Genomic DNA, 54,769 nt, shown 5'->3' with positions numbered 1-54,769 from the left:
TCATCCGACTGGAAGGCCACTTCCGTCACTACGGCTGGCCACGTTTTCGGTAATTCGGCTGCCGGAGTTTCTCCGGTGAAGCTCTGCGTCGTTTCCTCGGAATTTGATCCGGGTGTGCGTGGCCTTGATTTGTGCGGCCCATCCCGGGCGAGCGTGGCGGGATCGCATCCAACTCGCTCCGCTCCGCGCAAGGCACCTTGAGGCGCCCCACAACGTGGCTACGGAACGTCACTGATCACAACCTGGTGCGATCTCTGCGCAGCCCTGGGGTAGGCCCCCTGGTGGCCAGGGGTGCCACTGGCCTGCGGCGTGGGATCGCTCTGGTACTCGACCCTGCCGATTCCTGGCTCGCCCAGATAGTCCCAGCCGGTCCAGGTGAAGTCTCCGATGACGTGGTCGTTGTCCCGTACGAGCCGCCAGGTGCGGTCGATGTTCGAGGGGTAGGTCTCGGTGCCGACGATCACCCGGTTGGGAAACAGTGTGCGGTCGAGCTCGTAGCGGGATTCGAGGTAGTTGTAGCCGGCGACATCCAGGTAGGCCATGGACTCCGCGGTGCGCGTCGTCACGAGCTCCGAGGTCATCAATGTCGGCATGAACTCCCGCAGGCGGGTCATGACGTCGTTGACGTCGCCGGCCTCGTCGCCGGCGGTGCCGCCGCCCGCGGTACCGCCGCCCGCGGTGCCGTCCTCGGCGGACTTCTCCCGGCCTGCGCTCATGGCCGAGAAGAGATCCGGCCCCGCGGCGAGCAGACCGTTCACGGCGTTGGTGACGAACCGGGTGTCGTCGAGTTCGCGGACCTTCTCGGCGAGCCGGCGACCGAGCACCGCGCCGGCGGCGGTGCCCACCTCCGGGATCTCGTTGCCGATCGAGAAGAAGACGACGCTGGGATGGTTGAGGTCCTTCATGACCAGCGCACGGATGTCCGCCTCCCACGATCCGGCGAAATCGCCGGAGTAGTCGTGCGCGGACTTCGCCCGGGTCCAGACATCGCTCAGCTCGTCCATCACGATCATGCCGAGCTCGTCGCAGGCCTCGAGAAGCCCTCGGCTGATCGGGTTGTGGGCGCTGCGGATCGCGTTGAAGCCGGCCTTCTTGAGGATCTCCACCCGCCGCCACTCGGCCCGATCGATGGTCGCCGCTCCAAGCACACCGTTGTCGTGGTGAATACAGGCGCCGCGCAACTTCACGCCCTCACCGTTGATCCGAAGACCTCGCCGTGCGTCGACGGTCAACGTGCGGATGCCGAAGCGCGTCGTCTGTTCGTCGAGTCGCTCGCCGCCGGCGGTGACGGAGGTTCGGCAGGTATAGAGATCGGGGTGCTCCACGCCCCACAGCCGGGGCTCGGGAACGACCAGCCGCTGGCGCAGCAGAGCGCTGTCACCGGGGAACACCGTGACCGGTGCGACGTCCGTGGCGACGACCTCGCCATCGGCACCCACGATGTCGTTGCGAACCTCGGTGGTCAGCGTCACCGCCGATTCGTTCTGGATCTCGGTCGCCACCGCCACGACCGCCGCATCGCTCTCGATGACAGGAGTGGTGATCCGCACGCCGTCGAGAGCCAGATGCAGCAGCCCGGCGACGATGATGCTCGTGCCGCGATAGATGCCACCGCCGGTGTACCACCGGCTGTCGTCCTGGCTGCGGGCCTCGACCCGTACCTCGTTGTCCGCCCCGTACCGCAGCAGATGATCGGCGCGAACCAGGAAGGTGGAATAGCCGCTGGCGCACTGCCCGGCGAGGTCACCGTTGATGTAGACCCGGCCATGGCGGTAGACGCCCTCGAACTCGAACGTTACCCGGCAGTCCTGGTAATCCTCCGGGACGAAGAAGGTCTTCCTGTACTCATAGCCGTCCGCCGGAAAGTAGCCCCGGTGACCTGCCTCCGGATCGGCGCCGCTCCGCTCGCGGCGGACCATCGCGTCATGCGGCAACCGCACCGCTTCCCAGCCCTCGTTCGCCCTGCCGAGCAGAGCCTGGAAGGCGTCGGGCTTCCGGCGGTACGACCAGCCGTCGTTGAACGATGTGCGGATCAATCGAGCTCTCCTGGTCAGGTGCCGAGCAGGCCGCTATCAGCGATGGCAGCCGACGGCAGGTAGGGCCCCGCGGCGGGCCCGCGGGCGATCTGATCCGTGGCTGACGCCACTAGCGGGGGCTAGTGATGTGCACGCAAGCTAGCATCGAGCACTAGCGCGCACAAGTCCGACTTGCTTCAGGCCAGCGGAGGAGGACAAGGCGGTGACCGTGTCGGAGCCGGCAGCCGGTCGGCGGGTGACCGCCGTCGACGTCGCCCGAGAAGCGGGGGTGTCGCGGGCGACCGTCGGGTTCGTCCTGAACAACACGCGAGGTCAGACCATCCCGAAGGACACCCGTGAACGGGTGCTGCGGGCCTCCGAACGCCTCGGTTACCGACCCAACAGCGCCGCCCGCACGTTGGCCAGCGGCCGCAGCCGGATCATCCTGCTGGTGCTGCCCGACTGGCCGATCGAGTTCCGGATGCGCAACTATCTCGACGAGGCTTCCCTCGCGCTCGACCGGGCCGGGTACTCCCTGGTCACCTACACTCGCCACGCCGACCAGACGGCCCGGCCGCTGTGGGAGTCCCTCAGCCCCGACCTGGTGGTCGGGACCATCCCGTTCAACCCGCCCGACGTCGAGTCCATGCTCGCCTGCGGTGTCAGGAAGATCTATCCGAGCCCCGGTCGTACCGAGCCCATCGATGCCTCCCTGGCGCTCAGCGCGGGCCCGCGGCTGCAGGTCGACCATCTCCACGAACGCGGCCACCGGAATCTGGTCTATGTCGCGGCGGTGGAGGCACACGCGTCCTCGATGATCTCTGCCCGGTTTCAGGCCGCGAGCGAGCGGGCCCGTTCGCTGGGCCTCGCGGCACTTGCTCTGGAGGAGATCAACTACCGCAGCGCCTCCACCGACGAGACCATTCGCCGGATGTTCGACGCCGGCATCACCGGAGTCGTCGCGTTCAACGACGACGTAGCTGCCGCCGTCGCCAGCGGCGCGGTCCGCGCAGGCCTCCGGATGCCCGACGATCTCGCGGTGATCGGCCACGACGACTCTCCGATCGCGGCGATGTTCGTACCCGCGCTAAGCACCATCCGCATCGACACGGTCGCTCTGGGGCGAAGGTTTGCCGACTTCGTCCTGCGCAGTGTCGAACAGCGGCCTGCGCCTACCTCGCGCACTGTCGTGGAACCCACTCTGGTCCAACGCGAGACCAGCTGAGCCAGGTAGCGAGATAGGCGGTCAGGCGCCCCCCGTCCCACTGCCGCAATCCGGGTTCCGGGGCCTGATCTGCCAGGAGGACGACACCCCCGACATCCGCGCCGCGCCGCGCCGCGCTGAGCGGGTCGGCGGCCGCCGCCCAGCAGGACTTTGTCGGGTGCGACGCACCCTCGGTGGGGCCCACCGCTGGCGCGGCCTCCACGACGGCCCGTTGCCCGCCGGCGACCTCACGGCACTTGTGGGTACCGACGCTGCGCGCGGACCGGCTATGCTGGCTTCATCAGCTCGTCGAGCTCCTGCCGCGAGTTGTCCGCGCGTCGTAGCACCCGCTTCTCAGGATCGGGCCTCCGCTCCGCGCGTAACCGGCCAAGATCCTCGGATCCCCGGTTGTCGGCGGGACACCCGCACAGATAGAGATTCTTCTTGTCTTCGTTCACCGATCTCGGCGTGCCCGCGCGCCTGACCGATGTTCTCACCCGTCTCGCCATCGAGACCCCCACCCCCATCCAGCAGGCGACGCTGCCGGACGCGCTCGCCGGACGTGACGTCCTCGGCCGCGGCCGCACGGGATCCGGCAAGACGCTCGCGTTCCTCCTGCCCGTGGTCGCGCGGCTGTCCGGCGGGCCCCGGGCCCGGGCCGGGGCTCCGCGCGCGCTGGTTCTGGCGCCCACCCGCGAGCTCGCCGCGCAGATCGACACGGCGCTGCGACCGTTGGCCGCCGCGGCCGGCCTCACCTCGTGCACCGTGTTCGGCGGCGTCGGCCACGAACCGCAGGCGGCCGCGATCCGGCGGGGCGTCGACATCGTCGTGGCCTGCCCCGGCCGGCTGGAGGATCTCCTCGCGCGGGGGCGCTGCTCGCTGGCCAAGGTGACGATTGTCGTGGTGGACGAGGCCGACCACATGGCCGACCTGGGGTTCCTGCCCGCGGTGCGGCGCCTGATCGGCCAGACCGCGGCCGGGGGGCAGCGCCTGCTGTTCTCCGCGACCCTGGACAAGGCCGTCGACACCCTGGTGCGCCAGTTCCTCACCAGGCCCGCGGTCCACGAGGCCGACTCCGCCCAGTCCCCGGTGGGCACGATGGCGCACCATCTGCTGCACGTCGAGCGGGACCACCGGCTTCCCGTGCTCGTCGACCTGTCCAGCGCCCCGGGCCGCGCCGTCGTGTTCACCCGCACGAAGCACGGCGCCAAGGCTCTGGCCCGCCAGCTCAACCGCGCCGGCGTGCGCGCGGTCGAGCTGCACGGCAACCTGAGCCAGGGCGCCCGTACCCGCAACCTCGACGACTTCCACACCGGCCGGGCCTCGGCGCTGGTCGCCACGGACATCGCCGCCCGCGGCATCCACGTCGACGATGTGGCACTCGTGATCCACGCCGACCCACCGGCCGACCACAAGGCATATCTGCACCGTTCCGGGCGCACCGCGCGCGCCGGCAACAGCGGCACCGTCATCACCCTGGCGACCACGGAGCAGATCCGTGAGGTCACGCAACTGGCCCGCGCCGCCGGTATCAGGCCGACGACCACCCGGGTCGCATCCGCCGATCATCCGATACTCGCCACGCTCGCTCCCGGCGCCCGGTCGCTCACCAGCCCCGTGGTCGCGGCACAGGCGGAGACCAGAACCACTCCAGCCCGGCGCCCGCCGGTCGGTGAAGACCGCGGCACCGCATCGACACCTCGAACGGGCAGACGACGCGGACGCCGCCCCGCCGGCAACCACAGCAGCCGCGCCGGGCGGTCCACGGCGTCTCGACCGCCCATGGTCGCGGCCCGTACCAGCTCACCCGAGCACGAGGCCGGCCCGTCACCCGCGGAGCGGTCCGGGTCGCGACCGCCCCACAGCGCAGCGATGTTCAGCGCACGCCGCGCCCGCTGACCAGACTCGGTCACCCCCACCACAACGTGAGCTCAGATCCGCTCTGGCGGCGTCACCGCCGGGGGACTTCTCACGGTCGGCGGCACCGCATAAGCACCAGGAACGGGATCAACGTCATGACCGAGCCCAGCACGCCCTCGCACGCCGCCGAACTCGCGGAGCGGACGCGACGCTTCGTCCGCGACGGCCTACCGCTCGTACTGCCCTGAGCAGTCGGTGGCCTGATTCACCCGGCGTCTACGCACCAGTAGAGCCAGCGCCGCCCCTGTCGCGGCGGCTCCGGCGCGGAGAATCCCAGGCCGTCGGAGACGCCGGGGATCGCCGGCATGAGGGCGAGCAGGAACATCACCGTGCCGACGGCGTGTGCCGCGCCTCCGACCAGGGACGTCGTCAGCAGCATGGTCCAGACCGGCCGTCGCCGCAGCAGGGGAAGTGGGATCAGGGGGTGGGGCACCCGGCTTTCGACGGCGGCGAAGCCGGCCACCGTGGACGTGTCGCGGCGCGAGCAGGTCCGTGCTCTCGTGCGGTCCGTGGTGGCGGAACACGGGCGCCTCGACGTGATGTGCAACAACGCCGGGATCATCGTCGAGGCCCCCGTGCTCGAGCTGTCCGAGGAACAGTTCGACCGGGTGCTGGCCGTCAACCTCAAGGGCCTGCTGTTCGGGTGCCAGGAGGCCGGCGCGGTGATGCGCGGCCAGCAGGCGGGCAGCATCATCAACATGGCGTCGGCCGCCGCCGACACAGCTCCCCCGGGCCTGGTGGCCTACTCGGTCTCGAAGGCGGGGGCCGTCCAGATAACCCGCACCCTGGCCAAGGAACTCGGCCCCGAAGGGGTACGGGTCAACGCCGTCGCCCCCGGGCTGGTCGAGACCACGATCACCCGCCGGCACTACACCAACCAGGACGGAACGATCAATGAGGACAACCGCGCCACGTTCCTGGCACGAGGCCGGGACGTGGCGCCCCTGCGACGCATCGGCACACCGGCGGACATCGGCTACGCGGCGCTCTATCTCGCCTCGGACGCGTCCCGATTCGTCACCGGTCAGGTCCTGCGGCCCAACGGGGGTACCTCCATGCCCTGACCACCAGCCCCACCGGACGCGGAACTGATGCCACGGCCCGCCCCGGGTGTCGAGCGGACGGTCGCGCTCATCACCTTCCTGAGCAGGCACCCGGGCCGGCCCTTCAGCCTCTCGGAGCTGGCCCGGCAACTGGACCTGAACAAGGCGACCGCCCACGCCATGCTGGCCGCCCTGACCGACTCCGGCTGGCTGCTGCGGGACACCGCGCACAAGACCTACCAGCTCGGTGCGGCCCTGGTGTCCATCGGTGACGCAGCCGCCGGAGCCGATCGCCACGCCCTCGAACTCGCGCGCCCGCACATGCTCCGCCTCAGCGACGAGCTCGGCGTCCAGGTCGTGGCGAGCACGGTGCTGGGCGACGACATCGTCGTGCTGGCCGTCGAGGGCCACGCGGCGGCACCGAACGACTTCGTGTCCAGGCCCGGCAGCCGGATCCCCCTGTCGCCCCCGCTCGGCACGGTCTTCGTCGCGTGGTCCGATGCCGGCGACGTCGAGCAGTGGCTCCGCCGGCTCAGCCCCCGCCTCGACGACCACCGGCTCGACGACCACCGGCTCGACGACCACCGGCTCGGCATCTACCGGGACGCCATCAAGGTGATCCGGCGCCGCGGATACACGGTCGCACTCAACGACGACTGGCGCCACGACCTGAGCCGAGCTCTCGGTGTCTTCGCCGACAGTTACGGCGACACCGAGGTGCGTACCGCGGTCGAACGCGTCATCCAGGCCATGAGTGACGAGAAGAAGTACCTCCTCGTCGATCTCGACGGCATCGAGGCACAGCAGTTCAGCCTGATCAGCGCGCCCGTCTTCGACAACACCGGCCGAGTGCGCCTCGCGATCAGTCTCACCGGCTTCGCCGCTCGTCTGCGCCCCCAGCAGATAGCTGCCTACGGACGGCGGCTCACCGAGGCCACGATGGCGATCACCCGGCGCATTGACGGCCACCCGCCCGACGAGGCCATGACCGCCTGACTGGTGCGGACATCGACTCAGTCGGTGTCCGGCGACGCGTACTCCTCCCGCCAGGGACCGGCCAGATGGCCGCCGTCGACCGTGCAGGCCGCGCGTGCTTCGAGGCGACATAACTCGTGAGGTTCCGGACACCGACGAGTCCGTCGATGGAGGACCAGACAGCTTGAGCCCACCCGCGCGCGGGTCAGGTTTCAGTGCTGTCGGACGGGGGACACTGCCGGGTCGCCGGGTCGGCCTCAGGAAGGTTGACGTCCTTGGCCGTCGCGGTCAGGGAGAGCCCGGAGGCGTCCGTGGTGGCCTCGACGACGGTGAGGTCGAACGGCAGGTCGCCGACGGGGATGGGGATCGAGGGGAGCAACCGGCCCACGCCGCCGGGCACGGGGACGTCGAGGTCGAGCGCCCCACGGAGCGAGACCTCGGAGGGGATCAGGGTTACCTCGTTGTCACGTACCTCGAAGGTGGTGACGCCGCCGATCTCCTGTGCACCGAGCAGTGGTATGTCGGCCCTTCCGGAGACCTCGACCTCCCTCCCACCGTCCACCGGGTTAATCTGGATCTTGCCGGGCTGGTCGGCCAGGAACGTGTTCACGTCGTCGTAGTCGAGACGAACCGTTGCCTCGACGTCATCGACCGGTATCTCACCGACACGGCCGGCGATGATCTTTTGGACTGGAAGGTGCAGCCCTTTGAGATGCGCCTCGACCGAGGAGATCCGGGGCCCCGGTGTCGAAATTCCCTGAATGGTGACACCGATGTGCTTGAATGTGCCGAACGCAATCTGAGTGAGGAACGGAAATCCACCGATACTGACATCGCTCACGGTCGCTGGAATGGCGTCGCAGGCGAGACTCTCGGTCAGGCTCGCTTCGATCTGCGGGGCCATCTGGCTCTCGGCGGCCAGGACCGCGAAGCGGTCGCCCGCCACGCTCACCATGAGCAGAACGACCGCGCCGATCACGAAGGTCCGCCGGCGGCGCCACCACCGGCGGCGTTTCGGGGCGATCGGCGTGGTCTCCGGCACGCGCTCCCGCGGGAAGCGGACCGGATGTCCCGGGCGGAAGGCGTCAGCGGGCGGTGGCGGACCGGTGGGGCCCTGCGGGGCCTGCGCTGGCGAGGGTCGCCGCCCGAGCAGGCCCCGCAGGTCGTCGCCGGTCGGCTGGTTGACGGCGGCGCCGGCTCCTGCCTCCGCGACGCCGCCGGGTGCGGCGCCCGCGATCTCGTGCCCGTCGCCGTCGAGTCTGGGGCTCACCGAACTTCCCTTCGTCTCGAGCCTCGCCGGGCTCTCCCAGCGGCCTTCGTCGGCGCGCGGGGGCGGGCAGGCACGGGTCCGCCCTCACCGGGCTGCGCCCGGTGAGGCACCGGCGCATGGCCGCCGACCGGCCATGAGCCACTGTGCGCTGGAGCGACCCGCTTCCGCGTCGGCCGGAGGCAGTCACTTTCGACTACTGCGAACTCAGTACATCCATCGCCGCCTACTGCCTCGAGCGCGGCTCCACGGGCCGGCTGCTCCTCGTGTACTGCGCTTTTCGTAGCCGGAAGTTCCCACCGGGGGACGACGACGAGACGCCTCGGATCCGCCAGTCTTCTCGGGTACCCGAAAAGATGTGGAGACCCACCACCGTGGCGAATTTTCTTTATCGTCTGGGCCGCCTTTCCTTCCAGCGGCGCCGATACGTTCTCCTGCTGTGGATCGCGGCACTGGCGGCCCTGAGCTTTGCCGCAGTCAAGGCTCCTGCCGCCCCCGAGGACACCTTTTCCATTCCCGGAACCGAGTCCCAGCGGGCGTTCGATCTCCTGGACGAACGTTTTCCCGGTTCCGGGGTGGACGGGGCGGTCGCCCGTCTCGTCTTCCGCGCGCCGGAGGGCCAGCAGCTCACCACGGAGCAGAACCGAGCCGTCGTCGAGAGAGTCGTCACCGAGGCCTCCGCGGGTCCACAGGTGGCCACCGCCACGGATCCGTTCCAGGCCGGCGCGGTGAGCGAGGACGCCGCGACCGCCTACGCGACTGTCGTCTACACGGAGGGAAGCACCGACCTCACCGCCGCCACCACGGAGAACCTGAAGCGGGCGGTCGCGCAGGGCGAGGCTGCCGGTCTGACCGTCGAGATCGGCGGGGACGCGCTGGCCACCCGGCCGGCGGCGGGTGGGGCCACCGAGGCGCTCGGGATCGCGGTCGCCGCGATCGTGCTGCTGGTCACCTTCGGATCGCTGGCCGCGGCCGGGCTGCCGCTGTTGACCGCGATTGTCGGCGTCGGCGTCGGGATGGCCTCGATCATGGCGCTGGCCAGCACCTTCGGCCTGTCCTCGACCACCGGCACGCTGGCGATGATGCTCGGCCTGGCCGTCGGGATCGACTACGCCGTGTTCGTCGTCTCCCGCTACCGGGAGGAACGGGCCCAGGGCCACGAGCCGGTCGAAGCCGTGGCCGTGGCCACCGGCGCCGCCGGTTCCTCGGTGGTGTTCGCCGGGCTCACCGTCGTGATCGCCCTGGGCGGCCTGGCCATCGTCCGGGTGCCGATGCTGACGAAGATGGGCCTGGCCGCCGCCGGTACCATCGTCATCGCCGTCCTCATCGCGCTCACCCTGGTGCCGGCGCTGCTCGGTTTCTGCCAGCGTGCCGTGCTCCCCCGCTCCGCCCGCAGGGGTCGACCGAAGGCCGAGCACCACGGCCCCAACGCGGGTACCCGGTGGGCGAGGCTGGTCCTGCGCCGCCCGCTGCCCATCCTCGTCCTGGCGGTTCTCGTTCTCGTGGTGATCGCGCTGCCGGTCCTGGACCTGCGCCTGGGCAGCAGCGGCGACGAGGCCAAGCCCACGTCCACGACCGAACGCCGCGCCTACGACGACCTCGCCCGGGGCTTCGGCGCCGGCTTCAACGGCCCCCTCAGCATCGTTGTCGACGCGGCGGCCGCCGACGACCCGCGGGCGGCGGTCACCACAACGATCCGGACACTCGCCGGCACCCCGGGGGTCGTCTCGGTGTCCACGGCCCGGTTCAACCCCGCGGGTGACACAGCGGTGATCACCGCTGTCCCCGCGGCGGGCCCGAGCGACGCGGCGACCAGGGATCTCGTTCACGCGATCCGGGCCGAACGCGCTTCCGTCGAGGCGGCCACCGGCGCGGTGTTCCAGGTCACCGGCAGCACCGCGGTCAACATCGACATGGCCCAGAAGGTCCAGGACGCGCTCCTGCCCTACCTCGCTGTCGTGGTGGGGCTGGCCTTCCTGCTCCTGCTGGTGCTTTTCCGCTCGGTCCTCGTGCCGCTCAAGGCTGCTCTCGGTTTCCTGCTCTCCGTGCTGGCCGCCCTCGGCGCGGTCGTCGCGGTCTTCCAGTGGGGCTGGCTGGCGGGCCTCATCGGCCTGGAGCAGACCGGGCCGATCATGAGCATGATGCCGATCTTCATGGTGGGCATCGTCTTCGGGCTCGCCATGGACTACGAGGTCTTCCTGGTCGCCCGCATGCGGGAGGCGCACGTCCACGGCGAGAGCGCCCGAAACGCGATCGTCTCCGGCTTCGGGCGCAGCGCCCGTGTCGTGGTCGCCGCGGCACTCATCATGATGGCGGTCTTCTCCGGCTTCATCGGCGCCGGCGAACCGATGATCAAGATGATCGGGTTCGGCCTGGCCGCAGCGGTCCTGCTCGACGCCTTCGTCGTCCGCATGACGATCGTTCCGGCCGTCCTCGCGTTGGCCGGTGAACGGGCCTGGTGGATCCCACGTTCCCTCGACAGGGTGCTGCCCTCCCTCGACGTCGAAGGCGAGGCGCTGGGCCGGCCGGCTTCGCTGGAACCCGCCGCGGAGGTCAGGGGCACCGCCTGGGCGGAGACCCCCTCCGCGCGGCCCACAGCCGAATCCCTGGAGCCGACATTCCGTCGATGAGCACAGTCCATCGACAGAGCGCACGGCGGCGCGCCTCTCGGCTGGCGGTGACCCCGTACGGTGAGCGGCACGGTCACGGCACCCGACAGGAACCCGCAATGACGATGTCCAGCTGGTGGCGACAGATCCAGAATCACCCGCGGCTACGCACCGTGGTGATCGCGGGTGCGGCCTTCGTGTCCTCCGGCCCCGCCAGCAGACTGACCCCACCTATCGGGGCCCACGGCGGGGGGTGGTGGCCCGCGGTCCTTCTCGCGGCCGTCGCCTGCACCGCCCTGCTCTGGCATGAACGCCGTCCCCGGACCACAGCCGCGGTGGCCGTGGTCTGCACCGTGGCGCTGACGGCGCTGGGCTATCTGCTCACGGTTCTGTCACTGGCCCCCCTGATGGCCGCGCTCTACTGGCTCGCCGCGCACACCGATCGCAGGACCACCCTGGCCTTCGTCCTGTCCGCCTGCGCCCTGGTGGTGGGAACGGCACTCATCGTGGACCCTCCCAGCTACCCCTGGCCGCTCAAGACCGTCGGCCCGGCCGCCTGGATACTGATGCCCGCCTCGCTCGGCGGCGCACGCCGGGTCAAACAGGACTACCTCGACGCCATCAGATCCCGCGCGGAGTACGCCGAGCGCACCCGCGAGGCCGAGGCCCGCCGCCGGGTGGCGGACGAACGCACGCGGATCGCCCGTGAACTGCACGACGTCGTCGCCCATCACCTCACTCTGGCCCACGCCCAGGCCGGCACCGCCGCGCACCTCGTCCAGACCCGACCTGACCAGGCGCAACAGATCCTCACCAGCCTCACTGCCACCACGTCCTCCGCCCTGCGCGACCTCAAGGCCACCGTCGGCCTCCTCCGGCAGGGCGACGACCCGGCCGCGCCGCTGGAACCCACCCCGTCGCTCACCCGGCTCCCCGAACTCGCCCGCACCTTCGCCTCCGCCGGGCTCACCGTCACCATCAACACCCGGGGCGAACGGCCCCCGATCTCCCCCAGCGTGGATCTCACGGCCTACCGGATCGCGCAGGAGGCGCTCACCAACGTCGCGAAGCACACCACCACCAGCAGCGCACAGGTTGACATCACCTATTCGCCCAGCAGCCTCACCATGATGATCATCAATGGTGACGACGGCGCCGATCGGGGCCGTCGCTCCGACGTCGCCGATCAGGCCGCTGCTGGAGGTGGCACGACCCACGGGGCCGACCAGCCTGCCGCGGCGGCATCCATCTCGTCCGCGAACAGCGGGTTCGGTCTGATCAGCATGCGCGAACGGGCGCTCTCCGTCGGCGGGCACCTCGAGGCCGGCAGTCATCCCGACGTCGGGTTCCACGTCACCGCGGTCCTGCCCCTCCATCCCGGGAACTCAACGACAGATCGGACCCGATGACCATCCGTGTGCTGCTCGCCGACGACCAGACTCTCCTGCGGGCGACCTTCAGGATCCTGATCGACTCGTGCGACGACATGACAGTGGTCGCCGAGGCCGCCGACGGGCACGAAGCCGTCGCCGCGACCCGCGAGCACCGACCGGACGTCGTGGTCATGGACATCCGCATGCCCGGCATGGACGGCCTCGCGGCCACCGCGGCCATCTGCGGTGACAGGGAACTCGCCACGGCCCGTGTCCTCATCCTCACCACCTTCGAGATCGACGAGTACGTCGCCCAGGCACTCCGCGTCGGGGCGAGTGGGTTCCTCGGCAAGGACGTCGAAGCCGACGGACTCCTCACCGCGATCCGCACCGTCGCGAGCGGCGAGGCACTTCTCTCGCCGACAGCCACCCGCGCGCTCATCACCCGGTTCCTCGCCACCCCCGAGCCCACGGCCGCCCCGACGACGACCCCCTCAGCCCTCGACACACTCACCATCCGTGAACGCGAGGTCATGGCGCTGGTCGCCGAAGGACTCTCGAACCAGGACATCGCGAGCAAACTCGTGATCAGTCCACTGACCGCCCGCACCCACGTCCACCGCGCCATGAACAAGCTCAATGCCCGCGACCGGGCGCAGCTCGTCGTCATCGCCTACCAGTCCGGCCTGCTACCCGCCCGCCCGCCCGACTGACTGTCGCCGCGACGCAACCTCACGGAGGTGAGCACGAGGGCGGCGGCGGCGAGAGCCAGACCGGTGGTCACGTCAAGGAGCCAGATTCCGGCGCTGTGCTCCCAGAGACCGTCCGCCGGATCGGTGCGCAACGCCTCGTCACCCAGTTTGGAGACCTCGTTCAGGTCGCCGGTGGACGCCAGCGCCGCGAAGCCCCACCGCGCCGGCACGAGCCAGGAGACCTGGGCCATCCCCCACCGGCCGGCGACCGACACGAGGCCGCCGGAGAGCACGAGCTGGGCCATCGTCACGAGAACCAGAACAGGCATCGTCTTGTCGGCGTTGTCGACGAGCGTCGAGACAAGCAGGCCGATCATCATCGAGGCCAATGCGGCGACAATTACCGCGACCAGGCATTCCGCCAGTGGAGAGCCCAACAGGGAGCCAGCCTCCGGAGCTCTCCCGGCCAGACCGATCAGCGTGAAGACAGCACACTGCAGAGCGGTGACACCGGTCAGAACTATGATTTTTGAACCGAGGTAGGCCGCCCGGGACAGGCCGATCGTCCTTTCCCGGTGGTAGATGTCCCGCTCCTTGACGATCTCGCGGACCGAGTTCGCCATGCCCATGAAACAGGCGCACAGCATCAGGACGACGAGCACCTTCATCGCGTCCGGATTGGGCCGGTCCGGCAGGGAGCCCAGCCCGTCCGGTGCCGGGATCACCCGCGGGATGATCCCCAGCAGGAACGGGAAGGCCAGGATGAGGCGAAGGTGGGAGCGGTCTGCCAGCACCACCTTCAGGTACCTGCGGGTAAGCGTCGCGAGCTGGGCGGCCACCGGCTGCTGGCGCACGCGCGGCAGCCCCGCGGGTGCGGCCGTCCGCACGACCGGAGCGACGACGGCCGAGGGCACGAAGTACTCCGAAGCCCGGAACCGCGCCGCCAGCTCGGCGCCGGATGTGCTTTCCAGCTCCCGGAACACCGCGGCGAAGTCGCGGAAGTCGTCCTTGCCGAAGAAGCGCAGCGCCCCTTCCGCCGGGCCGAAGTAGGCCACGTGCCCGCCCGGGGCGAGCACCAGGATGTAGTCGCACAGGTCCAGGAACAGCACACTGTGCGTCACCACGATGACCGTCCGGCCATCTTCGTCCGCCGAGCCGGCGCCGCCGCCCTCCGCCAGGTTCCTCAGCGTCTCCATCACCGACTGGTCGTTCGCCGGATCGAGACCCGACGTGGGCTCGTCCAGGAAGAGCAACGACGGTCGGGGGAGCAGCTCCAGCGCGACCGACGTCCGTTTTCGCTGCCCACCGGACAGCCTGCCGACCGGGGTGTTCGCATGCGCGGTCAGGCCGAGCTCGCCGATGACCTCCTCGACCCGCGACCGCCGTTCCTGTGCGGTGGTGTCCGCCGGAAACCGCAGCTCCGCCCCGTACCGGAGTGCTTCGCGTACGGTGAGCTGGGCATGCAGCGGGTCGGCCTGCGGGACGTACCCGATACGCCGACGCAGGTCGTCGTACTCGGCGTACAGATCCTGTCCCGCGTACTTCACGGTGCCGATGTCCGCCGGACGGAAGCCCGTGAGGGCCTGGAGGAGCGTCGACTTGCCCGCTCCGCTGGGACCGACCACCCCCAGCAGCGAGCGGCCCGGCAGCCGGAAGGTCACGTCGCGCAGGAGCTGCTTCGCGCCGGCGAACACGGAGAGATCCTGCGCCTCGAACGCCACGTCGCCGGAATCGACGTACTCGACCAGCGAGTCGCCCTTGAGCTGGTAGAGATGGTGACCGATGGCAATCACGTCACGCTGAGCAACCCACACCCTCTTCACGCGCTGCCCGTTGACGAAGGTCCCGTTCGCCGAGTCGAGATCGACGATCTCGATGCCGGCCGGGCCGACCGACAGTTCGGCGTGGTAGCGCGACGCAAGTAGGTCCGACACCCAGATGTCATTGCCGCGCGCACGGCCCAGGCGCATCGTCCCGGTCCGCACCGGGTGCAGCCGCTGGCAGGCATGCGCGGCGGCGGCGCCGGGCATCGTTACGACATCCGTCTCGGCCGGGCTGGGGGCGAGGACCAGCTCCGGGCCGTCGGCGGCACCGAGCCGGAAGCGAACCTCGGCGCGGCGCACGGTGGTGGTGTCCCCCAGCCGGTACCCGGCCTGCCACAGCCCGTTCGTGCTGACATCCCGCACATGCCAGCCGTCCGCCACCGGTTCGAGCACGAGATGACGCCGGGAGACCCGGACGTCCCTGATGACAATGTCCGTGTCGTACGCACGGCCGACCACGCACCTCGCGTCCCCCAGCAGCGTCGCGTGGCCCGCCGGGCTGGTCACGGTCAGCGTGGTCCGAACCATGGGTGTCCCCTCTGTGCTGTGCCGACGCACCCGCCGGCCGCCGGCTGGCCGCGGCGGACGGTGATCGCCATCCCGACCCCTCCGGATGCCTTTCCTGCCCGCCGATCTCTCGGATTCGGACAGGCCACGGCGACCACACGAGAAGGGAGGACATCAGAAACGATCCTTTTCAAGAAGTTCGATCCTGCCGCACCAGTTCAAAATTTCTCATTTACGCTGGCACCTATGGGGACCACCGCGCACCTGCCACAGTCAGCCCGGTGCGATGTTTCCGCCGACCGCCATGACACCTCTCCGACCGTGCCAGCCAGGCTATCTTTCCGATGACCGGGCACTCACATCAGTACGCGGAGCCGGCGATGATCCCGAGAATCCGCCGTAAGAGGGTCGGCGGCCCCCCCGGTTGTCCGCACGGGATGCCCGCCCAGGCCAACAGCGTGGCCGGTTCACACGAGAGAAGAATGTCGCATCTCGCGAAAGAAGCGGCACTTCCTGTCGCGGGCACAGGGAGGGCCTCCTGATCTTCTCGGGTATGCAACAAGGATGTTGCAGGACCAGGCGGGTGCTGTCGTCGTCCAGACGCAGCAACTTCGGCTACTGCACATGCAGTACACACCGCCCGGGCCCTTCGCCTCGGACACCATGGCCCTGCTCCGGCCAGGGGCTGACGCCTCCCTCGGCCATCCCGGCCGGCCTGGTACTGCGTTCTCAGTAGTCGGATGCCTGCCGACGGACGACGACGGGCGGGCCCTGCTCGGTCATGCTTGGCGGTACCGCGCTCATGCGTGCCCGATCACGGGCGCCTCTGTGCACGCTGGCGAAGGGACGAACTGTGACCGACTTCGAGGCGATGGACTTCTTCCGGGACGATGCGCTCGTCGCGGACCCGTATCCGTATCTCGACGCGCTGCGGGGGCAGTGCCCGGTGCGGCGGGAGAATCACCACGACGTGGTGATGGTGACCGGTTACGAGGAGGCGGTGGAGATCTTCCACGACAACCAAACCTTCTCGTCCTGCATCTCGGTGACGGGCCCGTTTCCCGGGTTCCCGGTTCCCCTCGAGGGCGACGACATCTCGGGGCTGATCGAGCAGTACCGTGACCAGCTCCCGATGAACGACCAGCTCCCCACGATGGATCCGCCGACCCACACGGATCATCGCGCCCTGCTGATGAAACTCATCACCCCGAAGCGCCTCAAGGAGAACGAGGCCCTCATGTGGGAACTGGCCGACCGCATGCTCGACCCGTTCCTGGCCACCGGCGAGGGCGATTTCATCAGCGGCTTCGCCGGGCCGTTCACACTCCTGGTCATCGCCGACCTCCTCGGCGTACCCGAGGAGGACCAGGAGGAGTTCCTCGACCGCTTGCAGCGCCAGCCGCAGGCCGAGAGCAGCATCGGGGGCACCGGCGAGGAGACCCTGCACCACAGCCCGCTGGAGTTCCTCTACGGCAGGTTCACCACCTACATCGAGGATCGGCGGCGCAGCCCCCGCGCCGACGTGCTGACCCAGCTGGCGGCCGCGACGTTCCCGGACGGATCGACCCCCGCGGTCATCGACGTGGTCCGGGTCGCGGCGAACCTCTTCGCCGCAGGCCAGGAGACCACCGTCCGCCTCCTCAGCTCCGCGCTGAAGATCCTGGTGGAGGACCCCGGCCTGCAGCGACAGCTGCGCGCGGAACGCCACCGCATCCCGAACTTCGTCGAGGAGACCCTGCGGCTGGAGAGCCCGGTCAAGGGCGACTTCCGGCTCTCCCGGGTCCCGGTCAACGTCGGCGGGGTCGACCTCCCCGCCGGCACCACGGTGATGGTGGTCAACGGGGCCGCGAACCGCGACCCGCGCCGGTTCGAGGACCCGGGCACGTTCGACGTCGCCCGTACGAACGCCCGCCAGCATCTGGCCTTCGGACGCGGCATCCACAGCTGCCCGGGCGCGCCGCTGGCCCGCGCCGAGGCCCGCGCCAGCCTCGAACGGCTCCTCGAACGCACCACCGACATCCGCATCAGTGAGCGGGTACACGGGCCGGCGGACAACCGTCGCTACGACTACATGCCCACCTTCATCCTGCGCGGGCTGACCAGTCTTCACCTGGAGTTCGACCTCGTGGAGGACAGCGCCCGATGACGGCCGTCAGGTGATCACCGAAAAGTGATGCCGCGACGCGGCGGACGGCCTCGCCGGGCCGGGCCCCGTACCAGGAGCGGCCCACGACTCCGGTGGCCGACTGCTTCATCCAAGCACGATGGTGGCCAACGCGAGCGCCGCAGCTGTGAAGACAGCAGCAGCCGATGCCGCGACGGCCACCGGCATGGTCATCGTGGCGTTGATGTCCTGAATACGCTGTCGCGATCGACAGGACGCACAAGCCAGGCTCGCAGATACCTGAAGGGCCGTTGCAGACAGGAGTACCAGAGCAGTGGTCCCGCCTCCGTCCGCGGTCCAGCGGACGAGGAGCAAGGTGAGTACCGCATGGCTGAGTGAGGTCCGAAGCCACGCCAACGCGGTCCGCTCGGGCTGGAGTCCCGGGTCACGGTTCGGTGGCCCTACCGCGACATTCGGCCCGGGCGCACCATGCGACGCCTTCACTGCAGGACGACCGCCGCCACCAGGATCCCGGCGATGAGACCGGTCAGAACGAACAGTACCGGCACAGCCAGTCGAATGCGGTCAGGTGGTCAGGTAGGTGGGGTGGTGCGGTGCGGTGCGGCCGGGTCTGCCGGTCCTGGGGGAATGTGGAGGTGGTTGCGGCCGAGGTCCGCGACGCTGGCGGCGCCCAGGAGGGCCAGGGTGCGGTGGATGTCGGCGGCGAACCAGGCGAGGAGCCGGTCGACTCCGCGTTCCCCGCCGGCACCGAGCGCGTAAAGGTAGGCGCGGCCGGCCATGGCAGCATTCGCGCCGGCCGCGACCGCCTTGACGATGTCGCTGCCGCGCCGGACCCCGCCGTCGCAGATGATCTCGCTGCGGCCGCCGACAGCGTCGGCGACGGGAGCGACGAGGGGCAGCGTGGCCGGTGCCCCGTCCAGTTGCCGGCCGCCGTGGTTCGACAGCACGATCGCGTCGACGCCGGCTTCGGCCGCGAGGGTCGCGTCCTCGACGGTCTGGATGCCCTTGACGACGATGCGCCCGTCCCAGACCGAGCGCAGCCAGGTCAGGTCCGCCCAGGACAGGCCCGGGTCGAACTGGGTGTTGATGTAGTCGGACAGGGTCACCGGTGACGCGCCGTCGCCCACGTCGCGGCCCGCGACGTTGCTGAACCGGATCGGTTCGCTGCGGACGAACTGCCAGGTCCAGCCGGGATGCAGCGCGCCGTCGAGGATCGTGCCCGCACCGATCGTCGGCGGCAGGGAGAAGCCTCTGCGTACGTCGCGCTCCCGGCGGCCGAAGACGGCGGTGTCGACGGTGAGCACGATCGCCTCGTAGCGGGCCGCGGCGGCGCGCTCGATCATCTCCCGGACCAGGCCGCGGTCGCGCCAGGCGTAGACCTGGAACCACAGCCGCCCGTCGCTGACCGCGCGGACCTCCTCGATCGAACGCGTGCTCAGGGTGGACAGCGTGTAGGGAAGGCCGGCGCGGGCGGCGGCGCGGGCCACGGCCAGCTCCCCCTGCGGATCGGCGATGCGGGTGAATCCCGTGGGCGCGAGCACGAGCGGGTACGCCGCCGGCGCGCCGAGGATCTCCGTGCCGATCGAGATCTCGGGCAGGCCGCGCAGCACCCGCGGGCGGAAGGTCACGGCGGCGTAGGCACGCTCGTTCGCGGCGAGGGTGCGCTCGTCCTCCGCGGCGCCGTCGATGTAGTCGAAGACCCCGCCGGGCAGCCGCCGCCGGGCGATCCGCCGCAGGTCGTGCACACAGGCCGCCCGGGCCAGCCGCCGCTCGGTCCGGTCGGTCTCGACGGGGCCGAACCGCATGACGGAACGCAGTGTCGCCAGGGGGTTCACGACGGTTCGTACCTCCGGAGGGTCGATGCGCGCGCGAGGTGCTCGCGCAGGTCTTCCAGGGTGGCCGGTGCGGCGCCGTGGGCCCGTGCCTGGACGAGGATGTTGCCGAGCGCGGTCGCCTCGACCGGCCCGGCGACGACCGGCACTCCCGCCTCGTTCGCGGTGAGCCTGCAGAGGAGTTCGTTGCGGGAGCCGCCGCCGACGAGATGGATGACCTCGACCTTTCGTCCGGTCAGGTCCGCGGCCCGCCGCAGGGTGCGTGCGTAGGCGAGGGCGAGGGAGTCGACGATGCAGCGGGTGAGCGCGGCCGGCGTCCGGGGTGCCCGGCCGTCGCCTTCTCCGTCTCTTACCGCCGCCGCGATCCGTGCCGGTATGTTTCCCGGTGCGATGAGCGCCGGGTCGTCGACGTCGATCACCGGACCGCCGCGTGGGAGCACCGCCGCGGCGGCGAGGAGATCGGCGAGGTCGGGGCTGTTCCAGTCTCGCAGGCATTCCTGGAGGAGCCACAGCCCGCCGACGTTGCGCAGGAACCGCACGCGGCCGTCGACGCCGATCTCGTTGGTGAAGTTGGCCGCGCGGGCGTCCGGGGTGAGGACCGGCGCCGGTAGTTCCAGGCCCACCAGCGACCAGGTGCCGCACGAGACGTAGCCGAAGCTGTCGGTCGTCGCCGGGATCCCGACGACGGCGGAGGCGGTGTCGTGCGAGCCCACCGTCGTCACCGGGACCGGTGGGCCGAGGGCGTGCGTGACGCGGCGGACGGTGCCGGGGGTCTCGAGGTCCGGCAGGAGTCCGCGCGGGATGTCCAGCCGTCGCAGCAGCTCGTCGGACCACTGGCGCGTCCGGACGTCGAGCAGGCCGGTCGTCGAGGCGTTGGTGAGCTCGGTGCGCAGCCGCCCGGTCAGCCGGTAGGCCAGCAGGTCGGGCACCAGGACGACGTGGGCGGCCCGGTCCCACAGCGGGCCGCGCCGCTGCGCGGCGAGCTGGTACAGCGTCGTGAACGGCAGGAACTGCAGCCCGTTGACGGCGAACAGCTCCTCGGGGGGTACCGCGGCGTGTACGTCGTCGACGACCTGCGCCGCGGCGCCGTCGCGGTAGGCGACGGGCGGTGCGAGCAGCTCACCGGCGGCGTCGAGGAGGCCGAAGTCGACCGCCCAGGTGTCGATGCCGATCGACTCCACCTCGGGGCAGGCCCGGGCCAGCCGGCGCAGCCCGCGCAGCATCTCGCGGTGCAGGTGGTCGAAGTCCCAGCGCAGTGATCCCGCGGTCTCGACGAGCGGGTTGGCGAACCGGTGGACCGGCCGCAGGGACACCGATCCGCCCTCGACCAGCCCGGCCATCACCCGGCCGCCGGACGCACCGATGTCGACGGCGGCGAACACCCGGGCGGCCATCGTCAGCGCAGGAACGCGGCCGCGACGCCGGCGTCGACGGGGACGAGCAGGCCGGTCGTGTGGCTGAGCTCTCCCGAGCACACGGCCGCGACCGCGTTGGCCACGTGCTCGGGCAGCACCTCCCGCCCGAGCAGGGTCCGCCGGGCGTAGAAGGCGCCGAGGTCCTCCTCGGGAATGCCGTAGACCGCCGCGCGCTGGGCGCCCCACCCACCGGCGAAGATGCCGCTGCCGCGCACGACGCCGTCCGGGTTGACGCCGTTGACCCGGATCCCGTGCTCGCCGAGCTCGGCGGCCAGCAGCCTGACCTGGTGCGCCTGGTCGGCCTTCGCCGCGCCGTAGGCGACGTTGTTCGGCCCGGCGAACAGTGCGTTCTTGGACACGATGTAGACGATGTCACCGCCGAGCCGTTGGTCGATCATGGCTCGCGCCGCGGCCCGCGCGACGAGGAAGCTCCCCTTCGCCATGACGTCGTGCTGCAGGTCCCAGTCCCGCTCGGTGGTCTCGAGCAGCGGCTTCGAGATGGACAGGCCGGCGTTGTTGACGACCAGGTCGATCCCGCCGAACGCGAGGAGCGTCGCCTCGACGGCGGCCTGGACCTCGCCCTCCTTCGTCACGTCCGCGCCGACGCCGACCGCGACGTCGGCGCCGCCGAGATCGCCCGCCGCCGACACGGCCCTGCCCACGTCGAGGTCGGCGACGACCACGCAGGCACCGTCGGCGGCGAGCCGCTCCGCGGTGGCCCGCCCGATGCCGCTGGCCGCGCCGGTGACCAGCGCGATCCGGCCCGCGTGCCGCTTCGGCTTCGGCAGGCGGCGCAGCTTCGCCTCCTCCAACGCCCAGTACTCGATCCGGAACTTCTCGCTCTCCGGGATCGGGGCGTAGGACGAGACCGCCTCGGCACCGCGCATCACGTTGATCGCGTTGACGTAGAACTCTCCGGCCACCCGCGCCGTCTGCTTGTCCCTGCCGTAGGAGAACATGCCCACGCCCGGCACGAGGATGATCGCCGGGTCGGCCCCGCGCATCGGCGGCGAGTCGGCGGTGGCGTGGCGCTCGTAGTAGGCGCGGTAGTCGTCGCGGTAGGCCTCGTGCAGCTCCGCGAGCCGACCGGCGCACTCCTGCGGTGACGCCGCGGCCGGCAGGTCGAGCACCAGCGGGCGGATCTTCGTCCGCAGGAAGTGGTCGGGGCAGGACGTCCCGAGCCGGGCCAGCGCGAACAGCTTCTCGCTCGCCAGGAACTCCAGGACGACGTCGCTGTCGGTGAAGTGGCCGACCATGCGGTGGTCGCGCGAGGCCACCGCGCGCAGGTGGGGGGCGAGCGCGGCCGCCTTCGCGCGCCGTCGCGCCCCCGGCAGCGCGCGCCGGTCGTCGACCTCGGCGCCGAAGGGCCGCGGACGCCCGTGCCGCTCGAGGTGGAGTCGTGCCTGCTCGATGATCCAGCTGGAGTTGCGTTCGGCTTCCGCGCTGGTGTCGCCCCAGGCGGTGATGCCGTGCCCGCCGAGGATGCAGCCGACGGCACCGGGGTTGTCGCGCCGCACGGCCGCGATGTCGAGGCCGAGCTGGAATCCCGGTCGCCGCCACGGCACCCACAGGACCTTCGTGCCGAAGACGTCCCTGGTGAGCCGTTCACCGTCGGCGGCGGTCGCGAGGGCGATACCGCTGTCCGGGTGCAGGTGGTCGATGTGCACGGCCTCGACGAGCCCGTGCATGGCGGTGTCGATCGAGGGCGCGGCACCACCCCGGCCGTGCAGGCAGAAGTCGAAGGCGGCGACCATCTCGTCCTCGCGGTCCTCGCCGGGGTAGACGCCCACGAGCGCGCGCAGCCGGTCCAGCCGGAGCACGGCCAGACCGGGCTCGGTCAATGTGCCGAGGTCGCCGCCCGACCCCTTGACCCACATCAGCTCGACGTCGCGGCCGGTGACCGGATCGGTCTCGACGCCCTTGGCGGAGGTGTTCCCGCCCGCGTAGTTGGTGTTGCGCGGATCGGCTCCGAGCCGGTTCGACCGGGCGAGGAGCTCGGCGACGGTCTGGTTCCCGCTCACGCGCCCCAGCCTGCCTGGGTGCCGCCGACCCGCTCGGTCGCGACGCGCTCCGCGTACCCGCTCGCCCGGAACGCCGCGAGGGGGTCGGCGGGCAGCCCGCGCGACGCACGCCAGGCGGCGAGATCCGCCCGGACGTCGGTGTAGAAGGCGTCCATGAGGACGGCGTTCGCGGCCAGCACGTCCCCGGCCCGCTCCGCCTCGGCGAGCGCCGCCCGGTCGACGAGCAGCGCGCGGGCCGTCATCTCCTGCACGTTGAGCACGGACCGGATCTGGCCCGGGATCTTCGCCTCGATGTTGTGGCACTGGTCGAGCATGAAGGTCACCTCGCTGCTCTCGTCGCAGCCACCGCCCCGGACGACCTCGGTCATGATCCGGAACAGTTGGAAGGGGTCGGCGGCGCCGACGATCAGGTCGTCGTCGGCGTAGAAACGGGAGTTGAAGTCGAACGCCCCCAGCCGCCCCAGCCGGAGCAGCTGCATCACGATGAACTCGATGTTGGTGTGCGGGGCGTGGTGGCCGGTGTCCAGGCACACCACGGCACGCTCGCCGAGCGCCAGACAGTGGACGTAGGCGGTGCCCCAGTCGGGGACGTCGGTCGCGTAGAAGGCCGGCTCGAACAGCTTGTACTCGAGCACGAGCCGCTGGTGCCCGGCCAGTCGGGCGTAGATCTGGCCCAGCGCGTCGGCGAGCCGCTCCTGGCGGTCGCGCAGGTCGGCCTGGCCGGGGTAGTTCAGCCCGTCGGGCAGCCAGATCTTCAGATCGCGGCTGCCCGTGGCATCCATGATGTCGACACACCCGAGGACGTGGCTGATCGCCTTCGCCCGGACCCGCTCGTCGACGTGACAGAGGCTGCCGAGCATGTAGTCGTCGTCCTGGAACGTGTTCGTGTTGATCGTGCCGAGCCGGACCCCGTTGTCCCGCGCGTGCTCGCCCAGCTTGCCGAAGTCGTCGACGAGATCCCAGGGGATGTGCAACGCGACCGACGGCGCCAGCCCGGTCAGGCGGTGCACCTGCGCGGCGTCGGCGATCTTCTCGAACGGATCACGCGGGATGCCACGCTGCGTGAACACCTTGAACCGCGTCCCGGAGTTCCCGAACGCCCACGAGGGCAGCTCGATCTCCTGCCGAGCGAGGTCCTCTGTCGTCTGGCTGAATGCCCGCATCACTGCCAGCCCTTCCGGCCGCCAACCCCTCCGACCTCTGTGAGATCTTGTAAAGTCTCACATAAGTTTTCATGGCTGGCAACCGTGAACCGGGCGTTCGTGAACCCAGGGGACCCAGGGGGAAAGACACTCGGCCGTCGCGCCGGCGGGCGCGGCGGCGTCACCGGATCCGCGTCACCCGCCGGTACGGCGCCAACCGGTCGTCCTGCGGGTCGAGCTCGGTCACCAGCCAGTCGACGCGGTCCCAGTCGAGCCAGCGCGCGACAGCCCGCGTGCCGAGCTTCGAGGAGTCGACGGCCAGGACGACCTGCTCCGCGCCGACGGCCAGCGCACGCTTGACATCGGCCTCCTCCGGGGTCTCCTCCAACGGCCCCGCCCGTTCGTCGAGGGCCGCCGCCGAGGCGAACAGCCGCCGCACGGTGATGTCCGCCGCCACCCGGCTTGCCAGCGGGCCGACCAGACTGCCGGTCCGCGGATCGAGCCGCCCGCCCGTCAGCAGGACCGAGATCCCCGGCCTGTCCCGCAACACACCGAACGTGTCGGGCCCGTTCGTGACGACCAGCAGATCATCCGCACTGGTCAGCGTGCTGGCGAGCCGCATGACCGTCGAGGACGCGTCGAACGCCACCGCGCCCCCGTCCGGGACGAGACCAGCGAGCTTCGCCGCGATACGCGCCTTCGCCCCCGCCATCCGATCCCGGCGCTGGGCGAAGCTGCGCGGGCCGACGGACCGCGCCCCGCCGCGTACCCGGCGAGCCACCCCGCGCTCCTCCAGCTGGACCAGATCCCGCCGGATCGTCATCTCGCTGACGTTGAGCTCCGCCGCGGCGCCGGTGATCGTGACCGCTCCCTGGGCCCGGAGCTGGTCACACAGCCACGTCAGCCGATCCTCACCGGGAACGTTCCGCTGGGGCAGTGACACAGGCACCTCGCCGAGCACGGCGTTACGAGTGTGAGACGGCGTTACGAGTGTGAGAACGATGTGCGAAGCAACGCCAGGCTAACAGGAACCGGACAGTCTCCCGCGGTTCTGTTTGCATCGGCCTGTCCGGTGAGCTCGTTCTCGCGGGTCGCGGGGGAATCGGGCGATGAACCAGCGTTGCGGGCTGGCCGCCGAGACCTGGACGACCCGCTGCACCTCGAAGTCGACGACACGCTGCGCGCCGGGCACCGTCGCGGCCCGGTCGGGATTCCAGTCGACCTGGGCGCGGCCGGTGAGCTGCAGGGTGTGGCCGTGCTCCCAGTCGAGGAAGAGCAGGCCGCAGCGCGGGTCGAGCTCGATGTTGCCCAGTGTCATGTACATCGAGTTGCCGCGGTAATCAGGCCAGGTCAGACGCCCGTGGTCGGTGACCGTGACAAAGCCCGGGCTCCCGCCCCGGTGCGACGCGTCCGCCCCGAGGCCGGCGGCCTGGGTCGCGACGAAGAAGGTGTCGGCCTCGGAGATCCAGCGCCGCTGGCTGGCGGTGAGCCCGGTAGTCACTGAGATAGGCCCGCGCGCCGCCTCGGCGTCGTCCCGCGCGAGGTGGCGTGGCTGGATGTACTTCGGACAGTTCGAGTAGACCTGGTCGGTGTTGACCACCATCCGGCCGCCGTCACAGCGGGCCTTCCCGTTGGCCCGCATCCGTCGGCGGCTGGCTGGGTCGAGGGCGAGCAGGCCGACGTCCCGCCGCGCGGCGAAGGCACCCTCGAGGGGATCCCCGGCACCGGGCAGGGCATCGACGATGATGGTCTCCTCGTCCACCGCGGCGACGAAGCCGGCCGTGCCGGTCAGCAGGCTGGCCCAGACCGCGCCGGCCTCGTCGGCGGCTCCGAGCAGGAGGATCCGTTGCTGCCCGAGGAACTCCGCGGCCACCGGTGGGATGGTGGCGCCGACGACGGCCGATCCGCGCGGGCCCGGGGGCAGGCTCGCGCGCGCCTGTACCGAACGTTCGCCCGGGTGAAGCATGACCGGCTCCTTCCGTCAGGACGGGTTGGCTCGCCACCTGGCCCGCGCAGGCGGTCCAGCTCGTGTCGGCTCCCGGCGTCGCAGGGGTTCGGGATGGCCGCCGCGATGGCCCGGGCAGGACGCCCAGAGCCACCGCAGGCCGCGTCGGGATCCCGGCTGCTAGAAGAAGCCGCAGGTCGGGGCGCCCTGGGTTGGCACGGGTGCAGCCTCGGCGCCGGTCGGGGCGAAGATCTCCAACCGGATGCCGTCCGGATCGGTGAAGAACACGCCCCCGGACGACGCGCCCTCGCCGTGCGCGACGACGCCGTCGTAGAGCGGCTCGACGCCGATCTCGCGCAGCACCACCTCCGCGTGGCGGACCGCCTCGAGGTCGGCGACCTGGAACGACAGATGGTGCAGCCCGGGCAGCCCCGTGGGGAACGCCCCCTCGCTCTGCTGCCACAGGGTGAGCAGGAGCGTGCCATCCCGGCCGAGGAACGCGAACTTCCGGTCGCCGTTGGTCTGCCCGCCCAGCTCCTCGAGGCCGAGGACCCGCTGGTAGAAGGCGGTCGAGCGGGTCAGATCGGTCACGTTCAGACCGACGTGGCCGGTCTGCGGCCCAGGATTGCCCATGTGCACCTCCGATGTGTGGATCTGGTTCCGACTCGCAGATCAGCCGTTCTAACGGCCTGGCCGCACCCGTCCCGTTAGAAAGATGCCGGAGCTTTCTAACGGTGTCAACCCGGAGGTAGCGTTAGATTGATGGAGCAGGCCCCTCCCGAGTACGACGGCGCACCGATGCTCGGTGAACCGCCGGCCATCGAGCTGGGCAACACCATCCACGCCACGCGGGGCCGTCCCCGCGACGCCCTGCGGACGGTGCCGGACCTGGTCGACTGGATGCGCGCGATGCGTCCGCGGCTCACGGGCGCGCTCACCGAGGACGACCTGCGTGCCGTCGGCGAGGACGACCTGCGGATGGCACGCGAGCTACGAGACACGGTCCGAGCGCTGGCCGGCGCGGCGGCGAACGGCCGCGAGCCGGATCCCGACACGGTCGCCGCCCTGAACAAGCTCGCCCGGCGAACACCGTGGTGGCGCGAGCTGCGCGTCGACCCCGAACCCCGGGTGGTGGTGAGCTGCGCGGACCGACCCGTCGCGCTCGCGCTCACCGCGCTGGCCGACGACGCAGTGTGCCTGTTCGGCGGACCCGCCGGCGCCGGGGTACGGGCCTGCCACGGACCTGGCTGCGTCCTCTATTTCGTCCACGGCGCGCCGCGGCGGGAGTACTGCTCGGCTGGCTGCGGCAACCGGGCCCGAGCCGCCCGCCACTACGCCAGGACCCGGCCGGGCCCTGATGGAGCCACCGGGTCGCCGTAGGACGGGCTCCGGTGTCGTGACGGTCCGGCTACGCGGACTGGTCAGCCGCGTCTATCCCGCCACCCCAGGCGGGGAGTGTCCGAATGAGTAGTAGGGGCCGAGTCGGCGTTACCGGCTGGTCGTGGTTCCGGCGACGGCTGCCCGAGCGCGCAGGCGGAACTGCTTGAGCTTGTCCTGTGGCTGGATGACCTGATGGCTACGCGGCTTGACGCTGATGTCGTGCCCCTCGGCCGCCCTGCGCAGCGCGCCGACAGTCACCTCCTCCTTCGTGACGTGCGCGAAGGGGTCGAACGAGTACCAGCGCATCGCGTTCTGGTAAGTGATCTTGTTGATCTCGTCGCCCGGGACGTTCCACTTCTGGAAGTCCGCCCACAGCTCCTCGGGGGCGTTGGGCCACGCCGAGTCGCTGTGCGGGTAGTCGCACTCCCAGCTGATGTTGTCGATGCCGATCTCGTGCCGCAGTCCGACCCCCAGCGAGTCGGTGATGAAGCAGGTCAGAAAGTGCTCACGGAAGACGTCGGACGGCTTCTTGCCACCGAAGTCCTGCATGGTCCAGGTAGCGTGCGTGTCGTACGTCTTGTCAGCCCGCTCCAGGAAGTACGGGATCCAGCCCGTGCCACCCTCGGACAGCGCGATCCTGAGGTCCGGGAAGTCCTTGATGACCCGGGACCACAGCAGATCCGCCGCGGCCGAGACGATGTTCATCGGCTGCAGCGTCATCATGACGTCGGGCGGCGAGTCCACCGCGGGCACCGTGATCCGCCCGGACGAACCTATGTGGATCGACAGCACCGTGTTCGTGTCGCACAACGCCTTCCACAATGGGTTCCAGAACTCGTCGTGGAAGCTCGGCATACCCATGACGGCCGGGTTCTCGCTGAACGTCAGCGAGTGGACGCCGCGCGCGGCGTTGCGCCGCACCTCCGCCGCGCACAGCTCCGCGTCCCAGATGACCGGGATCGTCATCGGGATGAACCGACCCGGGTAGGCGCCGCACCAGTCCTCGACGTGCCAGTCGTTGTAGGCGCGGACCAGCGCCAGCGAGAAGTCGACGTCCTCGGTGACGAACAGCCGGCCGGCGAAGCCCGGGAACGACGGGAAGTTCATCTGGGCCAGCAGGCCGCCGGCGTTCATGTCCTTGACCCGTTCGTGCACGTCATAGCAGCCGGGGCGGACCTCGTCGAGGCCCTGCGGCTCGAGGCCGTACTCCTCCTTGGGTCGGCCGGCGATCGCGTTGAGCGCGGCGTTCGGGATCACGGTGTCGCGGAACTTCCAGACGTCGGTTCCGTCCTCCCGGTGCACCAGCTGGGGCGCGTCGGCCTCGTACTCCTTCGGCAGCCGGCCGACGAACATGTCCGGGGGCTCGATGACATGATCGTCCACACTGATCAGGATCATCTCGTCAAGATTCATGACGCTTTCCTCCTACCTGATACCCGGCACGGCCGACCAGCCCCAGCGGCCCGAGCTGGGGCTCCGCTGGTCAGCCTCCTGGCCGAGAGGGACCTTGTCCGTTACTCCGAGGAGTCCACTGCAGCGCGGCCGCACCGGAACTACTGCCCTTGTGGCCAGGCTGGTGCCCCAGAGCGATCCGGGCCGCTCAGGCCTCCGTACCTGACCTTTCGTATTCGAACGAGACCCGCATGAGCCGCATTTTCGGGGTCGGATTCATCTGCAGAGTCTCGGACATTTTTAGCTCGCCGGCGGCGGAGGCGGTCTTCACGCGAGCGAGGATCTCTTCCGGATCCCCCTCGATCACGTACTGCGCGATGTACGGGCCGTCGTCGTCGACCGGCTCGAGCCGGCGACCCGAGAGATAGCCCTCGAAGGCGACCATCTCCGGGACGTGCACCTCGTTGTACCAGCGGTTGAACTCGGCGACCGTCTCCGGGTCCCGGCTCACCGGCCCCGACTCGACGTGCAGGATCCAGCGCGGGAGCTGGTCGTTCGTCACAATCTTCTCGTTTCTCGGCATCCAGAGGTCTGTCGGGGGTCGCACGGGGACGCCGCTTGACGGCGCCGCCGGGGCGAGGACTGCGTCAGGTGCGCGGTATCCAGCCACCGTCGATGTTGAGGGTGTGGCCGGTCACCCAGTCGCTGCCGGGGCCGACCAGGTAGAGCAGGCCTGGTACCACCTCCTCAGGCTCGCCAAACGGGAACGGTATCGACTTCTCGATCATCGCTCGCAGCGCCGGCGGCGCGGCGACCGCACCGGCCTCGGTGTTGACGTAGCCCGGCGCGATGGCGTTCACCCGGATACCGAACGGCGCCAGTTCACGGGCCAGCGACAGTGTCATGCTCACGACGCCCAGCTTGGAGATGCCGTAGGCATTGGCCGCCATGAAGGCGCCGCCCGACGACTGGTTCACGATCTTTCCGTAGCCCTGTTTCTTCATGTGGGGCACGACCGCGCGGACGCACAGCAGCGGGCCGGTGAGGTTCACGGTCATCGTGCGGTTCCACATGTCGAGCGACATCGTGGTGAGCGTTCCCTGGCCGACGATTTCGGCCATCAGTGCCGCGTTGTTCACCAGGATGTCCACCGAGCCGAAGTGCTCTGCCGCCGCGGCCGCCATCGCGTTCGCGCTCGTCTCGTCGGAGACGTCGGTGCCTACCGCAAGCACCCGATGCCCGGCGGCGGCCAGTTCCTCCGCGGCGGTCCGAGCCTTGTCGATGTTGATGTCGGCCAGGACCACCGCGGCGCCGGCCTCGGCGAGTCCCTTCGCGTAGGCCTTGCCAATGCCTCCGCCCGCGCCCGTGACGATAGCGACCTTTCCCTGCAGCACGGGGCTACCTGACATTGCGGATCATCCTCGCGACCGAGGGAGTGGCCGCCCTCGACGGCGCTGGCAGCGGCGCCCTCACTCTCCGCTCCCCCCCAGCAGCATCGGGAAGGAGTCGATGGACCGGACACCCGGCGTGAAATCGAGCCGGGCTCCCGGCTTGATCCGGTAGTCGGGGATCCGCGCATGCCATTCACGAAGCACGACGCGCAGTTCCATTCGGGCCAGATGGGAACCGAGGCAGCGGTGCACCCCGCCACCGAAGGCGATGTGGCGGTTGGCCGTGCGGTCGAAGCGGACCTCGCCGGCATCGGCGAGCTCCTCCTCGTCGAGATTCGCCGAGCCGATGTACACATAGATCTCGTCGCCCTTGTGGACCGGGCAGCCCGCCAGTTCGGTATCCTTCGTGGCCATGCGGGTGACGAGCATCACCGGAGATTCCCACCGCAGCAGCTCCTCGACCACGTTGTCGATGTTGTCTGGGTTGGCGACCACCTCGGCGCGGCGCTGGGGGGACTCGGCAAGATAGGCCATGAAGGTGTCCAGCGACGCGGACACGGTGTCAAGGCCGGCGGTAAGGAACAGAAAACAAATGTCAAGGAGCTCTTCGCGGGTCAGCCTCTCGCCGTCGACCTCGGCGTCGATCAGGTGACTCAGGAGGTCGTCCTCCCGCTCCCGCTCCCGCTCGTCGAGCACATTACTGAAGTAGGCGTAGATCTCCTGAGCGGTCCTCGCCTTGAGTTCGGAGACATCCGGATGGTTCACCGGCAGCCCGAGGAGAACCGCTGGACGGACGATACCGTCCTTGAGGCGAAGGAACGTGGGCAGGTCGTCGAGTGGCAGCCCAAGCAGGGTGAGGAATATCCGGGACGGCAGGGGGATCGAAAACTGCCTGGAGAAGTCGATCTCCTCGGCGTCGGCGAAATCGTCGACGAGGTCGTGGACGAGTTTCCGCACCGGCTCCTCCCACCGTTCGATCGCCTGCGGGGCGAAGATCGGGTTGATGAGCTTGCGGTACTTGCGCTGCTGCGGCGGATCGTACTCGATCGGGATAAGCGGCCGCACATTGCCGAGGCGGCCGGCATGCGCCGCCGAAGAGTACACATCCGGACGCTTGAAGATCTCTTCGACCGCCTGCCGCCCGGTGGCAATGACCGCTGAGCCGAACATGCCGGTCGCCCGCCTCGCTCGACCGGCCTCTCTCAGCGCCTGGTAGGTCGGCTTCGGATCTCTCGCGACGTCGATGGTCATCAGCTCGACAACGCCACCGCCGTAGGTGCCGCCCAGGGCCTGGCTTCCCTCGACGGCCGCGCTGTCGCCCACTAATTCCTCAGCCATTCTCCGCTCCTTGTCCGTCAGGCCGATCACACGGCCGTGCCCCACAGTCGGGCCTCGGTCACCGGCGCCATCATGCGGACCTCTGCCAACGTCGCCGTCGCCGTCGCCGTCGCCGACGCCGTCGCTCCGGGGCCTCTGTAGCGCCCCGGAGAGCCGGGCAAATCTCTGCAGCGTGATGTCGGCCACCTGCGATCGCAAGAATATAGTTGACCCAGTCAGCTGTCTACGACCACCGACGTGGAGGCCGACCTGGTCGGCACCGTCCACACCCGCCCACTGCCGGGTGGCCGAGCAGACCCGCGAACGCCAGCGCGAGAACCGGACTAGCGGGCGGCGAGGAGGATCGCTCTCTCCGGGCACTGGGCCGCCGCCCGTTCCACGAGTTCGACGAGCTCCTCGGGAATTCGATCGACGGTCAACTCGGCGTAGCCGTCGCCGGTGAGGGCGAACGCGTCGGGGCAGACCGTGACGCAGGCACCATGGCCGGCGCAGCGTTCCGAGTCGATCGACACGGTGGTCACGCGTCACCGCCGGCGGAGGTGAACCCGATGTGGAGCCTGGTGAGCCCGCGCAGGATGAAGGTGGGCAGGTAGCTGTAGCGCCGGTCTCCGGCGGGGCCGTGCTCGTCCTCGTCGATCCAGATGTCCGTCGTGCGGTCGAACAGCCGCTGCAGGCTGACCAGGGCTTCGGCACGGGCCAGCGGGGCGCCGGGGCAGCTGTGGACGCCGCGGCCGAACGCGACGTGGCTGCGGGCGTTGCCACGTTCGATGTCGAACGTGTCGGGCTCGGGGAACCTGGCCGGGTCGCGGTTGATCGCGGCGTTGGCCAGGAACAGGATGGTGCCGCTGGGGAACTGCACTCCGCCGATCTCGACCGGGACCTTCGCCACGCGGAAGTCGCCACGAATGGGGCTTTCGTAGCGAAGGGACTCCTCGATGAAGTTGGGGATCAGGTCGCGGTTGTTCCGCAGCCTCGTCTGCAGCTCGGGATCCTCGCCGAGCATCATCACCGCGGTGCTGAGAAGCCGGACCGTGGTCTCCTGGCCGGCGGCGAAAAGGTTGGCGGCGACGCAGACGGCGTCGATCACCGGCGGAGTGCTTCCGTCGGGAAACGTGGCCGAGGCGACTCCGGTCAGGACATCGCCGCGCGGGTGACGGCGGCGGTCCTCGATGTAGCCGGTGAACTTCTCGTACAGGAACTCCAACGGCGACTGTGCCATCGGGTCGCCGCCGGTGCTGCCCAGTGTGCCGGTGTGCGGCCGGTTGAGTCGCTGGACGAACTCCGGCTGGTCCTCCGACGGTACGCCGAGCAGGTCGGCGATGACGAGCATGGCGAACGGAGAGGCGAAATCGCGGATGAACTCACAGCGCCCGCCGGTCAGCGCCGCGTCGAGCTGGCGGTCGGCGAGCCGCCACATGAACTCCTCGTTCTCCTTGAGACGGCGAGGAGTGATCATCTTCGACAGCAGTGCGCGGTGCGCGGTGTGGACCGGCGGGTCCAGCGTCGGCAGCTGATCGCTCATCGGCAGCTTGTCGCGGTGCTCGGCGATCAGGTCCGAGAGGTCCTCACCCTCGAGAGGCACCGGAAAGCCCGGGAACGGTCCGGTGACGGAAAGGCATGACGAGAACCGGTCGGTGTCGTTGTAGATCGCGAGTGCTTCGTCGTAGGCGGTGACCATCACCACGTCGTGATGCTTCTCCCGGCGTACCGGGCACTCCCCGCGCAGGGCGGCAAGATAGTCATATGGATCGTGCAGGAGTTCGTTGTCCGTGAAGAAGTCGATGGAGTCGACGTCGACCATGCCCGTTCCTTTCACTTTGCGCGACACCACACTCGTCACGTATCCGTTTCCCCGGCGGACCGGTTCGCCGGGGACGGCGACTCCTGCCGGTCTCGGGACGGGTCCGCCAGCGGGGTGCATTTTCATGACAGTCCGAGAAAACGCGACGACGCGCCCCGGAGAAACGCCGGACGCGTTACGGTCAACCCCCGTCGCCAGGTCTGTTGACGAACCAGACGAGTTCTTCGACAAGTTTTTCGCTCTTCCAGCCGTCCGGTGTACGCACGAAGTCGTGGAAGTAGTAGCCGCCGCAGTGGCTCGGCTCGGCCATGCCAGGAACCTGCATAGGGTTGTAGAACTGGGCGATCACCTTGGCACGGTCGCCGTCGAGGTCGATTTCCACGTTGGTGACGTAGTGAATCTTCCAGGGCGCCCTGCCCAGGCCCTGTTCAAGGAGAACCGCCATGTCGTCACGCTTGGCAACAGGCAACGAGCTTGACGTCGATGTGTAGTCGATGACCGCCTCGGGTGTGAAGACCGACTTCCACAGCTCGAAATCGTTCGTGTCCACGCCACGGGCATAACGCGCCAACTGCTCCTGGATCTCGAGCTTGTCGGCCAGCGCCTGCAGGTCCACCGATGCTCCTCTCAGCTGGCAGTGAGGCCGTTGTCGACGGCGTAGACAGCACCGGTGATCGACTTCGCCTCACTCGACGCGAGGAAGGCGAACAGCGCCGCGATCTCCTCCGGCATGGCGACACCGCGGTAGCCACCCATCCGGCGGGCGAGGTCCGGGTCCCGGTCCTCGGGGAACTTCACGGTCCTGGCGATGTTGGTCAGTGTGCCGGCCGGCGCGATCGCGTTCACCCTCAGCGGCGTCTTGATGTACTCCACCGCGAGCGACCGGGTCAGCTGGATGAGGCCGCCCTTGCTCGCCGCGTAGGCGGCAGAGTAGGGCACGCCCTGGACTCCGGCATTCGACGCGATGTTGATGATGGAGCCGCCGGCCGCCACCAGATGTGGGATCGCGGCCTGGGACAGGAAGAACGGGCCGTCGAGGTTGACCGCCAGCGTCCGCCGGTACAGGTCGACACTGGTCTCGGTGACGTGCGCCGGGACGTAGATCCCGGCGACGTTGCCCAGCACGTCGAGCCGGCCGAACTCGGTGACGGCCGCCGCCACAGCCTCGGCGCACGCGGCGGGGTCCGCGACGTCGACGACCCGGACCGACACGGTTCCGGTCGCCAGGAACCTGGTCTCGGCCAGCCCACCCTCGTCGATGTCGACCGCCATCACCGCAGCGCCCTCACTCGCCAGCCGGAGGGTGATCGCGCGGCCCATGCCGGACCCGGCGCCGGTGATCAGCGCGGCCGTGCCGTCAAACCGTGTCGTCATGGATGCCCAACTCCTCGCGGATCGGTCGGATCGCCCCGGTCCTCATGTCCTCATCAGTCCACTTCTCCTCACAAAGGGCACGGTCTCGCGGGCGGGACAGCGGGGCACGCGGAGTAACGAGCCGCGCTTACGCGAGCCCAGCACCGGACGTCGAAGGGCAGCGCCATCGACACCCGAACCAAATCAACTGATTGATTGATGGCATGGTGCATGTGATAATCGGTCGCTGTCAAGCAGTGGGGTTCACCCCTGACAGACAATCCGTTCCGCCACGAGCGGTACAACGCTCCGGCGCCGCCGACTGTCCGACCCGACAGTTGTCGTGGTCGATCTCCCAGGTTGGGAACGCGACTCCGGGCGACGGTGGCGGGAAGGCAGCGGGAAGGGCGGCCACACCCCGTCAGAGTGTCGAGAGCCGGGCCTGGTCGAAGAACATCCCGCGGATCAGCAGTTTCAGGGCGTGGACGGTTGTGTGGTATGTGTCGGCCGGTGTGGTCAGCGCGTGTTCGTAGAGGCCCATGAGCAGTACGTCGATGGCGTTCGTGGCGGCCTGGAGATCGACGTGGTCGGTGAGGATTCCCTGCTCGTCGGCCTCGCGCAGAATCTCGATGACGACACGGTGGATGGAGGTGACGATGGTGTCGCTCTCTTCGGCCAGGTGCAGGTCCGCGGCGCTCTCCACCCGGATCGCGCGGTCGAAGGGGACCGCGTAGGGGTTGTCGCGGACCATCCGGTCGGCCTCGTCGAGGACCGCCATGAGCTTGTCGAGAACGCCGTCGACGGTTTCCACCGCGAGAGCGAAACGGGGCGCCGTCTGCTGCGCGACCTCACGAAAGGTCTCCTTGACCAGCTCGGCCTTGTTCGGGAAGTAGTGGTAGAGGCTGCCGCTGGTCATGCCGGCCGCCCGGGCGATCTCGCGGATGGTGGCGCGCGCGTAGCCGACCTCGGCGACACAGCGCAGAGTCGCGTCAAGAATGCGCTGTCTCGTCTGATCGCCTCGGGAGCCGACCGGCCTGCCCAACAGCGATGGGGTGCTCGCCACTGTTTCTCCTGGTTGTCGTTCCCTCCAGTCTCGCACGCGAACACCAGGTGACGGGATCCCGCCGTCGTGACTCGGGATCCCGCCGTCGTGACTGCCGAGGGACCACCGTGCCCTGGCGGCACCTGGAAGGCCGACCGAAGGTCACGACGGGCCCGGAGCGTCGTCAAGTCCGATGCCGAAGGTTCGGAGCATGGCCGACACCGTCTCGTAGGCACCGATGGTGAAGATGACGTCGAGTATCTGCTGGGTGTCGAGTTCGGCGGCGAGGGTCGCCCAGGTGCCGTCCGCGAGCAGTCCGTCGGTGATGATCTCGTCAACGGCGCTCAGCAGCACGGCATCCAGCGGGTTGAAGGACTCGGCGGGGCCTGCCGCGACACGGCCGATCTCCTCGGCGGTGAGCCCCACCTCCTGCGCGAGGTGGACGTGCTCGGCCCACAGGTAGTCGCAGGCTCGCAGTGCGGCGACCCGCAGGATGAGGATCTCGCGCTGCCGCTGGCTCAGCGTCGTGGCGAGCAGCACCTGGCCGTTGAAGGTGAGGAACGCTCGCGCGAGGTGGGGGTGGTGCGCGAAGGTCCCCAGCATGCCGAGTGCCTTGGGCCGCCCTTCAGCACTGGGCATGGGATAGCGCGGTTCAGGTGGGAGCATGGCCGCCAGGGCCGAGCGCATCTCCGGTGAGAACTGGCGGGGCCGCAGCGGCTCGATGCGCGCCATGCGAGCACTCCCTTCCTGAGATGGGTGGATCGGTTCACCGCAGCCCGTCAGCGGGCCGCGGTGCCGGGCTACGCGCGTCACTCCGTGATCTGGATGCCCTGGTAGCTCTTGAGCGTTTCCGGGTCGGGCAGTTGCATCTGCAGGTACACCGCAAGGTGGACTACCTTGCCGTCCGCGTCGAACTCGTAGGTCGTCGCGGAGTTCACGGCGCTGCTGAATCCGGAGACCGTGCTGCGTTCCTCCAGCTCGAGCAGCACCAGGTTGCCGACCTCGGTGACCCGCTTGAACGAGCATTCCCAGGCGGAGGTCTGTGCCCACTGGGTGAGGAACGCGGCGTATTCCGACCAGTTCATGGTCTCCTTGAACGGGCCGATCCGTTCGAAGGAGTCGACAGCGACCAGATCGGCGACCGGCGCCCAACGGTCGACCGAGAACCCGGGCTCCCTGCCCGCGTCGACCAGCTTCTTCATCAGCTGGGTGTACTCCAGCACGACCCGCGACAGGCCCGTGTAGTCGCCGATGACCTCGTCAAGGTCGCGCAGCGCGAGCACCATATCGATAACTCCCAGTAGTGGGGCTGACAATCTTCGGACAGGTGTAGCCGGACCACAGCCGGTCTCGCCGGCCGACCGGTCAGGGTCGGCCACACCACTCAGGATTCGGCGTCGGCCAGGTACAGGTCGACAACGCGGTGGAAGTTCGCGACGACGATCTCCTCCCGAGTGATCGTCTCGTATTCCAGGCGGCTGTTTCGCAGGCCGGCCTGTTGGCGCTGCATCTGCTCGTAGTCCTGTTGCAGCGCTTCGAAGTAGGTGTGGCTGCCCGGCTCCTTGACGACGGTCAGGTCCACCTTCGCGGCTTCGGTGAGCTCCGCCGGCAGGTACATGTAGCTGGCGACGTGCCAGACGCACTTGTTCGGGTCGCCGGAGGGGTGCGGCGTGGGCATGGTGATGTGGCATTCGCCGGCGCGGACCGTCATGAAGAAGTTCGGGAAGAGGACCCAGCCCTGGTTGTCGGTCATCTGGTTGTCCGTCAGCCCGCTGACGTCCAGGCCCATGCCGGTGAGTGTGTCGCGGGTGGCCCGCTGCAGCAGCGTGCGCGCGGTGACGCCCTCCGGGAAGACGAGGGTGCCGTCCTCTCCGCGGTTCTCGGCGACGAGCTCCTCGAAACGAGGCAGCATCAGCGGGACCGCGGGGAAGGTCTCGGGGAGCTTGCGGATCCCGGCGACCTGCTCCTCCGGGCCGAAGCGCTCGCCCCTGGGCACGTCGAACGGTGTCGTGGCGACGCTGTGGTCGCCGAGGAACCGGTAGCGGCCCTTCTCCGGGTCCGGGTAGATCACGTTCAGGAGCTGCGGGTGGACGCCCCAGACGTGGTAGCCCTCCTGGAAGGCGTCCATGACGACCTTCCAGTTGCATTCGAGAGGCTCCTCGACGTCCATGACGGTGATGAACTGCTCCATCTGGTAGGGCCGCAGCAGTTCGATGACCTCGGGACCGAGGTATTCGGCGAGAGGCTTCGCGTCCGGGTCCGGGTTGAGGAAGATGAAACCGCCGAACGTCTCCACCGGAACGGGCACCAGCGAGACGTCGCTCTTGTCGACTCCCGAGAGGCCCTCGCGCAGAATGCCCCGGCAGTTACCCTCGAGGTCATAGGACCACAGGTGGTACTGGCAGAGGAACTGCCGTGAGGTGCCCGATCGCTCCGCGCACAGCAGGTTGCCACGGTGACGGCAGGCGTTCACGAAACCGCGGATCACGTCGTCGCGGCCGCGTACCACGATGAAGGACTGTTCGAAGAGCTGGTAGGTCTTCCAGTCGCCGGCCTTCGCCAACGCACCGACCCGGCCGACGACCTGCCAGGTCTTCGTCCAGATCAGCTCACGCTCCTGCGCCGCGATCTCCGGCGAGGTGTAACGCTCGGTCGGGATCTTCCACTGGAAGTCGACCGGGACGGAATCCAGGCCCGACAGTCCGATCTTCGTGTCGTCGAGCCATTCCCCGGGCCGCGTCGCCTCGATCGTCATCAGTCCAGTTCTCCTCAAGCGGGGGAAACAGTGGGCAGGAGGACTTCACGCGCAGGGGTACGCATGCGTGCCCCACCGCACTTCCTGACAGAGCGCACCAGTGACCTACCGTGCGGTGGCCGTGGATGCCCGGTCGGGAGCACGGTGCTCGCGGTCCATGTCAGAGCAACGCCAGACGCCGGGTAGCCAGCGCCGTCGACGCAAACGAAAACTAACCAATTGCTTGATTAGCGACATGATGCACGCCACACTCGGGTGCCGTCAAGCCACCCTCCACGACCGGAAGGACGTACACCCATGCCCTTCGAGGGGACCACCGTGATCATGACCGGAGGGGCGTCGGGCCTTGGCGCGTCCTCCCGCATCACCGGGCAGCTCCTCGGCGTCAACGACGACCGGCGAACCTGACCATCGGAGTCCCCCTTGCCGGACACCATCCCGTGTGGTCAGCCGGCTACTCACCGAGAACGATTCGGCAATCCACTCGTTCCCACGTCGGACAAGGTGAAGAAGACATGTCGTATCTCCGGAGGCTGTCCGGACGGCCGCCCGGACATTCCGGACCGTCTCGACCGCGCAGTCGCCCGCCCGACGTTCTCCGTCATCGACCTGCCGATCCAGGTCGCCGAGGCCTACGGCAACGACATCGACCTCAGCTCGCAGGACGGCATGATCATATTCATGACTCGCCCAGCGTCACCAACTGCACGTGACGTACCACCGACAGTTCAACCCCCGCTTCGGGCCACGCAGGTGGTGGCCGCCGCAGCCCGCCGTGGACGACTCGACGCCAGAAAACTCTTGCACGCACTGCGCCAGACGGTTAATCATACGATCGATTGATTGTCTTCACGACCAACGACCGGACAGCCAGGCAGGCCAGGATCGACCGACCGGCCGACGGCTGTAAGTCCAACGACCAGCAGGGACCGCGATGAACCTCGAAGAGAAGATTGCCTTACATCAGCGCATGGCCGACAGCTATCGGGACGCCTACCTCCACCAGGGGACGAAGGACGGCGCAACCTACGACAGCTGGAAATTCGCGCCCGACGCGATCTACTCGTCGCCGTACTTCACCGGGCACGACGTGATCGACCTGGGTGAGATTTCTGGCGGCGCAGACGCCTCGCTTATTTTCGAGGCCATAGCCGCCTCAGCCATCCAGGAGGCCAAGGCATACTCGGTCACCTTTCCGGACTGGAAGCTTGTCGACTACACCAGCTGGGCAGCCGACAACGGGTACGTTGCCCGTGTCCGGTGGGAAGGGCATACCAGGGACGGACTGAAGATGGGCTTCCACTCGACCACCTTCGTCGAGACCAACGACAACGGTGAGATCCGGCACTGGCAGACCTTCGTCAACGACGAGGAGTACGGTCCCTTCCTGGAAGCCGCCATCGGCAGGCGCGGCCCGTTCAAGGGCCACCTGGAGTACATGGAGCTCGTCGGCAAGGTGCTGCGGGACAACGGTCTCGAGTAGACCTGACCGACGCGCCGGCGAGAATGAGCCCGCCGGTAGCGCACCCGGCCCGGCGTCCGGCCGCACCGAAACGGCCGGACGCCGGGCCCGCTCACACGCAACCATGGTCCACAGCTATCCGGTCAGGTCACCGTGATGGCGCGCTCCGGCGCCGTCAGACAGTCGGCGGCCGCCTCGTTCCTCGCCCCAGGCGGTTGCCGTAGCTGTCAGAGAGTGCGGAACAGACCGCCGTCGACGAGGATCTGGGCGCCGTTGACATAGCCGGACGCGTCGCTGGCGAGGAACAGGCAGACCCCCACCATGTCGGCGGGCACGCCGATGCGCCCCATCGGGTTGATCCGCGCCGCCTGCTGCCTGGCCTGTTCGCCCCAGGTCCTGGTGATGTCGGTGTCGAAGGCGCCGGGCAGAACGAGATTGGCCCGGACCTTCGGCGCCCAGGAGCCGGCAAGACCCAGGGTCAGCGCGTTCAGTCCGGCCTTCGCCATCGCGTAGGGCAGATCGCTCGGATTCGGGCGCAGCGACCCCGCGGTCGTCACGTTGACGATCGACCCGCCGTCGCCGGCGGCCATCCTTTCGCCCACCAGCGCGGACAGGCGGAACGGACCACTGGCGTTGACGGCATGGACCTTGTCGTACAGCTCCCTGGTGACGGAGGTCAGGCTCTCGTAGAGCGGGGACATGCCGGCGTTGTTGATCAGCACGTCGCAGCGGCCGAACTCGTCGTAGACGGTCTCGACCAGCCGGTCGCAGTCGTCCCACGAACCGACGTGGCAGGCGACCGGGAGCGCCCGACCGCCCGTCGCCGCCTCGATCTCCTTCGCCGCGGTCTCACAGGCGGCAAGCTTGCGGCTGGCGACGACGACGTGCGCACCAGCCCTCGCCAGCCCTTCGGCGACGGCCCGGCCGATGCCCCGGCTCCCGCCGGTGACCACCGCGACCCGGCCGGTCAGGTCGAACAACTCCGCGGGTGCGGTCATCCCGGGGTTCCGATCAGCAGCGGAAGCGAATCAACCGACCGCAAGCCCGAAGAAAAGGCAAGATCCGCGGCAGACCCAAGCTGGTAGGACCGGCAGGTCATCACGATGTCGATCACCTCACGATGTTCTCTCGGACAGCTCTCAGATACCTGCCGCATGCCCTGACCCCATTCCGGTTACTACTGCGCCCCCGCAGTCGGCGGTCCCCCAGCCAAGCCAGGTGACCGGCCCCTCGTCGCCGCAGGAGGCGACGGGGAGGTCGCGCTGGTGGAGCAGGGCAACGCGTGACCCCACCGCCCGCGGCGCCACGCCCCAACAGCTCCGCCCCAACAGCTCCGCAGTGTGATCCAGTCGCTTCCAGACAGAAGGGAAGATATAGCTGACTACGTCAGATGTCTACAGCTTCGCTGGACGCACCAGCCAACCGGGTCGAGGCCATGGCAGCCTGGCCAGGCCACTGCCCGCCCAGCACTGCCTCCCGACCGACCCATTCAGAGCTCACCGATGAACGCGCGATCATATAGGTGACTAGGTCAACGCTATTGCGATGCCGGTCACTCGCCAGCTCCGCTGTCTCGCGGATGGCTCTTGGTGCAGGATCAGACGACGGCCGCAACCGGGCGGCCCGCATCGCGATGCGGGCATCGAAGTGCCGCTGTTCCCGACGCCCACCATCCGCGAGGTGAGGAGAACGAGAGATGACAGATGATTCTGGGGGCGGCCGGCCTTCGTTTCGAGCGTGACGGCGCCATCGGCTGGTGCGTCATCGACCGGCCCGCCGGGGAGATCCTCCAGACGGCGTCCGAGGCCCGGCTGCACGTCAAGCGCATGCTCCACGAGGCCTACGGAACCATCGACTACCAGACCATGTTCTGGTCACTGCAGAACTCACCCGAACCGCGGGAGGGCATGCGCGCCTTCATGGAGAAGCGGGCACCCGGCTGGGTCCCCGACCAGTTCGCCGGTGACGGCACCCGCCGCTGACGCGCTGCGCCCGAACCGGCCGCGGGCGAGGTGAAGATCGCTGTCCCGGCCGGACGCTCGCCGAGGGGTACGGTCTCATCGGCTACCAGACGATGTTCTGGGCGTCTGAGGAGTCCCCAGAACCACCCGAGGGAATCGGACTTTCATGAAAAATCCGGACGCTGGCGTGGGTGGCACACGAGTCGCCCCCCGACGATGGCCGCCGCTGAACGCATCGGCGTGGCCGCTCTTGACGCAGCAGTGACCGGGCCCGCGAGCCGGTCGGAGGCAGTCGGCCTCGGCTCGCCGTCCGCTGCCGTTTTCCAGCCGTCCCGCCGGTCTCGCAAGATCGCCCACATTGTCGCCGCGGATCTGCGGCGGCAGATCCTGCGCGGCGACTTCGCGGCCGATCAGCAACTGTCGTCCGAAGGCGAAATGGCGGCGGTGCTCGGCGTCTCGCGGGAGACGCTGCGCGAGGCTCTGCGGATCCTGGAGGCGCAGCATCTCGTTGACGTGCGACGGGGGCGTGGCGGCGGTGTCGTCGTCCGCCGGCCCGGGCTGGCCGCCGTCGCCCGGTACACGGCGCTGCTGGTCCAGCTTCGGGGCGCGACGATCGCGCATCTGGAGGAGGCCCGATCGGTGCTCGAGCCACCAGCCGCCGAGCTGGTCGCGCTCCGCAGCGGTACCGAAGGGCTCGACCACCTCATGGGCCTGCATGAGCGGGTACGCGCGGCCGAGAGCGACCCGCTGGCGTTCGCCACCGCCGTGGCGACGTTCGACCAGGCCGTCACCGACCTGTCCGGCAACCGTTCGATCGGCGTGATCGCCGGGATGCTCCGGGAGATCTACGCCGGGCAGGTGTTCGCCGCGGTCAACCCTGCGATCGGCCCTGCCGCGGAACGGGTCCGCCGCCGGACGCTGGCCGGCCACGGCGAGTTCCTCACCGCCGCGCAACGGCGCGACGCGGAAACGGCCCGCCGGGTGTGGAGCGACTACCTGCTCGCCACGAGCCGGCTGTGGGTGAGCCGTAGCCGCAGCCAGCAGCCGATCGACGTCGCCCCGCTGTGGCGGGCGCGCGGGGGCGGGGCCGCGGCTGCCGGCCTGGGCGGCCCGATGCCGCCGGCCCGAGCGGCGACCGCGATCGCATCCGAGATCAGGGCGCGTATCGCGGAAGGCAGCCTCGCCGAGGGCGACCGCCTCGCCTCACTCGCCGAGCTGTCCGCCGAATTCGGAGTCTCCCGTCCGACGCTTCGGGAAGCGCTGCGCACCCTGGAGATGGAGTCCCTGCTGGAACTGCGCGCCGGAGACCGCGCCGGCCCCCTGGTGTGCCACCCGTCGACGCAGGTGGCCACGCAGCTCGCCGGTACCGTCCTGGAGGCACGCCGCACCACCCTCGGCGACTTCTTCCACGCACTGCGCCTGATCGAGCCGGCCATGGTCGAACTCGCCGCGACCCGGTTCGACCAGGCCTCGATACCGGACCTGCGCGCGGTGGCGGCCGAGCTGACCGACGCCGCGGGGGTCCTGGACATGCCCTGGTTCGCCGGGGTCTGGCCGCGCGGCGCGGCGATCGTCTTCGCCGGGACCGGCAACCCCGTGCTCGCCGTCGTCGCCGAGATCCTGCAGTGGGTGCGGGTGTCGACCCGGCCCGCCCTCGCGATGCCACCCGACGACCCGTGGACCGCGATGGCAGGCCGTCTCGCCGCCCAGTTCAACGATCTGATCGACGCGCTGGCCGATGGTGACGCGGCGCGGGCACGCGCCTGCTGGACGGCGATGCTGGACGTCAACACACCGTTCGTCGAATCGGCCGAGTTCGCCGAACGGCTCATGATCGACGTCATCGACTGAACCGACCTGGCGGGCCTGCTCCACGCCACCGCGCTCCACGCCACCGCGCTCGTCGCCGCCGCCGATGTCCAGGCCGCCGACCTCCTGCCCGGCGCAGGGAATTTCCGACTATATCGGTCGGGTAGCCCGGGGGGATCTCACCCCCGGGTTACCACAGAGTCGGGTAGGCCGCCGGCGAGGTGCCCTGGTTGGGTCCTTTTCCGTCGGCCCCCCGCCGAACCCTCCTGGTGGTTTCGCGCGCCGGCGGTGGCACCGGGCGGCGAGCCGGCGGCAGAGCCGGCGGGTCGTCGGAAGCCGCCAGGTCAGGCGCCGTGGCGACGACCACGGGCGGCGTAGCTGCGCAGTGCCCGTAGAAAGTCGATCTCGCGGAACGCGGGCCAGTACGCCTCGCAGAAGTACAGCTCGGAGTACGCGCTCTGCCAGAGCAGGAAGTTCGACATGCGCTGCTCGCCGCTGGTGCGGATGACCAGGTCGGGGTCGGGCTGGCCGGCCGTGTAGAGGTGGCGGGCGACGTCCTCGGCGGTGAGGGTCTCGGCCAGGTCGGCCAGCGAGGCGCCCGTCTCGGCCTGCTCGTGCAGGAGGGCCCGGAACGCGTCGACGACCTCCTGCCGGCCGCCGTACCCCACGGCGAGGGTGACATGCGCCCCCGTCGAGCAGGATCGGGTGACCTCTTCGGCGTTCTTGAGCGCGCGGGCCGTGCTGTCCGGCAGCGCGTCGAGCAGCCCCGCGATGTGCATCTGCCACGCCGGATCGGGAGTCGCGATCTTGTCGGAGACAACCTGCTCGATGACCTTCATGAGGAACGCGATCTCGGCATCCTCGCGGTGGGCCAGGTTCTCGGTGGAGCAGACGAAGACGGTCACATGCCTGATCCCGGCCGCCTCGCACCACGACAGCACGTCCTCGACATGGTCGGCGCCGAACTTGTGGCCGAGGCTGGGATTGGCCATCCCCATCTGGCGGGCCCAGCGGCGGTTGCCGTCCATGATCAGGCCAACGTGCCTCGGTAGCGCGGCTCCCTTGAGTGACGCGCGGAGCCGGCGGGCGTACACGGTGTAGGCAAGATCACGTATTGACACAGCCTGAATCTATGCCCACCTGTCCGCCGGTTCTAGATATCCCACGCTTCTGACTGTCAGGCGGCGATCTTCTGGTCGGTGCTCTGGCGAGGCCAGGCGGTGGTTTCGTCGTAGGGGTGTGGTGACGCAGGCAGCCGTGCAGGATCCCGACGAACCGGTTCGCGAGGGCGCGCAGCGCCTGGTGGTGGGTGGCACCGGGGGCGCGGTGCGCGTCGTAGTAGCCCCGCGCGCCAGGAGACGCCGTCAGGGCGACGAACGCCTGCAGGCCGAGCAGACCGCCCTCGACCATGCGCTGCAGCAGTGGCGGCGGCGCGTAGAGCGGTTCCTTGTACTCCTCGTACAGCGCGTCGGCGATCGCAGCGGTCACGTCGAGCCCGATGAGGTCAGCCAGCCGCAGCGGTCCCAGCAGATAGGGGATCAACAGTGCGTTGACCAGGAACCCGGCGCGGTCGGGCGAGCGAATCGGCTCCTTGCCGAGTACCTCGGAGACGAACAGCTCCGCCCGGTCGCGGACCGCGTCCTCGGTGAGAACTGACGACACGACCTCGACCAGTGGCAACGCCGACACCGGGTTGAAGAAATGCAGGCCGATGACGTTCTGGGCGCGGGCACCCAGGAGATCGACCTTGGCCGCCTCGTCCTCGCGGACCGCCTCGATCACCAGCTGCCGGTCGGCGAGGTCGTCGAGACAGGTGGTCAGCTCGATCGCGGCGAGCGCCACATCCCGGTTGTCGGCCGCCAACTGACCCTTCTGGACTCCTCGGTCCAGCGACTTCGTGATCCGGCGGCGCCCGGCCGGGGCCGAGGCGTCACTGCCAACCGCCACGCGCACGTCGAGCCCGGCGCGCGCACAGATCTCGGCGATGCCGGAGCCCATGGTCCCGCACCCGACGATGCCGACACGGCTGATCCGCGAAGGCGACGGCGCGACGGCGCGACGGCGATCGACGACGAAGCTGTCGGTAACTCAAGACTGAGCCGATGTGACATCGGACCTCCTCCGTGGTGGGGGGGGTCTGCACGGCTCCGGGCGCAGAGCGCATGCGGTCCTGAGCAGGTCGGTCAGGGGTGGTCGACGAGTTCGCGGTGGGCGGTGGCGCCGGGTGCGCAGGAGCGGCGCAACGCGGCGAGCAGCCGGGGATCGAGTCTGCTGGATGCACCCGGGCGTGACTGGTCGACGAGCGCGGCGGCGCCGTTGATCCAGTCGTCCCTGGTCGCGTCGGGCGCGATGCCCACGAAGGAGGCGAAGCGACCGAGCTCGGCCCTCGGGTCCCGGATCAGATCCTCGTACGACATCGTCGTCCACCGCTGGGCAGGCAACTGGGCGAGGGCGGCAGCACCCGCACAGATCATGTCGGACCAGAGCGCACCAAAAGCGGTCAACGGCACGTCCCCGTTCATGACGCGCCCCGGGTCAAACGGCGGGACCAGCCCGCGGAGCAGCCCCGCAGGTACCAGGTGCGCATGCTCCGGCCCGAGCCTCTCCGGCGTCTCCACACCCGCCGCCAACGCGGCCTCACGGCCGAGCAACATCAGTCGAAAGCCGGGATGCCGGCTCATGGAGAGCGCCGAGTCGGCGCCGTCGCGGGTCAGGTAGACGAACCGCGACTCCGGGAACGCGGCGGCCAGCCCGGCCACCTCGCCCAGTGAACCCCCGGACCGCTCGACGACGATCGTCCGGTCGAAGCGTGCCGCCAGCCACCCGAACAGCCTTCGGTGCTGGTCCGCGATCGGACGCAGGGGCCACGCGGGCACCTCCGCGGCCAGCTCGTCGTAGAGGGCATCGGGGTCGTCGGTGAGCATCGGCAGCGTCATATGGCTGATCACCGGCACGCCGCTCGCGGGATCGAACCTTCCCGAGCCGTACGGATAGATGTGTTCCGACGCCTTGAGCCCGTCGCGGACCATCGCGTCGGCCACCGGGTCCGGGTCGGTCAGCATTCGCCAGTACCCCGGGCCGTCGAGCTCCCCCTCGAGGTAGAAGCGAGCTCGCAGCAGGGTGCAGAACTCACTGACACTGAGCATGTCCGGATGCCGGCTCAGTATCCGCGAGATCAGAGTCGAACCACATCGACCCGTTCCCACAATGAAGATGAGATCCATGATTCTCTCCTCCGCGATTGCCTCCGGCGCGATTGTCTCCGACCCCGGCTCGCCGAGAGCTGCCGGAAACGAGTTCGCGGCCGGAGCGAAAACGGTCCGACCGGATCACCTGGATATGACCCGATGGCCGGTTCCCGGAGTCAGATCGACAGGGACAGGAGCTGATCCGAGATGAGGTTGATGACCGCGGCCTGGTTGCTGGCGAGATAGAAGTGGCCGCCCGAGAAGATACGAAGCTCGAACGTGTCCGTCGTGTGATCCGCCCATGCGTTCGCTTCATCGACGTCGACCTTGGGGTCCTGGTCGCCGATCAGGGCCACGATCGGGCATTCCAGTTTGGGCCCGGTCGTGTAACGGTAGGTCTCCGCGGCGGTGTAGTCGCTGCGGATCGCCGGCAGGATCGCGCGCAGCAGCTCCTGGTCCCCGAGCAGCCGGGAATCCGTGCCGCTCAGCGCCTTCAGCTCCCGCACCAGTCCGTCGTCGCTCTTCTGGTGCACGGTCTCGTGCCGGTACCTCGACGGAGCCCGCCGGCCGGAGGTGAAAAGCGTCACCGGGTCGGTGTCGAGCTGCTGCCGCATGCGAACAGCCACCTCGAACGCGAGCGTGGCACCCATGCTGTGGCCGAAGAAGGCGAGCGGGCGGTCCATCAGTGGACGCAGCGCCGCGAACGTGGCGTCAGCCAGCTCAGCGATGCTGGACAGGCTGCGCTCATGGCGGCGGTCCTGTCGGCCCGGGTACTGCAGGGCGACGACCTGGAGGGTGGGCTGCATGGCGTCCGAGACCGGGTAGAAGAAACTGGCCGATCCACCGGCGTGCGGAAAGCAGACAAGCGTGATCCGGCTTTCCGGGGCGGGGTGAAAGCGGCGGATCCACAGGCTCTCATCGACGGGTGTGGTCATAGCGGGATGGCGTCCGTTCTTTTGAGTGAGTTCCACCGCTGTCCGGAAGAACACGGTCACCGGACATCGGGTGTTGTCTCCAGCGCATCGGCCAGGAGCCAGTCGTGGATGAGGAGAGCGACGGCGGTGGCGTGTTCCTCCATGAGAGTGAAGTGGTTGCCGGGGGCGTCACGGGCCACATGTGGCAGGTCCCAGGTGGACCGCCAGTCGCCGTCGCGATTCCACCCGAACATCGGCTCGCTGGCTCGCACCAGCAGCGTCGGGGTCTCGGTCGACGTTGGCTTCCACCCGGCGAAGAGGTGGAAGTAGGCGGCCATCGCGGTCAGCCGGGCGTCGTCGATCGGCACGTACGAGCCCTCACGGGCGAGCATGCCGCCGGTCAGCTCCGGCTGGACCCCCACGGCCGCCTCGGCGTCATGGGAGTAGATGTCGATCAGTACCAGCGCCTCGGCGGGTGTGCCGCGACGTTCCAGTTCCGCCGCGACGCAGTGCGCGAGCATGCCGCCCGACGAGTGTCCGAGCAGGACGGCGGGGCCGCTCACCGCGTCGGCCAGGGCTTTCACGAGTGCGTCCGGGGTGGCCGGGAGTGACTCGCCGGCGAGGAAGCCGGGTACGGCGAGGGCCGCCACGTCCCGCCGGCCCCGCAGCGCGTTGGCGAAGCGGACGTACTGGTGCGGACCGGAGATGGCCAGGATCGAGGGAAGGCAGACAAGGCGGGGCGCCGCGGTACCGTTCGCCAGCCGGACCAGATCAATCGGTCGGCCGAGTTCGCTCGGCTCGGCGAAGCTGGGCCGGAAGGTGGCCGCGGTCATCAGCATCCGTAGGAAGTCCTCGTTGCGCCCCTGCGCGGTGGCCTGTCGGAACATCTCGGCGAACGCGGTCTGGGGCTGCTCTGGGCGGGCCGGCTGATCGTCGGTGAACTGGTCGTTGAGGTGGTCCAGCACCTTCTCCGGGGAGGGATGGTCGAACAGCAGCGTGGTGGCCAGCCGCAGCCCGGTGGCGGCGGCGAGGCGGTTGCGCAGTTCCACCGACATCAGCGAGTCGAACCCGAGTTCCAGGAAGCCCCGGCCGGCGTCGAGCGCCGCCGGATCGGCGTGCCCCAGCACCTCCGCCGCCTGCCGGCGGACCACCTCGTCCAGCGCCTGCCGCCGCTCCTGCGGCGCCAGGTTCGCGAGCTGCCGATGGAAGGCCCGCAACGCCCGCTGGTCCGGGGACTTCGCCGCGTCGGCCGGTACCAGACCGGCGAGCAGCGGTGGCAGCAGACCAGCGGCGGCCGCGTTGCGCAGGCCGGCCTGCTCCCACGAGATCGGCGCCAGCAACGGCACGCCCACCGCGAGCGCCGCGTCGAACGCGGCCAGGCCCTGTGCCACCGTCAACGCCGCGACGCCGCCCTGGCGCAGCCGTTCCCGCTCCCGGGCGTCGAGGCCGGCGCCCATCCCGCCTTCGGTTTCCCACAGCCCCCAGGCCAGCGACGTGGCCGGTACGTTGTCCGCCCGCAGTCGGGACGCGAAGGCGTCCAGGAAGCTGTTCGCCGCCGCGTAGTTCGCCTGCCCGGCGTTGCCGAGGAGACCGGCCGCGGAGGAGAACAGAACGAACGCGCCGAGGTCCCGGTCGGCGGTGGCGAGGTGGAGGTTGACCGCCGTGTCGACCTTGGACCGCAGGACGCGCTCCAGCCGCTCCGGCGTGAGCGAGGCGAGCATGCCGTCGTCGAGGACACCGGCCGTGTGCACGACCGCCGCCACGTCGACGTCGGCCAACGCCCGGTCGGTATCCGCCCGATCGGCCAGGTCGCAGGCTTCCAGGCGGACGGTGGCGCCGGCCACCGTCAGTTCGTCGACCAGCTCGGCCGCCCCGGGCGCGGCGGGGCCCCGGCGGCTGAGCAGCAGCAGGTCGGTGACCCCGTGGGCGGCGACCAGATGGCGGGCGACCAGGGCGCCGAGCGTCCCGGTCGCCCCGGTCACCACGACCGTGCCCGACCCGAGACCGGCCCCGGCCGACTCGGTCCGGGGAACCGGCATACGGACGAGGCGCGGAGTCAGAATCCGGCCGTCGCGGATCGCCGCCTGCGGCAGGCCGGCGGCCAGCACCGCCCGCAGCGGCGCGAGGGTCTCCAGGTGGGCGGCCGGGTCCGCGTCGATCAGGTGGATGCGGTCCGGGTGTTCGGACTGGGCCACGCGGACCAGACCCCACAGCCCGGCTGTCGCCAACGCGGAAACCGGTTCGGACGGCTGCGTCGCCACGGCGCCCGAGGTGACGATCACCAGCCGGCTGCCGGACCAGGCCGGGTCCGCGAGCCAGGCCTGAACCGCCGCCAGCAGTTCGCCCGTCCGCCGCCGGACCGTGGCCGCCGCGCCGGCCGTGGTGAGGGTGCTCGTTCCCGCGCCGGCCTGGGTGCAGTCGATGACGAGGGTGTCCGCCGGTCCGGGCAGGGCGCGGCCAAGCGTCGTCTGCGCCCAACCGGTGGTCGTGATGTCCACGTCCGGTAGGGGCTGGGCCGACCATTCGACGGTGTGGAGAAAGCGGTTTCCGATGCCGGCGGAAAGTTCGCCGGTCGAGACCGTTCGGAGCGACAGGCGGTCGATCTGGGCCACCGGGACCCCGGAGCCGTCGGCGACCACGAGGCGGACCCCGCCGGCCCCGTCGGCCCCATCTGTCCCGCCGGCCCCGCCGGCGTCCGATGCCGGGCTCAGCCGCGCTCGAAGCGTGGCGCCGGCGGCGCCGAACACCCGGACACCGGCGAACGCGAACGGCAGCCGCAGACCGCCGTCCATCGGCAGGAGGCCACCGAGGCCGACGGCGTGCAGGGCCGCGTCCAGCAGGGCGGGGTGCAGGAGGTAGCCGTCCGCCGCCGCCGGGGTCGCCACCTCGGCGAAGACGTCGCCATTCCGGTTCCAGGCCCGGCGCAGCCCCTGGAAGGCGGGGCCGTAGCCGAGCCCGGCGGCCGCGAGGACGTCGTAGAACCCGTCGAGCGGGATCTCGTCGGCGCCTTCCGGCGGCCAGACCATGAGGTCGTCCTGCGGCTGCGCGTCGGAGGTGTCCGGGGCGAGGGCGCCCGTGGCGTGGACCGCCCAGGACTCGTCCTCGGCGTTCTCGGGCCGCGAGTAGACGGTGACCGGGCGGACATCGTCGTCGGCGGCGCCGATCACCACCTGGAGCAGGACCCCGCCGCGCTCCGGCAGCTCCAGGGGGGCCTGCAGCAGCAGCTCGTCGAGCACCGGCGTACCGAGGCGCTCGCCGGCCGCGGCCACGATCTCGACCAGGGCGGTGCCCGGGACGATCGCCCGGCCCAGCACCGTGTGGTCGACCAGCCAGGGCAGGGTGTCCACCGCCAGCCGGCCGGTGAACACCGTTCCGTCGCCCTGGGCGAGCGGGACCTCGGCGCCCAGCAGCGGGTGCGTCGAGGCCACCAGACCGAGCCAGGCGACGCTGCCACCGACCGTCACCCGCTGCTTCGGCCAGAACCGCTGATGCTGGAACGGGTAGGTCGGCAGCTCGACCGCGCGGGCACCGGTACCGTCGAACACAGCCGCCCAGTCGACTTCGACGCCGTGGACGAAAAGCTCGCCGACCGCCGCGAGCACGGTGCCGACCTCGTCGCGGCCGCGCCGCACGGTCGGCACGGCGACGATCTCCACGGTCCCGGCCACGGTGTGGGCGGCGTCCTGGACCAGAGCGGCGAGGATGCTGTCGGGGCCGATCTCCAGGAAGCGGGTGACCCCGTCCGCGACCATCGCGCTGACGGCGTCCGCGAACCGGACCGGACGGCGCACCTGGCCCACCCAGTAGACGGGGTCGGACCATTCGCCCGGGCCGACCGGCGCGCCGGTCACGGTGGAGACCACGGCGGACGTCGGCTCGGTCAGGGCCAGGCCACGCACCACCGTCTCGAACTCGGCGAGCATGGGCTCCATCAGGGCGGAGTGGAACGCGTGGCTGACCGGCAGCCGGTTGATCCGCCAGCCGCGGTCGGCGGCAAGCCGCGCGGCCTGGTCGAGCAGGTCGTGGCGGCCGGAGAGCACCACCGAGGCCGGCCCGTTGACGGCGGCGACGTCAATCTTCAGGTCGGCGGCGGCGAGGGCGGCCACGACGGCGGCCTCCGGGGCGCCGACGGCGAGCATGCCGCCGCCGGCCGGGAGCTCCTGCATGAGCCGGCCCCGCGCGGTGACCAGGGTGGCGGCGTCGGCGAGGGTCAGCGCACCGGCGGCGTGGGCGGCCGCGATCTCCCCGATGGAATGCCCCGCCACCACGTCCGGCGTGACTCCCCAGCGTCTGAGCAGGGCGAGCAGGGCGACCTCGATCGCGAAGATCGCCGGCTGGGCGTACTGGGTGCGCTCCAGCAGCTCGGCGCGCCCACCGTCGATGTGCTCACCGTCGATGATCTCGCGCAGCGGGCGGTCCAGGTGGGTGTCGAGCAGGTCGCAGACCTCGTCGAACGCCGCCGCGAAGGCCGGGAAGGCACCGTACAGCGCCCGCCCCATGCCGATCCGCTGCGATCCCTGGCCGGTGAACACGACCCCCAGCCGCCCGGGACGTCCCTCCCCCACGAGCGGTGCCAGGCCTGGCACCTGGTCAGCGGCGTCGGTGGCCAGCGCGGCGAGCCCTCGGTCGAGGTCGGCGCGGTCGGCGGCGAGGACCACCGCGCGACGGCGGAGAACTGCCCGCCCGGCCAGCGACCGGCCGAGATCGACGAGAGATGCGTCGGCGAGGGATGCGTCGCGGACGGCACGCAGGCGGCCGGCCTGGTCGGCGAGGGCCCGCAGGTCGGCGGCGGAGAGCACGATCGGGGTGAGCGGCAGCTGGCGGGATGGTGTGGGTGCGGGTGCGGCCGCCGGCGCCTCGGCGGACGGCGCCTCGATGATCACATGGGCGTTGGTGCCGCTGATCCCGAAGGAGGACACCGCGGCCCGCCGCGGCTCACCGTCGGACTCGGACCAGGGCTGGGCCGACGTGAGAAGCGAGACCGCGCCGGCGGACCAGTCGACCCGCGATGACGGTGTCTGCGCGTACAGGGTCGGCGGCATGAGGCCGTGCCGCAGGGCGAGCACCATCTTGATCACGCCCGCCACCCCGGCGGCGGCCTGTGTATGGCCGATGTTCGACTTGATGGAGCCCAGCCACACCGGACGGTCGGCGGGACGATCCTGGCCGTAGGTGGCGATCAGCGCCTGCGCCTCGATGGGATCACCCAGCGTGGTGCCGGTGCCGTGGGCCTCGACCACGTCCACGTCACGGGTGGTGAGGCGCGCGTCGGCGAGGGCCTGACGGATCACCCGCTGCTGGGAGGGGCCGTTGGGGGCGGTCAGACCGTTGCTCGCGCCGTCCTGGTTGACGGCACTGCCCCGCACCACCGCCAGCACCGGATGCCCCAGGCGTCGGGCGTCGGAGAGCCGCTCGACCAGCAGCATGCCGACGCCTTCGCCCCACCCGGTCCCGTCCGCCTCGGCCGCGAAGGACTTGCAACGGCCGTCCGGGGCGAGACCGCGCTGGCGGGAGAAGCCGACGAAGGTGTTCGGGGTGGCCATCACCGTGACGCCGCCGGCCAGGGCCATGTCGCACTCGCCGTTGCGCAGGGCCTGAACGGCCAGGTGCAGCGCCACCAGCGACGAGGAGCAGGCGGTGTCCACCGTGATCGCCGGGCCTTCGAGCCCGAAGGTGTAGGAGACGCGGCCGGAAGCGATGCTCCCGCCGGTGCCGAGGAAGCCCTCGGCGTCACCGTCGGACCGTTCGAGGACGGCGGCGTAGTCGGTGTACATGACACCGGCGAAGACACCGGTGCGGCTGCCGCGAACACCGGTCGGGTCGATCCCGGCCCGCTCGAACGCCTCCCACGACGTCTCCAACAACAACCGGTGCTGCGGATCCATCGCCAACGCCTCACGCGGACTGATCCCGAACAAACCCGGATCGAACTCCGCCGCCCCGTAGAGAAACCCGCCTTCCCGGGTGTAGGCGGTGCCGGGGTTGTCCGGGTCCGGATGGTAGAGGGCGTCGACGTCCCAGCCGCGATCGGTCGGGAACAGGCCGATGCCGTCCTGACCGGACGCCACCAGCTCCCACAGCTTCTCGGGCGAGGTCACCCCGCCCGGGTAGCGGCAGGCCATGCCGACGATGACGATCGGTTCGTCGGATTCCGAGCGGGACGCGGCGCGGGGGGCCGGCACGGCCGCGTCCCGGTTCGATCCCGACAGTTCACCGCTGATGAAGGCGGCGAGCGCGGCGATGTTCGGGTAGTCGAAGACCAGCGTCGAGCTGAGGCGCAGGCCGGTCACCGCGACGAGACGGTTGCGCAGCTCGACCGCCGTCAACGAGTCGAAACCCAGCTCGCTGAATGCCCGAGCCGGGTCCGGCGCCTGCGCGCTGTCGTAGCCGAGCACCGCGGCCACCTGGCCGCGAACCAGGTTCTGGACCGTCCGGGCACGTTCCTGGACGGGCAGGGTGGTGAGCTGTCGGGCCAGCGCCCCACCACCGGCGGACGGATTCGTCGACGCGGGGAAGAGCCCCTGCAGCAGGGGCGGCAGCATTCCCGCGGCGGCGGCCGGGCGGAGCGCGACCGGATCCAGGGCCAGGGCGGCGAGCAGGCTCGTGTCCACGGTGAGGGCGGCGTCGAAGGCAGCCAGACCCTGCGCCACCGTCAACGGCAGAACCCCACCACGGCGCATCCGCTCCCGATCCCCCTCGGCCAGCGACGCACCCATCCCCACCTCGGAATCCCACAACCCCCAGGCCAAGGACACCGCCGGCACACCATCCACCCGCAACCGCGCCGCGAACGCATCCAAAAACGTGTTCCCCGCCGCATAGTTCGCCTGACCAGCATTCCCCAACAAACCCGCCGCCGACGAATACACCACAAAACCCTTGAGATCCCGACCCGCCGTCACCGCACGCAGATTCAGGACCGCGTCCACCTTCGCCGCCAACACCCCCGCCAACCGGTCAGCACTCAACGACGTCACCATCGCCACATCACACGCCTCAACCCGCACAGCCGCACCCGCAGCCGTCAACTCCTCCACCAGCTCGACAGCACCCGGCGCACCCAGACCCCGCCGAC

40 protein-coding genes and 4 pseudogenes are annotated in these 54,769 nt (G+C 69.9%); 13 read left to right on the top strand and 31 right to left on the bottom strand.

Translation table 11 applies throughout. The features are described 5' to 3' along the window. Positions 1 to 266: 266 nt before the first annotated feature. Positions 267 to 2,036, bottom strand: a pseudogene (locus B207_RS0120200) (glycoside hydrolase family 2 TIM barrel-domain containing protein); the annotation flags it as partial. A 202-nt stretch (positions 2,037 to 2,238) separates the two neighbouring features. On the opposite strand from B207_RS0120200, the gene B207_RS0120195 reads away from it, so the two are divergent. Both B207_RS0120195 and B207_RS0120190 read left to right on the top strand, forming a co-directional pair. Then, entirely contained in the window at positions 2,239 to 3,240 is a 1,002-nt protein-coding gene (locus B207_RS0120195) for a LacI family DNA-binding transcriptional regulator (protein ID WP_018638422.1), read from the top strand. 423 nt (positions 3,241 to 3,663) lie between these two features. Then, positions 3,664 to 5,118, top strand: coding sequence for a DEAD/DEAH box helicase (locus B207_RS0120190; protein ID WP_026311256.1), 1,455 nt, complete (start codon positions 3,664 to 3,666; stop codon positions 5,116 to 5,118). Between the two features lie 226 nt (positions 5,119 to 5,344). Here B207_RS0120190 and B207_RS41695 read toward each other — a convergent pair whose 3' ends face one another. Further along, a complete protein-coding gene (locus tag B207_RS41695) occupies positions 5,345 to 5,602 on the bottom strand; it encodes a hypothetical protein (protein ID WP_018638420.1) in 258 nt (85 codons plus the stop codon). 1 nt (position 5,603) lies between these two features. On the opposite strand from B207_RS41695, the gene B207_RS34720 reads away from it, so the two are divergent. Both B207_RS34720 and B207_RS0120175 read left to right on the top strand, forming a co-directional pair. Continuing rightward, a complete protein-coding gene (locus B207_RS34720; RefSeq protein ID WP_230205129.1) occupies positions 5,604 to 6,203 on the top strand; it encodes an SDR family NAD(P)-dependent oxidoreductase in 600 nt (199 codons plus the stop codon). Positions 6,204 to 6,230: 27 nt separating this feature from the next. Continuing rightward, entirely contained in the window at positions 6,231 to 7,178 is a 948-nt protein-coding gene (locus B207_RS0120175; RefSeq protein ID WP_018638418.1) for an IclR family transcriptional regulator, read from the top strand. 184 nt (positions 7,179 to 7,362) lie between these two features. Here B207_RS0120175 and B207_RS0120170 read toward each other — a convergent pair whose 3' ends face one another. Then, positions 7,363 to 8,427, bottom strand: a complete 1,065-nt coding sequence (locus B207_RS0120170; RefSeq protein ID WP_018638417.1) for an LmeA family phospholipid-binding protein — start codon at positions 8,425 to 8,427, stop codon at positions 7,363 to 7,365. A 371-nt stretch (positions 8,428 to 8,798) separates the two neighbouring features. Here B207_RS0120170 and B207_RS0120165 point away from each other — a divergent pair, with 371 nt between their 5' ends. The 3 genes from B207_RS0120165 (at position 8,799) to B207_RS0120155 (ending at position 13,119) form a co-directional block, all read left to right on the top strand. Next, positions 8,799 to 11,054, top strand: a complete 2,256-nt coding sequence (locus B207_RS0120165; RefSeq protein ID WP_018638416.1) for an MMPL family transporter — start codon at positions 8,799 to 8,801, stop codon at positions 11,052 to 11,054. 98 nt (positions 11,055 to 11,152) lie between these two features. Beyond that, on the top strand, positions 11,153 to 12,442 hold the full coding sequence (locus B207_RS0120160) for a sensor histidine kinase (RefSeq protein ID WP_018638414.1): 1,290 nt from the start codon (positions 11,153 to 11,155) through the stop codon (positions 12,440 to 12,442). Beyond that, the gene (locus tag B207_RS0120155) at positions 12,439 to 13,119 is read left to right on the top strand and encodes a response regulator (RefSeq protein ID WP_018638413.1); all 681 of its coding nucleotides are present in this window, start codon (positions 12,439 to 12,441) and stop codon (positions 13,117 to 13,119) included. Before B207_RS0120160 ends, B207_RS0120155 begins: the two co-directional genes overlap by 4 nt. Here B207_RS0120155 and B207_RS0120150 read toward each other — a convergent pair. Beyond that, the gene (locus B207_RS0120150) at positions 13,080 to 15,449 is read right to left on the bottom strand and encodes an ATP-binding cassette domain-containing protein (protein ID WP_018638412.1); all 2,370 of its coding nucleotides are present in this window, start codon (positions 15,447 to 15,449) and stop codon (positions 13,080 to 13,082) included. The two genes, B207_RS0120155 and B207_RS0120150, sit on opposite strands and share 40 nt — an antisense overlap. An 832-nt stretch (positions 15,450 to 16,281) precedes the next feature. On the opposite strand from B207_RS0120150, the gene B207_RS0120145 reads away from it, so the two are divergent. After that, positions 16,282 to 17,574, top strand: coding sequence for a cytochrome P450 (locus tag B207_RS0120145; protein WP_018638411.1), 1,293 nt, complete (start codon positions 16,282 to 16,284; stop codon positions 17,572 to 17,574). 105 nt (positions 17,575 to 17,679) lie between these two features. On the opposite strand, the gene B207_RS42935 is transcribed toward B207_RS0120145, so the two are convergent. The 8 genes from B207_RS42935 to B207_RS0120110 all read right to left on the bottom strand — a co-directional run bounded on the left by B207_RS42935 (position 17,680) and on the right by B207_RS0120110 (position 26,541). After that, positions 17,680 to 18,036 carry a DUF202 domain-containing protein gene (locus tag B207_RS42935; RefSeq protein ID WP_084692231.1) on the bottom strand — a complete coding sequence of 119 codons (357 nt, stop codon included), beginning with the start codon at positions 18,034 to 18,036 and terminating at the stop codon, positions 17,680 to 17,682. A gap of 89 nt (positions 18,037 to 18,125) precedes the next feature. Then, on the bottom strand, positions 18,126 to 19,388 hold the full coding sequence (locus tag B207_RS0120140) for an alpha-hydroxy acid oxidase (RefSeq protein WP_018638409.1): 1,263 nt from the start codon (positions 19,386 to 19,388) through the stop codon (positions 18,126 to 18,128). Beyond that, positions 19,385 to 20,779, bottom strand: coding sequence for a rhamnulokinase (locus B207_RS0120135; RefSeq protein WP_018638407.1), 1,395 nt, complete (start codon positions 20,777 to 20,779; stop codon positions 19,385 to 19,387). Before B207_RS0120135 ends, B207_RS0120140 begins: the two co-directional genes overlap by 4 nt. A gap of 2 nt (positions 20,780 to 20,781) precedes the next feature. Beyond that, positions 20,782 to 22,821: a bifunctional rhamnulose-1-phosphate aldolase/short-chain dehydrogenase gene (locus tag B207_RS0120130; protein WP_018638406.1), complete on the bottom strand. Its 2,040-nt coding sequence runs from the start codon at positions 22,819 to 22,821 to the stop codon at positions 20,782 to 20,784. Continuing rightward, on the bottom strand, positions 22,818 to 23,984 hold the full coding sequence (gene rhaI / locus B207_RS0120125) for an L-rhamnose isomerase (protein ID WP_018638405.1): 1,167 nt from the start codon (positions 23,982 to 23,984) through the stop codon (positions 22,818 to 22,820). The genes B207_RS0120130 and rhaI overlap by 4 nt, the downstream gene beginning before the upstream one ends. Before the next feature lie 160 nt (positions 23,985 to 24,144). Continuing rightward, positions 24,145 to 24,906 (bottom strand): DeoR/GlpR family DNA-binding transcription regulator, encoded by a 762-nt coding sequence (locus tag B207_RS0120120; RefSeq protein WP_230205128.1) that lies wholly within the window; start codon positions 24,904 to 24,906, stop codon positions 24,145 to 24,147. 78 nt (positions 24,907 to 24,984) lie between these two features. After that, positions 24,985 to 25,929 (bottom strand): pyridoxamine 5'-phosphate oxidase family protein, encoded by a 945-nt coding sequence (locus B207_RS0120115; RefSeq protein ID WP_018638402.1) that lies wholly within the window; start codon positions 25,927 to 25,929, stop codon positions 24,985 to 24,987. A gap of 159 nt (positions 25,930 to 26,088) precedes the next feature. Next, the gene (locus tag B207_RS0120110; protein WP_018638401.1) at positions 26,089 to 26,541 is read right to left on the bottom strand and encodes a VOC family protein; all 453 of its coding nucleotides are present in this window, start codon (positions 26,539 to 26,541) and stop codon (positions 26,089 to 26,091) included. A 129-nt stretch (positions 26,542 to 26,670) separates the two neighbouring features. Here B207_RS0120110 and B207_RS0120105 point away from each other — a divergent pair, with 129 nt between their 5' ends. Then, entirely contained in the window at positions 26,671 to 27,288 is a 618-nt protein-coding gene (locus B207_RS0120105; protein WP_018638400.1) for a CGNR zinc finger domain-containing protein, read from the top strand. Between the two features lie 108 nt (positions 27,289 to 27,396). Here B207_RS0120105 and B207_RS0120100 read toward each other — a convergent pair whose 3' ends face one another. The 12 genes from B207_RS0120100 to B207_RS0120040 all read right to left on the bottom strand — a co-directional run bounded on the left by B207_RS0120100 (position 27,397) and on the right by B207_RS0120040 (position 38,360). Further along, complete coding sequence (locus B207_RS0120100; protein ID WP_018638399.1) at positions 27,397 to 28,701, bottom strand: amidohydrolase family protein; 1,305 nt, start codon at positions 28,699 to 28,701, stop codon at positions 27,397 to 27,399. A 187-nt stretch (positions 28,702 to 28,888) separates the two neighbouring features. Beyond that, entirely contained in the window at positions 28,889 to 29,263 is a 375-nt protein-coding gene (locus tag B207_RS0120095; RefSeq protein WP_063820950.1) for a DUF4286 family protein, read from the bottom strand. Between the two features lie 64 nt (positions 29,264 to 29,327). Further along, the gene (locus tag B207_RS0120090) at positions 29,328 to 30,089 is read right to left on the bottom strand and encodes an SDR family oxidoreductase (protein ID WP_026311255.1); all 762 of its coding nucleotides are present in this window, start codon (positions 30,087 to 30,089) and stop codon (positions 29,328 to 29,330) included. 60 nt (positions 30,090 to 30,149) lie between these two features. Further along, positions 30,150 to 31,409 (bottom strand): cytochrome P450, encoded by a 1,260-nt coding sequence (locus tag B207_RS0120085; protein WP_084692234.1) that lies wholly within the window; start codon positions 31,407 to 31,409, stop codon positions 30,150 to 30,152. A 323-nt stretch (positions 31,410 to 31,732) separates the two neighbouring features. Beyond that, positions 31,733 to 31,930, bottom strand: coding sequence for a ferredoxin (locus B207_RS0120075; RefSeq protein WP_018638394.1), 198 nt, complete (start codon positions 31,928 to 31,930; stop codon positions 31,733 to 31,735). Next, positions 31,927 to 33,210, bottom strand: coding sequence for a cytochrome P450 (locus B207_RS0120070; RefSeq protein WP_018638393.1), 1,284 nt, complete (start codon positions 33,208 to 33,210; stop codon positions 31,927 to 31,929). Before B207_RS0120070 ends, B207_RS0120075 begins: the two co-directional genes overlap by 4 nt. A gap of 181 nt (positions 33,211 to 33,391) precedes the next feature. Continuing rightward, complete coding sequence (locus tag B207_RS0120065) at positions 33,392 to 33,826, bottom strand: nuclear transport factor 2 family protein (protein ID WP_018638392.1); 435 nt, start codon at positions 33,824 to 33,826, stop codon at positions 33,392 to 33,394. An 11-nt stretch (positions 33,827 to 33,837) separates the two neighbouring features. Beyond that, positions 33,838 to 34,584, bottom strand: a complete 747-nt coding sequence (locus B207_RS0120060; RefSeq protein WP_018638391.1) for an SDR family NAD(P)-dependent oxidoreductase — start codon at positions 34,582 to 34,584, stop codon at positions 33,838 to 33,840. Between the two features lie 400 nt (positions 34,585 to 34,984). Beyond that, complete coding sequence (locus B207_RS0120055; protein ID WP_026311253.1) at positions 34,985 to 35,626, bottom strand: TetR/AcrR family transcriptional regulator; 642 nt, start codon at positions 35,624 to 35,626, stop codon at positions 34,985 to 34,987. 141 nt (positions 35,627 to 35,767) lie between these two features. After that, the gene (locus B207_RS0120050) at positions 35,768 to 36,337 is read right to left on the bottom strand and encodes a carboxymuconolactone decarboxylase family protein (RefSeq protein ID WP_018638389.1); all 570 of its coding nucleotides are present in this window, start codon (positions 36,335 to 36,337) and stop codon (positions 35,768 to 35,770) included. A 77-nt stretch (positions 36,338 to 36,414) separates the two neighbouring features. Continuing rightward, positions 36,415 to 36,891, bottom strand: a complete 477-nt coding sequence (locus B207_RS0120045; RefSeq protein WP_018638388.1) for a hypothetical protein — start codon at positions 36,889 to 36,891, stop codon at positions 36,415 to 36,417. Between the two features lie 98 nt (positions 36,892 to 36,989). Then, positions 36,990 to 38,360, bottom strand: coding sequence for an aromatic ring-hydroxylating oxygenase subunit alpha (locus tag B207_RS0120040; RefSeq protein ID WP_018638387.1), 1,371 nt, complete (start codon positions 38,358 to 38,360; stop codon positions 36,990 to 36,992). 423 nt (positions 38,361 to 38,783) lie between these two features. Between B207_RS0120040 and B207_RS39940 the strand changes: the two genes are divergently transcribed. Both B207_RS39940 and B207_RS0120030 read left to right on the top strand, forming a co-directional pair. Next, on the top strand, positions 38,784 to 39,203 hold the full coding sequence (locus B207_RS39940) for a hypothetical protein (protein ID WP_195905326.1): 420 nt from the start codon (positions 38,784 to 38,786) through the stop codon (positions 39,201 to 39,203). A 91-nt stretch (positions 39,204 to 39,294) separates the two neighbouring features. Next, on the top strand, positions 39,295 to 39,843 hold the full coding sequence (locus tag B207_RS0120030; RefSeq protein WP_026311252.1) for a hypothetical protein: 549 nt from the start codon (positions 39,295 to 39,297) through the stop codon (positions 39,841 to 39,843). Between the two features lie 206 nt (positions 39,844 to 40,049). Here B207_RS0120030 and B207_RS0120025 read toward each other — a convergent pair whose 3' ends face one another. Further along, the gene (locus tag B207_RS0120025) at positions 40,050 to 40,820 is read right to left on the bottom strand and encodes an SDR family NAD(P)-dependent oxidoreductase (protein WP_018638384.1); all 771 of its coding nucleotides are present in this window, start codon (positions 40,818 to 40,820) and stop codon (positions 40,050 to 40,052) included. Positions 40,821 to 41,597: 777 nt separating this feature from the next. On the opposite strand from B207_RS0120025, the pseudogene B207_RS0120020 reads away from it, so the two are divergent. Continuing rightward, positions 41,598 to 41,804: pseudogene (locus tag B207_RS0120020) on the top strand (enoyl-CoA hydratase/isomerase family protein); the annotation flags it as partial. A 195-nt stretch (positions 41,805 to 41,999) separates the two neighbouring features. Beyond that, positions 42,000 to 43,634, top strand: a complete 1,635-nt coding sequence (locus B207_RS0120015) for a FadR/GntR family transcriptional regulator (protein WP_018638382.1) — start codon at positions 42,000 to 42,002, stop codon at positions 43,632 to 43,634. Between the two features lie 302 nt (positions 43,635 to 43,936). On the opposite strand, the gene uppS is transcribed toward B207_RS0120015, so the two are convergent. The 6 genes and pseudogenes from uppS to B207_RS34705 all read right to left on the bottom strand — a co-directional run. Then, positions 43,937 to 44,713 carry a polyprenyl diphosphate synthase gene (gene uppS / locus B207_RS0120010; protein ID WP_026311251.1) on the bottom strand — a complete coding sequence of 259 codons (777 nt, stop codon included), beginning with the start codon at positions 44,711 to 44,713 and terminating at the stop codon, positions 43,937 to 43,939. Positions 44,714 to 44,769: 56 nt separating this feature from the next. After that, a pseudogene (locus B207_RS40725) lies at positions 44,770 to 44,972 on the bottom strand (IS110 family transposase); the annotation flags it as partial. A gap of 15 nt (positions 44,973 to 44,987) precedes the next feature. Next, positions 44,988 to 45,608 (bottom strand): annotated as a pseudogene (locus B207_RS34715) (3-hydroxyacyl-CoA dehydrogenase NAD-binding domain-containing protein); the annotation flags it as partial. Between the two features lie 167 nt (positions 45,609 to 45,775). After that, a complete protein-coding gene (locus B207_RS34710) occupies positions 45,776 to 46,816 on the bottom strand; it encodes a sulfotransferase (protein WP_018638379.1) in 1,041 nt (346 codons plus the stop codon). 140 nt (positions 46,817 to 46,956) lie between these two features. After that, positions 46,957 to 47,715 (bottom strand): thioesterase II family protein, encoded by a 759-nt coding sequence (locus tag B207_RS0119995; protein ID WP_018638378.1) that lies wholly within the window; start codon positions 47,713 to 47,715, stop codon positions 46,957 to 46,959. Positions 47,716 to 47,771: 56 nt separating this feature from the next. Continuing rightward, positions 47,772 to 54,769: type I polyketide synthase (locus tag B207_RS34705; RefSeq protein ID WP_154675501.1), on the bottom strand; the 6,998-nt coding region annotated here is incomplete at its 5' end.

The sequence above is a fragment of the Parafrankia elaeagni genome (assembly GCF_000374165.1).
GTDB classification, from domain to species: Bacteria; Actinomycetota; Actinomycetes; order Frankiales; family Frankiaceae; genus Parafrankia; species Parafrankia elaeagni.
This window is presented reverse-complemented; position numbering and strand designations above follow the sequence as displayed.

Bases quoted from the DNA above. Each gene is read 5' to 3' on its own strand.
- rhaI (WP_018638405.1), bottom strand. From the start codon at position 23,984: ATGCGGGCATTCAGCCAGACGACAGAGGACCTCGCTCGGCAGGAGATC.
- B207_RS0120115 (WP_018638402.1), bottom strand. From the start codon at position 25,929: ATGCTTCACCCGGGCGAACGTTCGGTACAGGCGCGCGCGAGCCTGCCC.
- B207_RS0120150 (WP_018638412.1), bottom strand. From the start codon at position 15,449: ATGGTTCGGACCACGCTGACCGTGACCAGCCCGGCGGGCCACGCGACG.
- B207_RS0120100 (WP_018638399.1), bottom strand. From the start codon at position 28,701: ATGAATCTTGACGAGATGATCCTGATCAGTGTGGACGATCATGTCATC.
- B207_RS0120155 (WP_018638413.1), top strand. From the start codon at position 12,439: ATGACCATCCGTGTGCTGCTCGCCGACGACCAGACTCTCCTGCGGGCG.
- B207_RS0120175 (WP_018638418.1), top strand. From the start codon at position 6,231: ATGCCACGGCCCGCCCCGGGTGTCGAGCGGACGGTCGCGCTCATCACC.
- B207_RS0120040 (WP_018638387.1), bottom strand. From the start codon at position 38,360: ATGACGATCGAGGCGACGCGGCCCGGGGAATGGCTCGACGACACGAAG.
- B207_RS0120105 (WP_018638400.1), top strand. From the start codon at position 26,671: ATGGAGCAGGCCCCTCCCGAGTACGACGGCGCACCGATGCTCGGTGAA.
- B207_RS0119995 (WP_018638378.1), bottom strand. From the start codon at position 47,715: ATGACCACACCCGTCGATGAGAGCCTGTGGATCCGCCGCTTTCACCCC.
- B207_RS34710 (WP_018638379.1), bottom strand. From the start codon at position 46,816: ATGGATCTCATCTTCATTGTGGGAACGGGTCGATGTGGTTCGACTCTG.
- B207_RS0120060 (WP_018638391.1), bottom strand. From the start codon at position 34,584: ATGACGACACGGTTTGACGGCACGGCCGCGCTGATCACCGGCGCCGGG.
- B207_RS0120030 (WP_026311252.1), top strand. From the start codon at position 39,295: ATGAACCTCGAAGAGAAGATTGCCTTACATCAGCGCATGGCCGACAGC.
- B207_RS0120090 (WP_026311255.1), bottom strand. From the start codon at position 30,089: ATGTCAGGTAGCCCCGTGCTGCAGGGAAAGGTCGCTATCGTCACGGGC.
- B207_RS0120095 (WP_063820950.1), bottom strand. From the start codon at position 29,263: ATGCCGAGAAACGAGAAGATTGTGACGAACGACCAGCTCCCGCGCTGG.
- B207_RS0120110 (WP_018638401.1), bottom strand. From the start codon at position 26,541: ATGGGCAATCCTGGGCCGCAGACCGGCCACGTCGGTCTGAACGTGACC.
- B207_RS0120085 (WP_084692234.1), bottom strand. From the start codon at position 31,409: ATGGCTGAGGAATTAGTGGGCGACAGCGCGGCCGTCGAGGGAAGCCAG.
- B207_RS0120135 (WP_018638407.1), bottom strand. From the start codon at position 20,779: ATGGCCGCCCGGGTGTTCGCCGCCGTCGACATCGGTGCGTCCGGCGGC.
- B207_RS0120045 (WP_018638388.1), bottom strand. From the start codon at position 36,891: ATGGTGCTCGCGCTGCGCGACCTTGACGAGGTCATCGGCGACTACACG.
- B207_RS0120025 (WP_018638384.1), bottom strand. From the start codon at position 40,820: ATGACCGCACCCGCGGAGTTGTTCGACCTGACCGGCCGGGTCGCGGTG.
- B207_RS0120070 (WP_018638393.1), bottom strand. From the start codon at position 33,210: ATGGTCGACGTCGACTCCATCGACTTCTTCACGGACAACGAACTCCTG.
- B207_RS0120160 (WP_018638414.1), top strand. From the start codon at position 11,153: ATGACGATGTCCAGCTGGTGGCGACAGATCCAGAATCACCCGCGGCTA.
- B207_RS0120015 (WP_018638382.1), top strand. From the start codon at position 42,000: ATGGCCGCCGCTGAACGCATCGGCGTGGCCGCTCTTGACGCAGCAGTG.
- B207_RS0120050 (WP_018638389.1), bottom strand. From the start codon at position 36,337: ATGGCGCGCATCGAGCCGCTGCGGCCCCGCCAGTTCTCACCGGAGATG.